The sequence below is a fragment of the Paenibacillus gorillae genome, assembly GCF_000513275.1.
GTDB lineage: Bacteria > Bacillota > Bacilli > Paenibacillales > Paenibacillaceae > Pristimantibacillus > Pristimantibacillus gorillae.
This window is the reverse complement of the sequence record NZ_CBVJ010000110.1, coordinates 1-57671: the sequence shown is the minus strand read 5'-3', so window position 1 is coordinate 57671 and position 57671 is coordinate 1. Positions and strand designations below refer to the sequence as shown.

General features: G+C 50.0%; 48 protein-coding genes. 37 read left to right on the top strand and 11 right to left on the bottom strand.

Annotation, left to right across the window (positions count from 1 at the left end):
* Positions 1–394: 394 nt before the first annotated feature.
* From TY10_RS20875 to TY10_RS20815, 12 genes are all read left to right on the top strand, one after another.
* Positions 395–1327: an ABC transporter permease gene (locus tag TY10_RS20875; RefSeq protein ID WP_042167839.1), complete on the top strand. Its 933-nt coding sequence runs from the start codon at positions 395–397 to the stop codon at positions 1325–1327.
* Positions 1328–1340: 13 nt separating this feature from the next.
* Entirely contained in the window at positions 1341–2222 is an 882-nt protein-coding gene (locus tag TY10_RS20870) for a carbohydrate ABC transporter permease (RefSeq protein ID WP_042167757.1), read from the top strand.
* A gap of 108 nt (positions 2223–2330) precedes the next feature.
* Positions 2331–3140 carry a sugar phosphate isomerase/epimerase family protein gene (locus TY10_RS20865; RefSeq protein WP_042167754.1) on the top strand — a complete coding sequence of 270 codons (810 nt, stop codon included), beginning with the start codon at positions 2331–2333 and terminating at the stop codon, positions 3138–3140.
* 31 nt (positions 3141–3171) lie between these two features.
* The gene (locus TY10_RS20860; RefSeq protein ID WP_042167752.1) at positions 3172–4302 is read left to right on the top strand and encodes a Gfo/Idh/MocA family protein; all 1131 of its coding nucleotides are present in this window, start codon (positions 3172–3174) and stop codon (positions 4300–4302) included.
* A gap of 33 nt (positions 4303–4335) precedes the next feature.
* Positions 4336–5526, top strand: coding sequence for an MFS transporter (locus TY10_RS20855; RefSeq protein WP_042167750.1), 1191 nt, complete (start codon positions 4336–4338; stop codon positions 5524–5526).
* Positions 5527–5694: 168 nt separating this feature from the next.
* Positions 5695–7209, top strand: coding sequence for an ABC transporter substrate-binding protein (locus TY10_RS20850; RefSeq protein WP_162160656.1), 1515 nt, complete (start codon positions 5695–5697; stop codon positions 7207–7209).
* 554 nt (positions 7210–7763) lie between these two features.
* Positions 7764–9614: a cache domain-containing sensor histidine kinase gene (locus TY10_RS20840; RefSeq protein ID WP_042167741.1), complete on the top strand. Its 1851-nt coding sequence runs from the start codon at positions 7764–7766 to the stop codon at positions 9612–9614.
* Positions 9589–10635: a response regulator gene (locus TY10_RS20835; RefSeq protein ID WP_042167738.1), complete on the top strand. Its 1047-nt coding sequence runs from the start codon at positions 9589–9591 to the stop codon at positions 10633–10635. The genes TY10_RS20840 and TY10_RS20835 overlap by 26 nt, the downstream gene beginning before the upstream one ends.
* Positions 10636–10756: 121 nt before the next feature.
* Positions 10757–12436, top strand: coding sequence for a type 2 periplasmic-binding domain-containing protein (locus TY10_RS20830; RefSeq protein ID WP_042167737.1), 1680 nt, complete (start codon positions 10757–10759; stop codon positions 12434–12436).
* Between the two features lie 18 nt (positions 12437–12454).
* Complete coding sequence (locus tag TY10_RS20825; protein ID WP_042167734.1) at positions 12455–13357, top strand: ABC transporter permease; 903 nt, start codon at positions 12455–12457, stop codon at positions 13355–13357.
* 15 nt (positions 13358–13372) lie between these two features.
* The gene (locus tag TY10_RS20820) at positions 13373–14263 is read left to right on the top strand and encodes a carbohydrate ABC transporter permease (RefSeq protein ID WP_042167731.1); all 891 of its coding nucleotides are present in this window, start codon (positions 13373–13375) and stop codon (positions 14261–14263) included.
* 18 nt (positions 14264–14281) lie between these two features.
* Positions 14282–15664: an MGH1-like glycoside hydrolase domain-containing protein gene (locus TY10_RS20815; protein ID WP_155985999.1), complete on the top strand. Its 1383-nt coding sequence runs from the start codon at positions 14282–14284 to the stop codon at positions 15662–15664.
* 786 nt (positions 15665–16450) lie between these two features.
* Here the strand turns inward: TY10_RS20815 and TY10_RS20810 are convergent.
* A complete protein-coding gene (locus tag TY10_RS20810) occupies positions 16451–17212 on the bottom strand; it encodes a class I SAM-dependent methyltransferase (protein WP_042167729.1) in 762 nt (253 codons plus the stop codon).
* Positions 17213–17371: 159 nt separating this feature from the next.
* Between TY10_RS20810 and TY10_RS20805 the strand changes: the two genes are divergently transcribed.
* From TY10_RS20805 to TY10_RS20785, 5 genes are read left to right on the top strand one after another with little or no spacing between them, the layout of a single operon-like run.
* Entirely contained in the window at positions 17372–18991 is a 1620-nt protein-coding gene (locus tag TY10_RS20805; RefSeq protein ID WP_042167727.1) for an ABC transporter substrate-binding protein, read from the top strand.
* A gap of 2 nt (positions 18992–18993) precedes the next feature.
* The gene (locus TY10_RS20800) at positions 18994–19941 is read left to right on the top strand and encodes an ABC transporter permease (protein ID WP_042167723.1); all 948 of its coding nucleotides are present in this window, start codon (positions 18994–18996) and stop codon (positions 19939–19941) included.
* Positions 19938–20759 carry an ABC transporter permease gene (locus tag TY10_RS20795; protein ID WP_052350676.1) on the top strand — a complete coding sequence of 274 codons (822 nt, stop codon included), beginning with the start codon at positions 19938–19940 and terminating at the stop codon, positions 20757–20759. The genes TY10_RS20800 and TY10_RS20795 overlap by 4 nt, the downstream gene beginning before the upstream one ends.
* A 21-nt stretch (positions 20760–20780) precedes the next feature.
* Positions 20781–21593 carry an ABC transporter ATP-binding protein gene (locus TY10_RS20790; RefSeq protein ID WP_052350675.1) on the top strand — a complete coding sequence of 271 codons (813 nt, stop codon included), beginning with the start codon at positions 20781–20783 and terminating at the stop codon, positions 21591–21593.
* Positions 21577–22335, top strand: a complete 759-nt coding sequence (locus TY10_RS20785; protein WP_042167720.1) for an ABC transporter ATP-binding protein — start codon at positions 21577–21579, stop codon at positions 22333–22335. The genes TY10_RS20790 and TY10_RS20785 overlap by 17 nt, the downstream gene beginning before the upstream one ends.
* A gap of 626 nt (positions 22336–22961) precedes the next feature.
* On the opposite strand, the gene TY10_RS20780 is transcribed toward TY10_RS20785, so the two are convergent.
* From TY10_RS20780 to TY10_RS20770, 3 genes are all read right to left on the bottom strand, one after another.
* Positions 22962–23225, bottom strand: coding sequence for a hypothetical protein (locus TY10_RS20780; protein ID WP_042167718.1), 264 nt, complete (start codon positions 23223–23225; stop codon positions 22962–22964).
* A 121-nt stretch (positions 23226–23346) separates the two neighbouring features.
* Positions 23347–24183 carry a hypothetical protein gene (locus tag TY10_RS20775; protein ID WP_042167715.1) on the bottom strand — a complete coding sequence of 279 codons (837 nt, stop codon included), beginning with the start codon at positions 24181–24183 and terminating at the stop codon, positions 23347–23349.
* Positions 24170–24724, bottom strand: coding sequence for an RNA polymerase sigma factor (locus tag TY10_RS20770; RefSeq protein ID WP_042167713.1), 555 nt, complete (start codon positions 24722–24724; stop codon positions 24170–24172). Before TY10_RS20770 ends, TY10_RS20775 begins: the two co-directional genes overlap by 14 nt.
* A 180-nt stretch (positions 24725–24904) precedes the next feature.
* Between TY10_RS20770 and TY10_RS20765 the strand changes: the two genes are divergently transcribed.
* The 17 genes from TY10_RS20765 (at position 24905) to TY10_RS20690 (ending at position 47595) form a co-directional block, all read left to right on the top strand.
* Positions 24905–25900, top strand: a complete 996-nt coding sequence (locus TY10_RS20765) for a phosphotransferase family protein (protein WP_238327839.1) — start codon at positions 24905–24907, stop codon at positions 25898–25900.
* Positions 25901–25974: 74 nt separating this feature from the next.
* Entirely contained in the window at positions 25975–27549 is a 1575-nt protein-coding gene (locus TY10_RS20760) for an ABC-F family ATP-binding cassette domain-containing protein (protein ID WP_042167707.1), read from the top strand.
* A gap of 371 nt (positions 27550–27920) precedes the next feature.
* On the top strand, positions 27921–29075 hold the full coding sequence (locus TY10_RS20755; RefSeq protein WP_238327837.1) for an ROK family transcriptional regulator: 1155 nt from the start codon (positions 27921–27923) through the stop codon (positions 29073–29075).
* 49 nt (positions 29076–29124) lie between these two features.
* Positions 29125–30129: an asparaginase gene (locus TY10_RS20750; protein WP_042167705.1), complete on the top strand. Its 1005-nt coding sequence runs from the start codon at positions 29125–29127 to the stop codon at positions 30127–30129.
* 96 nt (positions 30130–30225) lie between these two features.
* Positions 30226–31830 carry a glutathione ABC transporter substrate-binding protein gene (locus TY10_RS20745; protein WP_042167702.1) on the top strand — a complete coding sequence of 535 codons (1605 nt, stop codon included), beginning with the start codon at positions 30226–30228 and terminating at the stop codon, positions 31828–31830.
* Between the two features lie 104 nt (positions 31831–31934).
* Positions 31935–32861 carry an ABC transporter permease subunit gene (locus tag TY10_RS20740; protein ID WP_042167698.1) on the top strand — a complete coding sequence of 309 codons (927 nt, stop codon included), beginning with the start codon at positions 31935–31937 and terminating at the stop codon, positions 32859–32861.
* A gap of 101 nt (positions 32862–32962) precedes the next feature.
* Positions 32963–33793 carry an ABC transporter permease gene (locus tag TY10_RS20735; protein ID WP_042167829.1) on the top strand — a complete coding sequence of 277 codons (831 nt, stop codon included), beginning with the start codon at positions 32963–32965 and terminating at the stop codon, positions 33791–33793.
* A gap of 16 nt (positions 33794–33809) precedes the next feature.
* Positions 33810–34811, top strand: coding sequence for an ABC transporter ATP-binding protein (locus TY10_RS20730; RefSeq protein WP_042167695.1), 1002 nt, complete (start codon positions 33810–33812; stop codon positions 34809–34811).
* Entirely contained in the window at positions 34808–35794 is a 987-nt protein-coding gene (locus TY10_RS20725) for an ABC transporter ATP-binding protein (protein WP_042167692.1), read from the top strand. The genes TY10_RS20730 and TY10_RS20725 overlap by 4 nt, the downstream gene beginning before the upstream one ends.
* A gap of 47 nt (positions 35795–35841) precedes the next feature.
* Positions 35842–37344: a M17 family metallopeptidase gene (locus TY10_RS20720; RefSeq protein WP_042167689.1), complete on the top strand. Its 1503-nt coding sequence runs from the start codon at positions 35842–35844 to the stop codon at positions 37342–37344.
* Positions 37341–38051, top strand: coding sequence for a copper homeostasis protein CutC (locus TY10_RS20715; protein ID WP_042167685.1), 711 nt, complete (start codon positions 37341–37343; stop codon positions 38049–38051). Before TY10_RS20720 ends, TY10_RS20715 begins: the two co-directional genes overlap by 4 nt.
* 26 nt (positions 38052–38077) lie before the next feature.
* Positions 38078–39025, top strand: coding sequence for an ROK family protein (locus tag TY10_RS20710; RefSeq protein ID WP_042167682.1), 948 nt, complete (start codon positions 38078–38080; stop codon positions 39023–39025).
* A 309-nt stretch (positions 39026–39334) separates the two neighbouring features.
* Positions 39335–42802 (top strand): carbohydrate-binding domain-containing protein, encoded by a 3468-nt coding sequence (locus tag TY10_RS20705; protein ID WP_042167679.1) that lies wholly within the window; start codon positions 39335–39337, stop codon positions 42800–42802.
* 153 nt (positions 42803–42955) lie between these two features.
* Entirely contained in the window at positions 42956–43837 is an 882-nt protein-coding gene (locus tag TY10_RS20700; protein WP_238327835.1) for an alpha/beta hydrolase, read from the top strand.
* A gap of 65 nt (positions 43838–43902) precedes the next feature.
* Entirely contained in the window at positions 43903–44028 is a 126-nt protein-coding gene (locus tag TY10_RS32135; RefSeq protein WP_272945315.1) for a hypothetical protein, read from the top strand.
* Positions 44029–44245: 217 nt separating this feature from the next.
* Positions 44246–46159 carry a threonine--tRNA ligase gene (gene thrS / locus TY10_RS20695; protein ID WP_042167677.1) on the top strand — a complete coding sequence of 638 codons (1914 nt, stop codon included), beginning with the start codon at positions 44246–44248 and terminating at the stop codon, positions 46157–46159.
* Positions 46160–46503: 344 nt separating this feature from the next.
* A complete protein-coding gene (locus tag TY10_RS20690; protein WP_042167675.1) occupies positions 46504–47595 on the top strand; it encodes a glycoside hydrolase family protein in 1092 nt (363 codons plus the stop codon).
* A gap of 98 nt (positions 47596–47693) precedes the next feature.
* On the opposite strand, the gene TY10_RS20685 is transcribed toward TY10_RS20690, so the two are convergent.
* From TY10_RS20685 to TY10_RS20675, 3 genes are all read right to left on the bottom strand, one after another.
* The gene (locus TY10_RS20685) at positions 47694–48782 is read right to left on the bottom strand and encodes a sensor domain-containing diguanylate cyclase (protein WP_042167673.1); all 1089 of its coding nucleotides are present in this window, start codon (positions 48780–48782) and stop codon (positions 47694–47696) included.
* 90 nt (positions 48783–48872) lie between these two features.
* Positions 48873–49754, bottom strand: coding sequence for a hypothetical protein (locus TY10_RS20680; protein WP_042167672.1), 882 nt, complete (start codon positions 49752–49754; stop codon positions 48873–48875).
* Positions 49755–49816: 62 nt separating this feature from the next.
* A complete protein-coding gene (locus TY10_RS20675; RefSeq protein WP_042167670.1) occupies positions 49817–50392 on the bottom strand; it encodes a TetR/AcrR family transcriptional regulator in 576 nt (191 codons plus the stop codon).
* Positions 50393–50556: 164 nt separating this feature from the next.
* On the opposite strand from TY10_RS20675, the gene TY10_RS20670 reads away from it, so the two are divergent.
* Positions 50557–51981, top strand: coding sequence for an MDR family MFS transporter (locus TY10_RS20670; protein ID WP_042167827.1), 1425 nt, complete (start codon positions 50557–50559; stop codon positions 51979–51981).
* A gap of 144 nt (positions 51982–52125) precedes the next feature.
* On the opposite strand, the gene TY10_RS20665 is transcribed toward TY10_RS20670, so the two are convergent.
* Positions 52126–52650: a dihydrofolate reductase family protein gene (locus TY10_RS20665; protein ID WP_042167668.1), complete on the bottom strand. Its 525-nt coding sequence runs from the start codon at positions 52648–52650 to the stop codon at positions 52126–52128.
* 209 nt (positions 52651–52859) lie between these two features.
* Between TY10_RS20665 and TY10_RS20660 the strand changes: the two genes are divergently transcribed.
* On the top strand, positions 52860–53855 hold the full coding sequence (locus TY10_RS20660) for a MerR family transcriptional regulator (RefSeq protein ID WP_155985998.1): 996 nt from the start codon (positions 52860–52862) through the stop codon (positions 53853–53855).
* Positions 53856–53882: 27 nt separating this feature from the next.
* Here the strand turns inward: TY10_RS20660 and TY10_RS20655 are convergent, their stop codons facing one another.
* Positions 53883–55316, bottom strand: coding sequence for an alpha/beta hydrolase family protein (locus TY10_RS20655; protein ID WP_042167666.1), 1434 nt, complete (start codon positions 55314–55316; stop codon positions 53883–53885).
* A gap of 416 nt (positions 55317–55732) precedes the next feature.
* Between TY10_RS20655 and TY10_RS20650 the strand changes: the two genes are divergently transcribed.
* Positions 55733–56257 carry a sulfurtransferase gene (locus TY10_RS20650; protein WP_052350672.1) on the top strand — a complete coding sequence of 175 codons (525 nt, stop codon included), beginning with the start codon at positions 55733–55735 and terminating at the stop codon, positions 56255–56257.
* Between the two features lie 307 nt (positions 56258–56564).
* Here TY10_RS20650 and TY10_RS20645 read toward each other — a convergent pair whose 3' ends face one another.
* A complete protein-coding gene (locus TY10_RS20645; RefSeq protein WP_042167662.1) occupies positions 56565–57125 on the bottom strand; it encodes a TIR domain-containing protein in 561 nt (186 codons plus the stop codon).
* On the bottom strand, positions 57125–57671 hold a 547-nt coding region (locus TY10_RS30830), incomplete at its 5' end, for a macro domain-containing protein (RefSeq protein WP_042167661.1). The genes TY10_RS20645 and TY10_RS30830, both read right to left, overlap by 1 nt.

The following is a 57671-nucleotide window of genomic DNA, read 5'->3' as shown; positions in this document are numbered from 1 at the left end:
GTCCGCGGCCATGGGCCGGAAGTCGGACAGAGATGGTGGCAGGAATGCCTATGGAGGATAGGGCCATTCAATTAAATATCATTATGCGGCAGGGGGATAGGCAATTGTAAACAGATATCAAAGCGATTATATTGAATGGCCGGGCTCACTGTCAACTTTTGATAGAAATATAACTGTCGAAAAAGAGAAAAAAATTAAATTATCTGAAAATTTAAAATAGCCGTTGACAAGCGATATTGACCGAAAATATAATGAACTCAAATAAAAGAAAGCGCTTCAAAAATTTTTAAGTAATTAATTTGTCCGGTGGAACAATTAATTATAAGGGGGTGCATTTCAACGCAAAAGCGTCCATTTTCATATTAGCCATCACACAGAGGGGAAGGGAATGGCCATGACGCCAAGGTTGAATCCGGCAGCTTTTCGCAAGCTAAGAAAATACAAAGTTTTGTACATCATGCTCCTCCCGGGTGTCGCGTATTTGCTCATCAACAATTACATTCCAATGTTCGGCATCGTCATCGCGTTCAAGGAAATCGATTTTTCGAAGGGGGTCTTCGGCGGGGACTGGGTAGGCTTTCGCAATTTCGAGTATCTGTTCAAGACGTCGGAGGCTTACATCATCACGAGAAATACGATTTTGTACAATACCGTATTCATTGTGCTTAATCTCGTCATTTCCGTCGGGCTCGCCATTCTCTTGAACGAGCTGAAGAACAAGCTGCTGCGGCGGTTTTATCAAAGCGCGATACTGCTGCCTTATCTGATCTCAACCGTCATTGTCGGTTACCTCGTATTCTCGCTGCTGAGCATGGAGACTGGCTTCGTCAACAATACGATTATGCCGCTCTTCGGCAAGGAAGCGGTCATGTGGTATACGGAGCCGAAGTATTGGCCGGTTATTCTGACGATCGTGAACATCTGGCATAGCGTCGGGTACCTGTGCATCATCTATTTCGCCGCTGTCGTCGGCATCGATCACGAATATTACGAAGCTGCCAAGATCGACGGCGCCGGCAAGCTCAAGCAGGTGCTCCACATCACGCTGCCCGCGCTGACACCGGTAATCGTCATCATGACGCTGCTGCAGATCGGAAGAATTTTTCACGCTGACTTCGGCCTGTTCTATCAAGTGCCGCTCGACTCCGGTCCGCTGCTTCCGACAACGAATGTTTTGGACACCTATGTATACCGCGCGCTGCTGAAAAACGGAGATATCGGGATGGCATCGGCTGCCGGCTTCTATCAATCGATCGTCGGCTTTGCGCTCATCCTCTTCACCAATTACGTGGTCAAAAAAATAAACCCGGACAATTCATTGTTCTAAGGAGGCGTAACCTTTGCGATCCAACAAAGTGGAGCAAAGCATTATCAATGTCATCTTTGCATTGATCTCCGGCTTCTGCCTGATCCCGTTTTTGCTGCTGGTGTCGGCCTCGTTTACGGACGAAATGGTCATTATCCGGGAGGGCTACTCCTTTTTTCCAAGCCAGTACAGTCTGGAAAGCTACAAGTTTATTTTTGAAAAATCAAGCGATATCTTCAATGCCTACGGCATTTCATTCCTCGTGACGACCGTCGGCACGTTCGCAAGCCTTGCGATTATGACGCTGCTGGCCTATCCGCTTTCCAAGAGAGATTTGCCTTTTCGCGGTTTCTTCTCCTTTCTCGTCTTCTTCACGATGCTCTTTAATGGAGGGCTTGTACCGACCTATCTCATTTACGCCAACGTATTCAACATCGACAACACCTTGCTCGCTTTAATCGTTCCCGGCTTGCTGGTCAGCGCCTTTTACGTCATATTGCTAAGAACCTTCTTCACCGTATCCATTCCAGGCGCGGTGCTGGAATCGGCGCATATCGACGGAGCTGGAGAATTCAGAATTTTCTTTCAAATGATTTTGCCGCTGTCGCTGCCCGTTATTGCGACGGTCGGATTGTTTCAGGTCATTAATTACTGGAATGACTGGTTCAATGGATTGATCTATGTATCGGACAGCCGCTTGTACAGCATTCAGGTGCTGCTTAATACGATTTTGCTTAATGTCCAATATTTGCTTGAGAATGTCGAGTATTCGACTCGCGTGGAGGGTGCGGCGATTCCGACGCAAGGGGTGCGTATTGCGATTGCTGTCATCGGCGTGCTGCCGATTCTGATTGCCTACCCGTTCTTCCAGCGGTTTTTTGTCAAAGGCCTAACGGTTGGAGCGATTAAAGGCTAGCCTGAGAAACGGCAGCTTTGAGAGGAGGTGGTGGGGCGAAGGTCCGGGGGAAGGAAGCATGTGTGAACGGCAAGACAGCTTCAACAACAGACCAGGGAGGGTAAGCATATGAAGATCAGCATTGGCGGCTATTCCTTTAATAACACGATGAATGAAGGAAAGATGGATACGTTCGGTTACTTGGAATCCTCGAAATACAGGTATGGGCTCGATACGGTCGACCTGTGGAACGGAACGTTCGACAAGGCGCGGCAGGATATCTTTACACTGCCTGATGATTCTTATATCCGGAAAGTCCGCGAGGCGATTGATGAGAAGGGCATGAAGGTCATTAACATTGCAGTCGACGGGGCTCACCTATGGGACGCGGACCCGGAGAAGCGGAAGATGCTGTTCGGCAATGCCGAGGCTTACTTGAAAATTGCCTCTACGCTGGGTGCCGCCACAGTCCGCATCGACACGGGGGACAAAAGCTCCGATCCATCGACGGAAGAGCAGCTCGACTATAACATAAGACAGTTCCAGGTACTTAGCCAGCAAGCCGCCGACATTGGCATGATCGTTGGACCGGAGAATCATATGGGCTCCTCGAAGGATCCGAACTATTTGAAGCAATTGGCTGAGGGCGTGAATCATCCGAGCTTTGGCATCCTGCTGCATATGGGCCGCTGGGCAGTGGATGAGGAAATTGGCGATGCGCTGGTAGCGCCGTGGGTTTATCATACGCATTTCGACGGCAGGACAGTTGCCTCCGATAAGGCGGAGACGCTTGTCCGGACTCTGCTGGATGCCGGTTATAACGGCTATTGGGGAATCGAATACAATTCGCCGGTGAATCAGTATATGGAAATGGAATGGGCGATTGCATCCGTGAAACGGATTTTGGCCAGTGTACGTGAGCCGCAGCCGCAAGCCTAACGAATCGAACTAACCAAAGGAGATGAGTGGAATGGGAAGAAAAGTACGCATCGGAATCGTCGGAGCCGGCTTGATCGGCAAGGCGCACTTGAGGAATTATGCCAATATTGCAGATGCTGAGGTTGTAGCGATCTGCGACGTAAATGTGCAGGAAGCACAAAGGGTGGCGGAGCAATTCGGTATTCCGAACGTCTACTCCGATTTCAAGGAGATGCTGCAGCGGGATGATATCGAAGCGGTGGATGTCTGTCTGCACAACAACCTTCATTCGCCGGTAACGATCGCTGCCTTCCAGGCTGGCAAAGACGTTTATTGCGAGAAGCCAATTGCCGGTTCTTACCGCGACGGCGTTCAGATGCTGGACGCAGCCGAAGCCTACGGCAAGAAGCTGCACGTTCAGTTGGGTACGTTGTACCGCAAGGAAACGAAAGCGGCGAAAGCTCTGATCGACGGGGGCATGCTCGGCAAGCTGTATCACGCGCGGGCAACCGGACATCGCCGCAGAGGGCGTCCTTATATCGACGGCTACGGTACGCCTGCTTTTCTGAATAAGGATATCGCCGCAGGCGGAGCGCTTATCGACATGGGCGTCTACCATATCGCTCAAATGCTCTATCTGCTGGATACGCCTAAGGTGGAACGGATTTCCGGCAAAGGCTATCGCGAGATGGATATGGATGCGAATAGAGCGGCGCAGACGGTATTCGATGTGGAGGAGCTTGGCCTTGGCTTTGTAAAATTCGAAGGCGGCGCAACGCTCGACATCTATGAAGCTTGGAGTATCCATCTTGGCAGCATCGAGGGCTGCAGCATCGTCGGCAACAAAGGCGGCGTGAAGCTGCCGGCCTACTCCGATCAAGCGGTGCTTGCTCCGTTCAGCTTCCATACGACGCTTTGCGATATCGATATTAACGGTATGGTCAATCTCGATGAAATGGACGGACGCTGGAATCATTTGAAACCGGATTATGACGCTTATCAATCCTCTCAGCATCATTGGGTTGCGGCGCTGCAAGGGCGGGTGGAGCTGCTTCCGACGGCACATATTGCCTTGCAGACGATGCTGGTCAGCGAAGGCATTTACTTGTCAGATCGGCTCGGCAGGGAAGTAAGCGGCGACGAGATTGTAGAGCATTCTTTGACGACGGCGATTACGCTCTAAAGTTCGTGCCAGGAAGGGGTGAGGATTCATCTCATGACGGAACAATCGATAGAAGGCAACAAAAAATCCTTAGCGGTTCTGAAACGATTTAATTTCTTCTTATATGGTACGATTGCGATTCTAACCTCCTTTTTCCCGCTTTACTTTCAAGAGATTGGATTAAGTAAAATCGAGATTGGCATGATCATGGCTGGCGGGCCTTTCATCTCAATCTTTGCGAATCCGTTCTGGGGCTATTGGAGCGACCGGACGCAGAACGTCAAGCGCATTCTCATTTTGCTGCTGATCGGAAACTTGATTGCAACGGTGATCGTATTTCAAACCCGATCATACCTTTTGATTTTTGCACTAATGCTTATTTTCTTCTTCTTTAACAGCCCGACCTTCTCTCAGAGCAACAGCCTTATTCTGAACGCCATTGAGAATACGAAGCATAAATTCGGAGCCTTCCGGCTGTGGGGTTCATTAGGCTGGGCAATTATCGCGGTACTGGCGGGGCCGGTGCTGAGCTGGATGGGGTTGCTCAATCTATGGGTGCTGTACGGTGCGATGATGATCGTGACCCTGCTGTTTACGATTGGTTTGCCTCGGGGCAGAGTGACGACCAAGCCGAAGGGGGAACGGCAAAGCTATTGGAAGGTTATGCTTTCCAGCAAAGTGTTTTTCGTCTTTGTCATTCTCGGCGTCTTAATCTCGGTGCCGAACTCCATCAACCAGACCTTCGTGTCGCTGTATATTTCCAATCTCGGCGGCTCGAATGAGTTAATCGGATGGTCCGTTTTTCTATCGGCTGTATTTGAAATCCCTGTTTTTCTGCTGTTTGACCGTTTCTTGAAAAAATCAACGAGGATGATGCTGGGCTGCCTCGTCTTTATCAGCATCCTGTTCGTTATCCGGTGGCTGCTGATGTCGGTAGTCGGCGGGCCGATTCACATCATTTTCATCCAAATTCTTCATTGTATTACGTTCGGCGGCTACTACTATGTCGGAACGAGTCTTTCCGCGCATTTGATTCCGGGCGAATACCGGGCAACGGGTCAGGCGATCTATGCGTTAACCTGGGGCGGCATTTCCGGCATTATCGCGGGATTGTTCGGCGGCTGGATGTTCGACCATCTGGGGCCGCAGACGATGTATCAGATTTGCGCAGCGATTTCTGTTGCCGGGGTAATTGGCTTCTTGCTGATGTGGCTCAGAATGCGGAAACAGCCTGAGCTGACATAATGGAACGGGCGAAGGCGGAAAGCAGCATTTCTTCATTTATAGAGGTAAGGGTTGCTTCCGCCGCCCCTTTAGGCAGCAAGAGCAGGAGCAAGAGAATCGGCAAGTTTCATCTCCATTGTTCAAGGATATTCAACAACACCTGTTATGAAAATCCAAGGGAGGTCTTACATGATGTATAGGAAGAAAACGGTTCACGCTTTGCTGTTCATGCTGTCGGTTTGTTTGGTTCTGAGCGCATGCAGTTCGTCCTCTCCTTCTAATGAGGGCGGGGAGAAGCCCGGGAAAGGAACAGAGGAGGGCGGACTAAAGCCTTATGAAATTACGCTGGCGTTCTGGGGAGACAATCAGCGTGACCTCGGGCTGGTTGAGGAGGCAGTCAGCAAAATTACGAAGGAAAAGATCAATGCTACGATTAAGCTGAAGCGAATCGAGCCTGCGGCCTGGACGCAGCAGAAGGTGCTGATGTTCTCGGGCAATGATAAGCTGGACATTATTTTCACAGGGGAGAATCAGTATATCTCTGAAGTCGCACAGAAGAAGCTCGTTCCGATGGACGATTTGCTGCAGACGGCTGGGCAGGGCATCGTCGCTGCATTCGACCCCGATGTACTGGCCGCTTCCAAAATCGGAGGCAAAACCTACGGCATACCAAGCATCCGGGATTTTGCCTCGTATCCAACGATGCTGTTCCGGAAAGATATGCTGGAGCAGAACCAAATCGACGTCAGCGGCGTGAAGACGCTGGAGGAAATGGAGCCAATCTATAAGAAAATGAAGGCGGCTCGGCCAGAGCTGTCGCTAATCGGCAAGGCGTCGGGCGGAGCCTCCATTGCGTATCCGCTGCTGCTGACCACAATCGATCCGTTAAGCGATATGATCGGCGTACTGACGGATACGAGCAAGCTCAAAGTGGTCAATCTGTATGAAAGCGATGAGTACGCCAAGTTTGTGAGCACGCTGCATGAATGGTATAAGGCTGGCTATATTCCGAAGGACATTGCGACAACCTCGCAAACCGGCCGGGATTATATGAAGGCGAATATCGGATTTTCCACGCCGAATAAAGGCAAGCCCGGTATTACAACGCAGACGGGCAATGCGGTAGGTACGGAACTGACGGAAGTGAAGCTTGCGCCAGCCAAGATGAACACGCTGACGATTACGAACGCGATGCTCGCGATTGCGACGACGTCTAGAGATCCGGAGCGGGCGATGATGTTTTTGAACCTGCTGTACACGGACAAGGAAATCGTTAACTTGCTTCACTGGGGCATTGAAGGCAAGCACTACAAGGTTAACGAGAATGGCACGATCGATTTCGCAGATGGCGTAGATGCCAGCAATAGCGGGTATAACTTGAGACAGGGCTGGATGTTCGGCAACCAACTGCTGGCTTATCCGTGGAAAACCGATAGCCCTGACATTTGGCAGAAGATGGATGAGTTCAACCGGGGTGCGGAGAAGTCGGCGGCGCTGGGCTTCATGTACAATCCGGAGCCGGTGAAGACGGAGCTGGCGGCCATCGAGAATGTAATCCAGCAATATGCGATGGGGCTGGAGACGGGAACGCTGAACCCTGCGGAAAACTTACCGAAGTTCAATAGTGCTTTGAAGAAGGCAGGCATTGATAAAGTGATCGCGGAGAAACAGAAGCAGCTGGATGAGTGGGCCGCTTCAAAGTAACTGCGTAAGCTTGGAAGGGGAGGCTGTCGGCAATTTGCCGTCAGCCTCGGTTCCGTTAATAGCCTTCTTGTAAAGGCTGTAACGTATCAAAATGTAAAACTGCATGTTGTCAGCTGATTTATGAACGATTTTTCGCATCAAAATGCAAATGTGCAGGTTGATCGGCCTAAAAAGCCTCAAATAAGTGAATTGAAGGGATTTCAACTGCACTTTTGCATGTTGAAGGCGATTTTGGCTGGTTTAAGGCTTTTCAAAATGTACATTTGCATTTTGGTATCCGTGCAGCGACTAGAGCCAGTCGTAGCAGCAAGAAAGTAGACGCCGCCTTCACGGCGGAAACGCGAAGCCGGACCGTTCAGGTCCGGCTTTTTCATGCGCTTTTGCAGGGCTGAAAATGTTTTTTCACCCGATATGTCTAAATCATCACGAATATGTCAAAATCATTAGCAATCGCTTTCAATCGATTCTAATCCAATTTCGTCCGCAGCAATATCCTCTATAATGAGAGGAATACAGATGACAGCATGAATTTCTGCATGAAGGGGCGGACAAGCATGTCCATTTTCAAACAAGCATCTCTGCGCAAAAAAATTATCATCTTAATGATGGTTCTATATATTCCGCTGCCGCTGCTCGGCCAGTTCTGGTATGAGAAATCGTATAAGGCGATTAAGGAAAATGCAGTGGGCTCCAGCTATCAGCTTGTTAATCAGGTTAATGATCATCTGGACACGTATTTCAAAGAAGTGCAGCGCTGGACGTATCCGCTGCTCGTCAACGATCTGACTTCCACTTTTCTAAACGATGAGCTGTCGGAATCATTCGAGCGTTTTCAGATTTCCGAACAGGTAGAGCGCAAGCTGTTCAATCCGATCATGACGAACAGGGAAGATATTCACGGCATTTCGCTTGTCACGAGTAAAGGGATCGCTGTCTCTTCCTCCAGTTATATGTCGGCGGAGCGGCGGTTCAGCTTATATAATTCCCGGATTAAAGAGAACGGCAAATTTACGATTATGGGGCTGGAGAAAGAAGAAGGCGGGCCGACCTTTCTTGCGATGGCATTTAAGTTTAACGGCTTGAACGGCAATCAGGACAGCAGCGGTATGCTCATTGTCGATCTAAAGCTGACGGAAGTGATCAACATTACGCAAAATGTCCGCATCGGCAAAACCGGCTTTATCTGGATTGCAGATCCGGAACAAAAGACGGCCTATCATCCGAACGGTTACGGGGCGGAGCGATTGATTCCTCAAGCCTACCAGGAGGCGATGGGAGAGCAGTGGCGAGGCACGTTCACGATGCCGACAGAGGAAGGCAATAGGCTTGTCGTCTTCTTCCGTTCCAGCAGCACCGGGTTGACGCTGTTCTCGGAGGTGCTGCTCAGCGAGCTTAACGAATCGTTGCTGAAAGTCAGCAGGCTCTCCACGATCCTTTTCCTCGTGCTGTTCTTTATCGTCATGCTGATCGCGAGTGCGGTTATGTATTCGCTAAGCAATTCCTTGCTGACGATGCTGCGTTTGATGAAACGGGCAGAGCTTGGCGAGCTTAGTGTACGCGCACCTGAAAATAAAGGCGCCGAGGTAGGCAGTCTGTACCGCGGCTTCAACAAGATGGTGGAGGAGCTCAAGCGGCTTGTTGAAATTGTACATGTCTCCGAACTGCGGGAGAAGGAGCTGGAGGTCAAGCAGAAGGAAGCGCTGCTACATGCCATGCAGGCGCAGATTAATCCTCATTTTCTATATAATACGCTGGAATTCATTAACTCTAGCGCCATTGTGGAAGGCAACGATAAAATAAGCCGGATGATCGTATCGCTTGGCGATATGTTCCGCTACAACGTTCAGAATCCGAATGACATCGTCAGCTTATGGGATGAAAAACAGCATATCGAAGCGTATCTGGCTATCCAGTCCGAACGCTTCGAATCTTTGAACTATACAATCGGTATTCAGCAGCGGTATGGCCGCCAGACGCTGGCTGTTCGTTCGATGCTCCAGCCTATCGTGGAAAACAGCTTCAAGCATGGCTTTCAGAAGCATAAAATACCGCCCAATTATATTCGAATATCGGAGATGGACGTTGCCGCTGGGAGCTTGATCTCGATCGAGGACGGCGGCAAAGGAATGGATGAGACTGTACTGCAAGCATACAACGATCTGTTCGATTTGCCGCTCGACAAGCTGATGAATCATGAACCGCCGCAGGATGGCAAAATGTCTATCGGGCTGATCAATGTGCATACTAGAATTCGGATGCTTTTCGGCGAGCCCTACGGCTTGTTCATCTCAACCTCTGGAGAAGACGGCACCTGTATCGACATCTTATTGCCTTTGGAATCGGAGCAGCACCAGAATGGAAGCAAAGGAGCGGACAGCGATGATCTACAGAATTCTTCTCGTTGATGATGAAGCGATGAGCAAAAAAAGTTTACGTAAAATTTTGACGGGGGCCAGCCCACACTACCGGATCGTGGGAGAAGCGTCCGATGGAGCGGAAGCGCTGCAAGCGGCTGAGCGCGAGCAGCCGCATCTGATCATTACCGACATCAGCATGCCAGTCATGGACGGAATTGAGCTGATCCAGCGACTTCGCCAGGACGGCTTTGAGATGGATATTATTATTTTGTCCGGCTATGGGGAGTTTGAATATGCGCAAGAAGCTCTAAGGCATGGGGTAGCAGATTATATTCTGAAGCCGATGCGTCAGGAGCAGGTTCTTTGGCTCGTGGAGAAGCGCTTCGATCGCTTCATGAGGTCACGTCAGTCGGCCATGATCAAAAACCAGCTGATTGCTCCGATCAGCCTTGCGGCTGAGCGTATCGGCAACGAGCTATGGATGGTCAATGAAGCAGGCGTCCGTGAGGACGTCAGCAGGCTGCTGCGGCTGCTCGACGATTCTGACGTGGCGGCCGAGGAGCGCATCTCGCTGCTTCGCGATGCGGCATCCTTGATTCAGAATCGCTTACAGCCGCAATATCAGCTTGTCGGATGGGCGTTTCCCTTCGATGCTTCCGATTACGGACAAGCTGCGGTATCGTTCTCGGAATGGCTGGAGGCCGGGCTGCATGAAATCAGGGATAAGCGCAATTGGGGGAAACGCAGCGTTATCCAGCAAGCGATTGACTACTTGAAGGAGAACTTTTCGGACAGCGAATTGAATCTGGAAAAGGTGCTGACACCGCTTGGCATCTCGCAAACTCACTTCTATCACATGCTGATGGAGGAGACCGGAATGTCGTATATCGCCTACTTGACGCATATTCGCATGGAGCATGCCAAAGAGCTTCTCCAGCACAGCGATTTGAAGACCTATGAGGTGGGGCAGCGCTGCGGTTATCCCGACTATCCTCATTTTACGAAAAGGTTCAAACGGCAGATCGGACTGACACCCACGGAGTACCGAAAAAATATGCAGCAATTATGAAACCGCTAACATTCCTAATGAAAACGACATATGCGCAACGAAAATGCCATTCTCATGGGGTTCCCGGTTTACTACAATAGCTTTTGCAAGGACATATTTATTTAACTAGGGGGATTCATCTATGAAACGGCAAGTCGCTCTTCTGATGACCATAATAGTTGGAACCGTATTGATTTTATCGGCATGCGGCAAAGCGCAAAACGAAGGCAACGGAAAACCGGAGAACGGCGGAGAAGGTTCAACCGGGACAACTTCTGTAAACGCATTCGGCTGGCAGCTTCCGGCCAAAACGACAAAAATCCACTTCTATCAAGCGGAGAAAGGCAACCCGGATAAAATCGAGAAGAAACAAGCCGCTTTTCACGACTATCTGTTGAAGGAATTCAACGTGGATATCAAACGGACGACACTTGATGTGGAACCGAAAGAAAAGCTGAACCTGATGCTGGTATCCGGTGACTATCCGGAAGTGATCGCAGGTCTGGACGATTCTGCGATTTCCCAGTGGAAAGCGCAAAACAAAATTATGGACCTGGCTCCTCTCGTAGATAAATATGGTCCAAACATTAAGAAAGCGCTGGGCGACCGTTATGCCTCCTACCTGGATGAGAACGGCAAGCTGTGGGGCATTCCGCGCGGCTGGGGCTACCTTCCGATCCCGGACTTTACGGCCCACATTCGTTGGGACTGGTACCAGGAGATGGGCGCGCCGGAGATCAAAACGCCGGAAGATTACTACAATGTGCTGAAGCAAATGGTGGCGAAGCATCCGACTAACGCCAATGGCGAAAAAACGTATGCCCTGTCTTGGAACGCGGATGTGAAGGTCAACAATGCAATCGGCTTCTGGGGCTTGCAAGACGGCTATAAAGAAGACGCAGATCATAATCTGACGCACTGGCTGAATACGGAAGAAGGCAAGCAGGCTGCTCTGTACTACAACCGTTTCTTCCTTGATGGTCTGATGGACCCTGACGCTTTCGTCAACAAGTTCGAGGATTGGAGAACGAAGTTCTCCAACGAGCGGATTGCCGGACATATCGGTCCATGGTGGCAGTCTTGGAATGCGGGCCACGAGGTATGGCGTACGACAGATCCGAACTACAAAGAAGACAAACGTTACGTACAAGTTGCTTTCAAAGCGCAAGGTGCAGAAAAAGCATACCTGTCGCCTAAAGATACGCATGGCTGGAATTACACCGTTCTGACGGACAAAGCGAAATCGCCTGAAGACATTATTAAATTCCTTGATTTCACAATGACACCGATGGGTACTCGCCTGATGGGCTGGGGTATTCCGAACATCACCGATTCCTACTGGAATTTTGAAGAAGGCGGCAAGTGGTCGTTCAATGATACTGCGAAGCAAGCACTGCTCGCCGGAGATCTGGATTACGAGAAAACGGAAGCTGCTAACGGCAGCAACATTTTCTGGCTGGCTTACCCGCAAGGACTGCTTAGTGACGACAACAAGAGTACGGCTTGGTATGACCAGAACTTTAACGCAGATGATAAGTGGAAAAAGCTTATGCTCGACAATGTTGCCGACACGATCTATGAAAGCACAGAACGCCGCGTAATCTTTGCTAACGACAATCCGCTGACGATTAAAAATCAGCAAATCGAAGAGCTGATTAAAACCGGCTTTGCGAAAATCGTAATGTCGAAATCCGAAGCAGATGCGATTAAAAACTTCGAAGATTTGCGCAGCAAAGCGCAAAAAATCGGCTTGAGCGATATCGAGAAATACCGCACGGAAGAATATGAAAAAGAATCTTGCAAAGCTGAAATAAACGGATAGCAGGAGGGAAGCCGAATCATGAACTACCTTAGACGCTTTTCCAGAGAGAGACAAATTTGGCTGATAAGCTTGCCTATCATACTGTGGGTGCTCGTCTTTTCCTACTTCCCGATGTACGGTTTGATCATTGCCTTTCAAAACTACGTTCCCGGACAGACGATGTTCGGGAACTGGGTAGGCTTTGACAACTTCATCCGGTTTTTTCAGGAACCTGATTTCTGGATGATTATGCGTAATACGATTGTTATTAGTATGCTCAACTTGCTTATCGGTTTTCCGGCGCCGATCATTCTTGCCTTATTGCTTAACGAGGTGAGAAACCGCGCGTTCAAGAAAACGATTCAATCGCTCTCTTACATTCCTTACTTTATCTCCTGGGTCGTTGTCGCCAGCATTGCCTTTACGCTGCTTGGCAACGATGGAATTATCAATGATTTGCTGCAGCGTTTCGGCTTTATTCACAACCCGATTCAGTTTCTTGGAGAAGGCAAATACTTCTGGGCGATCTTGACCTCCAGTAATGTGTGGAAGGATGTCGGCTTCAGCTCTATCATTTATATGTCCGCAATCGCGGGCATCGACCGTGAGCAATACGAAGCGGGCAAGGTAGACGGACTCGGGCGCTTTGGTCTGGCTTGGCATATTACACTGCCAGGTATTCGCTCCACGATTGTTCTGTTGTTCATCTTAGCGCTTGGCGGCATTCTGAACGCAGGCTTTGAGCAGCAGCTCTTGCTCGGCAGCCCGACAACAAGGGACTACTACGAGGTTATTGATACGTACGTATACCGGTTCGGCGTTCAGTTCGGTAATTATTCATACGGTACGGCCGTTGGCTTAATGAAGAGCTTAATCGGACTGACACTGGTCATCGTTGCGAACAAGCTTTCGAAACGCTATATGCAAACTGCGATTTTCTAGAAAGGAGCAATAAGGATGAACGAACGTTCGACAACCATCCCTCAACGGCTATTCGACATCGTGAACGTCGTTGTCTTACTGCTGTTTGGCATCATTATGGCTTACCCGTTTTTGAATTTGCTGGCATTGTCCCTGAACGACGGGGCAGATGCGGCAAGAGGCGGGATCTACATTTTCCCGAGGGAATTTTCCTTGGATGCCTACAAGCTTCTGCTTCAAAACGATAAACTGCTGGAAGGCTTCGGCTGGTCGGTGCTGCGGGTTGCAGTAGGCACGGTTACTTGTTTGTTCGTTACGGGCCTGCTCGCTTACATCGTCAGTATCCGTCATTTCTCCGGCCGCAAGTTCATGCGGGTTCTGTTTCTTGTCACGATGTACTTCAACGGCGGATTGATTCCAATCTACCTGTTGATGGTCAATTTGAAGCTGACGGATTCCTTTAATGTCTATTGGATTCCTACTTTAATTAGCGCCTATTACATGCTGTTGATGTCCTCGTATATTTCCGAGCTGCCTGATGCGCTCTTCGAATCTGCGAGAATTGACGGGGCTTCGGAGATGAAAATCTATCTAAGTCTCGTGATTCCGATGTCGCTGCCGGTATTTGCTGCCGTGTCGATCTACTCGGCGGTTGGTCACTGGAACGCTTGGTTCGATGTTGTACTGTACAATTCCAGCGGTCACTTCGATACGCTTCAAGTCTACTTGCGGCGGCTGCTTCTGGAAGTGGAAGCATCCCAGCAAATTATGGATCAGCAGCTGCTGTTCCAGAAGTTCAAAAGCATGACGCCATTGACGCTGCGGGCTGCGACAACCATTTTCGTTACAGTACCGATCTTGCTTGTCTATCCGTTCCTGCAAAAATATTTTATCGGCGGTTTGACGATCGGCTCTGTGAAAGGATAATTGATGATGAACAACAACATGAACAATTCCTTAGGCGCAATTACGTTCCGGTCGGATGACGAAGCGCTGAATGCCGGATTTGAATGGGCGAAAGCTCAAGCGCTTTTCTATGCGCATCACGGCGAAGATCCTGTCGGCCTCTGGTATGAGGCTGCCTTGCCGGGCAGAGAGGCGTTCTGCATGCGGGACGTTTCTCATCAAAGCTTGGGTGCTGCAGTCTTGGGTTTGCAGGCGCATACCCGCAATATGATGCAGAAATTCGCCGAAAATATTAGCGAGACGAGAGACTATTGCACGTACTGGGAGATCACGGGGGGCAACCTCCCGGCTCCGGTCGATTATGAGAATGACCAGGATTTCTGGTACAACCTCCCGGCCAACTTCGATGTGATTGATGCCTGCTACCGGCAATATTTGTGGACGGGCGACCGTTCGTATTTGGACAATCCGGTGCTGCGCAAGTTTTACGACTTGTCCGTTACAGAATATGTGAAGACTTGGGATAAAGACGGAGACGGCATTCTTGAATACGAGGCGGCCTACGGGCGCCGCGGTTTGGCTTCTTATAATGAAGCAGGCGAGTTCGCGAAAATCGGCGCCGATCTCATAGCGATTATGATCGCGGGATATGAGGCATATGCGGAGATCGTGAAGTTGACAGGGCAAGGGGAAGCACGTGCCGCTGAGTATTCGGCTAGAGCCTCCGAGCTGCGTAAGCGGCTGGAGGAGCAATGGTGGGATGAGAGCAATGGCTGCTTCTATATTGCTCTGAGCCAGAAGGGTGCCTTTATTGCATCTGAAGCTGGAGAAGGCCAATTCCTGCCGCTCTATTACGGCGTCATCGATCATGCGGAGAAGCGGGAAGGCGCTCTGCGCGAAGCGATCGCGCGAGGCGCTTCCAATGTGGAGGGCATGTCCTACTTGCCGGAAACGTATTACCGCGGAGGCAAGGACGCAGAGGCGCTGGGTAGCTTGAAAGCGCTGATGGAGCCCGGTCTTGATCGCCGCGAATATCCTGAGGTTTCTTATTCGGCAGTTGGTGCGGTAGTGTCTGGTCTGATGGGTATCTCGGCAGACGGCATTTCCGGCGTGACGACTGAATCCAAGCTGGCAGGAGAGCTGACCTGGGCAGAGCTGTCGAATGTCCCGGTGCTTGGCCGGGTAATTGGAGTCAAGCATCAGGGTGCGGCTCATTCAGAATTTAGCAATCGTTCCGGTGCATACCTGCACTGGAAAGCGAAGTTCCGCATAGAAGCAGCGAAGGCAGCGGAAGGGCAGTCGCTGAGCCATAACAGCAATGCCATTCCGTCAAGTGTAGAACGAGACGAGCTCGGCCGCACCTATCTCGTGGCCGAAGTCGAAGTAGCGCCAGGCGAGACGCATACTATAACTGTTGTCTAAACAGCGGGAGCCGTCAGTCCATTTCATGGACTGACGGCTTTTTTGCGTTTGAGGGTAATTGGCTTTAACCAGTAGGCCTTACCCGCCTAAGTGAACGAATCAACTAACCAACTTAACGTGCACGCCTTCCCGTTCACAAGCTAAACGAGTCCAACCAGCTTAACGTGCATGCCTTCCGGCTCAAAGCTAAACGAGTCCAACCAACTTAACGTGTATGCTTTCCCGTTCAAAGCTAAACAAACCTAACCTGCTGGCATTCGAGCGTCCGATCGAAACCAATCAAACCGGACACCTCCCCGTGCACAAGCGCAACGAACTCAACATACGGCTTCTCGCGTTCAAGTGAACCAACTAAAGCTCCGCGTCTTACCGCCCTGAGTAAAACTAACTCACATGTGCGCCTGCCCGCGCCCGAATGAACCACCTACCCAACTAACTCCTCTTTCCGCGCTACATGAAGAACAAAATGTAAAAGTGCATTTTAATTAGCCCGAAATCGTCCAAAAACGCCATCAAAATGCAAAAGTACATTTGAAATCACTAGATTTCGCACATTTGAGCCGTTTTTGACCAATCAACCTGCACTTTTACATTTTGATGCCATAAATCGGCCCAAAACCGGCTAACAACCTGTATTTTTGCATTTTGATTAGTTAGGATGGGGTGTAAAGCGAACCTACTTCGCAAAAGAGCGTACCAACGTTCGCTATACGAGAGTTATGATGCCACAGAGGTCATGTCGAGCACGAATCATGACCTCCGCCTCGCCGTCACCTCAAACATCCATCAAGATTTACTTGCCACGATGGCAAACATCGGCCGATGCTGGTTCAGCAGCTGCTCAGCAGGGCCATATAGTCCCGCATCGAATCCATGCCAAGCTGTCACGTCGGTGAAGCCGATGTGGCTAAGCATATCGATGTCCCACGCGGGACGTTTCACATAGGTTAGCGGCAGTGTTAAGGCGATCTGGTCGCCCTCCGAAATTTCCTCATCCGAACGATAAGGCACGTAACCGGCCGCGATTGCTTCCTGTTTGGCCGCTTGGAACAAGGCAGCTTCCTTCGGATCGGTCAGGAACAAGTTCCAGTTGCCGTCGAAAATAACCGTCTGCCCGCCCTCGGCCAGCCAATGATACCATTTCTGGTAGACGCCAACAGGGTTCGGCAAAAACCAGGTAACGTTGCGGGATATGATGAGATCGAACACACCGTCCGGCTCATATTCCAAAATATCAGTCTGGATGATGCGAATATCACAGCCATGCTTCTCTGCATTTTTCCTCGCTTTAGCGATCATCTCTGTAGAGGAGTCGATGGCGGTGACCTGATGCCCCAACCGCGTCAATAAAACACTGAAAAAGCCCGGACCAGCACCAACGTCCAGCACCCGCAGCCCGTGCTTATCCTTAAGCAGCTTGCTCAGAATCGCCGTCCACTTCTCGGCCGACTCATTCACAAATTCTTGTTCCACAATTTCTTCGTAGATATCGGCTCCCTTATCCCAATATTGCTGATGCTCCAGTTGTTGTTCCTTGCTGATCGTCATAAAATCTCTCCTTGTGTAAAAATATCGTGTGGAAGCCGTTATAAAAAATAATACTTGCTAATAGTAATTATTACGATTAAAATCTATCATCAGTTGGATATCGAAGTCAAGCGATACTTGTTCAACTGCATTTATCAACTATTTATTCGGGAGGACATCATGTCAAAATCATTCAAAAGATCGGCCATCGCAGTCAGTACGATACTTCTCTTATTGCTGGCGGCCTGCTCGTCGCAGACGGAGCCAGGTACAGCAGCATCGACGAATAAACCGGAGGCAACGGCCGCCAAGCGCATCACAGTTGCGGTTACTCAGGATTCCAAAGGGGAGAAAATCGACGCTTCCACCTATAACGGAGCGAGGGCTGTCCATAGTGCAATCTATGATCCGCTCGTTGAATTCGGGGAAGGCGGCAAGATCGAGCCGGGTCTTGCGACAGCTTGGGAGGTGTCGGAGGACGGCAAGACCTATACCTTTCATCTGCGGGAAGACGTTGAATTTTCCGACGGCAGCGAGTTCAATGCGGAAGCTGTCAAATTCTCATTGGCACGCACCGTAGCAAATGAGGAGAATGCATCACTCGAAATTGCAAGAAAGCTGGATAAGGTGGAGACGTCGGACGCTCATACCGTTGTGCTCCAATTCAAGGAGATGGCGACGCAGGTTCTGCTCGAGCTGAGCCAAGCCCGTCCTTTTCGAATGATGAGTCCTAACGCGGTTAATCCCGCAGGTGCTGTGGACGGCGAGTTTGTGAAGCCGATCGGCACTGGTCCATGGCAGTTGGACAGCTTCAAGGAGGGGGCGGAAACCGTCCTGACTGCCAACGAGCACTATTGGAAGGAGAAGCCATCTCCATACAAGCTGGTGTTCAAAGTTATTACCGATCCGCAGGCTCGCGTGCTTGCGCTGCAGAATGGCGAGATCGATATTGCTGGCGGAGAAGTAGGCAACATCCCGTATGAGAGCCTGCCTATTTTTGAAAACAACACGAAGTACACAGTAGAGCAGCATGCGAGCACGATGTCTTACTTCATGGTCATCAACCAGAAAAACACCTTCCTGGCAGATAAAAATGTCCGTCAGGCCATTAACCTCGGAACTGATACTAGCAAAATGATGAACGGCCAAGGTGCCGAAGTGTCCGGTCTGTTCCAGAGCACGGTTGCTTTTGTGACACCGGACAATCAGCCTTCTTATGGCTTTAAACCCGACAAGGCCAAGCAATTGCTTGAGGCATCCGGCTTCCAGTGGAATGCAGGCAGCAAGCAGTATGAGAAGGACGGCAAGCCAATTCAGCTTCGTCTTGTCATCCAGACTGAGGAATATCCGGAGTGGAAAGAGATGGCCGAGATTTTCCAAAGTGAGATGAAAAACATCGGCATCAAGGTGGACATCGCCAACCTGGAGCGTGCGGCCTATTATGATGCGCTGTGGACCAACAAGGAATATGATCTGCTCCTGTATCGGACGTATACGGATGCGCAGCTGCCATACCGTTTCCTGACATCGCTGTTCTACCACACGGATAAAACGCCGGGCGTCGCTTATCAGGACGAAGCTTTGACGAAGCAACTGGATGATATCGCAAAAACAACTTCGACAGCGGAGCAGCAGGCGATTTTCGACCGTATTTTCGGCCGGATGCATGAGGAAGCGATGACCGTGCCGATTTATTATACGAAGCAGACATTTATTCATAGCAAAAAGATCGGAAACTTCGCGTTTGGCGATATTGAAGACAATCCGGTCAAATGGCATCAGCTAACGATTGAGGAATAGAGATGCTGCGCTATGCTGTCGGCAGGCTTGGACTCCTGCTGTTTACTTTACTTTTGCTGACACTATTCGTATTTGCGCTTATGCGGCTTGCCCCCGGAAATCCTGCAGCTTTGCTGCTGCAGGGTATCGGAGCCGTTCCTGACGAGAGCTTAATTGCGCTCTATGAGCAAAAATGGGGACTGGATCAGTCCTTCGTCCAGCAATATGCCTCGTGGCTGCTTGAACTGGTTCAAGGTCATTTGGGCCGTTCATTTGTAACGGATCAGCCCGTTACGGAGGAAATCGCATCGCGGCTTCAGCCGACGCTGCTGTTGATTGCCAGTTCTTTTATCGTGACCGTTCTTTTCTCGATTCCGCTTGGGATCGTCAGCGCCATCCGGGAAAATACGCTGCTGGACCGCGTCGTCTACGGAGGCTCCATACTCGGCCTTTCCGTTCCGCTGTACTGGCTGGCGATTTTGCTTACGCTCGGGTTTGGTGTACTGTGGCCCTTGTTCCCAATCATCGGCAACGGCTCGGTAAGCCATTATGTGCTGCCAGTAGCGGCGATCAGCCTCGTTCAAGGCGCTTATTTTGTCCGAATGGTCCGTTCCTTCACGTTGGAATACAAGCATGCCTTCTTCATGGAGGCGGCGAGGGCACGCGGCTTGCGGCGGCGCATTTTGTACCCGTCCTATCTGCTTCGGTCCATGTTAATTCCGGTGCTGACGGTGATCGGAACGAGCTTTTCCGGCTTTTTCGGCGCGGCCGTCATGATCGAGAATGTGTTCAGCTTCCCGGGGCTCGGAACTTATATGCTGGATATGATCTACAATCGCGATTACCCGGCTATACAGGGTTGCAGCTTACTTGTGGCAGCGGCGATCTTCATTCTGAATTTCGTGACCGATCTTGGCTATTATGCGGCCGACCGGCGCGTAAGGCTGGATAAACAGAGGTGGGAGTTGTGAAAAAAGCTTTTTCGCTGGCGCTTGGACAGAAATGGACAACGGCAGCACTGTTGTTTTTAGCCGGGCTGCTTATCGTTGGCCTTCTGGCTTCCTGGCTGCATCCGTTCGATCCCTATGAGCCGGACTATGCCGCCAAGCTGCAGCCGCCTAGCCTGAGCCATCCCTTCGGGACGGATTACTTAGGCCGGGATTTATTCAGCCGGGTGCTTGCGGGTATTCCATATTCGGTGTTTCCCGCCCTTATCGTTCTAGGGCTCGTGATGATCATCAGCCTCGTTCTTGGCACGATAAGCGGGTTTTACGGCGGCCGCCTGGATATGCTGCTTATGAGTGCCGCAGACCTGTTCACGGCCATTCCGAATCTGCTGCTGACTATCGTCATTATCGGTTTTTTAGGCTTTGGGATGGAAAATGTATATGCAGCCATCTTGTTGTCCTGGTGGGCCAAATATGTGCGGATTATCCGGGGCCTCGTTCATGATGTGAAAAAGGAGCCGTATATGCTCGCCAGCCGGGTGAGCGGCTCCTTCGGTTTTCATGCGATACGGCGGCATATCGTGCCGAATATGATGCCTCAGGTGCTGACGCTGATTATTCTGGACGTTAGCCGGGTTATTTTGGCCCTTTCGGGATTATCCTTTCTTGGATTAGGCGCTCAGCCGCCTTCACCGGAATGGGGTGTGATGCTGCTGGACGGCAAAAACTATTTGCAGATTGCTCCTTGGATGGGCTTTTTCCCGGGATTGATGATCTTTGTGACGGCCGTCGCGTTCCAGATTTGCGGGGAGAGGCTGCGGAGCCGGTTGCAATTGAATTAACGGATGATAGGAGTGAGCGGGTTGCTGGAGGTCCAGAAGCTTACGATTCGTACAAAAGATAATGACCGGGTGCTCGTCCGGGACAGCTCTTTTTCGCTAGGTGCAGGTGAGACGCTGTGTCTGATTGGAGAGAGCGGCAGCGGCAAGACGCTTACGGGAAAAGCGCTGCTCGGCATGCTGCCGGCTGGACTGCGAATGTCAGGAGAACTGTCATTTGGCGGCGATGCGATGACACGGTATGGCAAAAGGGAGTGGAGTCGGGTAAGGGGCAGGCGAATAGGCGTCATTTATCAGCATCCCGAGCAGGCGCTGCACCCGGCTATTCCGATCGGCAGGCAGCTGTCTGATTTGCTGCGCAGCCACCTGCCAGTGACCCGGCATGCCGCTGAAGTTAGCGCCAGGACGATGCTGGATAAAGTGTCGCTGAAAGACGCAGACCGGATGATGAAGAGCTATCCATTCCAATTAAGCGGCGGCATGAATCAGCGGGTAATGATTGCGATGGCGCTTCTGTTGCAGCCGGAGCTGCTTATAGCCGATGAGCCAACGAGTGCGCTGGATGTGACAACGCAGTCGGAGATTGTTGCGTTGCTGCAAGGGCTTGTGGCGGAAGAGCAGTTAAGCATGCTGTTCATCACCCATGATCTATTGCTGGCGGGAGAGCTGGCGGATACGATTGCCGTTATGAAGCAGGGGGAGATCGTGGAGCAGGGAACGGCGGGTGAAGTGCTGCGCAGGCCCAAGCATGCGTATACGAAGCAGTTGTTGAACTGCCGCTCCTCGTTCCGATTTGCTCCAGAAGAAGGTGCACACTTATATGTTGGAAATCAATGAAATAACGAAGGTGATCGGAACGAAAAGCGTGCTGGATAGCATCTCGCTGTCTATCCCGAACGGCGGTTCACTAGCCATTGTTGGCGAAAGCGGCAGCGGCAAGTCCACGCTCGCCCGTATCGTTATGGCACTGGAGCGTCCCACTTCGGGCGGGGTCCAGTTCAACGGATGTGAGGCTCCTTACAAGGGGGCAGCTGCGTTCAAGGACTGGTACCGGCAAATCCAGTTCGTATTCCAAAATACGACGGCGTCGCTAGACCCGCGAATGACGATCGCGCAAAGCCTGGAAGAGCCGTTGTCCCGTTTTATGGACATGGGCAAAAACGAGCGTAAGGAGCGGATAGCGGAGTATGCCGGTAAAGTTGGATTGCCGCCGCATCTGCTTGCCGGGAAGCCCGGACGGCTGAGCGGCGGGCAATACCAGCGGGCGTGTATTGCCAAGGCGCTCATTGTAAAGCCAAAGCTGCTCGTATGCGACGAGATCGTATCGAACTTAGATTTGCTGCACCAGCATCAAATCATTGAACTGCTCCACACGCTAAAAATCGAGCAGCGTTTATCGCTTCTCTTCATTACTCATGACCTTTCGCTCGTAGCCGGGCTATGCGAGGAGATTGCGGTTTTGAAGGAAGGGCAATTGGTTGAACGTTTCTCCTCATCCGCCATCCATTCCCCCGGCCATCATCCCTACACGCAATCACTGCTGGATGCGGCGCGCTCACTCGGGCGCGCTGGAATGTAGTAGCATGCTTACTTACGCGTGGATGCACCGATAGTTTCGTACAGAAGGGCGCAGTAGAATAGTGAAGCTGCATTATTGGTGACACCCGCTAACGAATCTGCTTCGGAAAAAGTGAAGTTAATTCATGAACGTGTCGTCTTACGCCTGTAAGTAACTTATTAACGAAGCTGATTCGCAAACCTGCGAATGAAAGTATAAACGCGTCGCATTACGCTCATGAGCAACCCATTAGCGAAACTGCTTCGCAGATAGCGAAGTAAAGTCAAAAACGTTTCGCATTGCGCTCTCAAGTAACTTATTAGCGAATCTGGTTCGCAAAACAGCGAAGAAAAGTGATGAACGTGTGTCACATTACCCCCTCGGTTGCCCATTAATGTGGTTGATGTGGCGCCGCACCTCGCGCTGGGAGATGCGCGAGGTGCCAAAAAGTGAACTTGGTTCGCAAATAGCGAAGAAAAGTCATGAACGCGTCGCATTACGCTCACGAGCAACTCATTAGCGAACCTGCTTCGCAAAACAGCGAATCAAAGTTCGCTATACGTCTGCCATTTGGCTGGTAGAGAGGCTACAGCGAAGAGAATTTCGCTATTGGTGAACGTAGCTTCTCCAAAAGGAAATTCTCTTCGCTAATGCTGAAGGGCAGCTAAAATGCGCATGTATTCCGGATAATTTACGAAGCAGCCTTCGCTAAATAGCGAAGCTGATTCGTTGTTGATAGATTTAGGTGATTTTTGCGATAAGGTTCGAGCTTCGGACGGGGCAATCGCCCAGTCATTGCCCTGTTTCACATAAGGGAAGCGCAGCGTTTCGAGTTCAGGATGATTTTTCGCAGGTTCAGCTCCATGTACATCGAGTAGGCGATGGGGAAATGGAATCAAGAATAGCAGCATGAACCGAAACGCGCAGCGCCCCTAGCTTTTGATACGGGGGTAAGGTTTAGCTAGCCCTGTGCTACTAAAAGAGAGCGCAGCGCCCCTAGCTGTGAATAGCGTTGGATGCCAGAAGGGGATTTTACAAATAATGCTTCTCCGTCTTAAGCTCAGCGCTGTCTTTGTCGAGCGCCGAGACGTTCATATACCTGCGGAGTCCTTCCAGCCATGAGTCCGGTATGCGGCTGAAGAAGAAAGTGTCACCTGATGCGCTCCGGATGATATCCGCATCGACGTGCTCACCTGCTTCATTAGTCATCCGGATTGTGGCGACCCTACTGTCTCTGATGATACCAAACAGCTGCCCCTGCAAAGGATCATTGCCCTCCCTGCCGATGGCTGCTGTTTGCAGGAAGAAGGCATTGCCTTCGCTGTACGGCCCTGCGGTCCACTGCTTGGATACGTAAGTGCTCGTCATGCTTACCGATTTATATTCGCCTTCTGCGCTTCGCCTTACATTGGCAACCGCAATCCGGTAGTCGGAGGTTGAACTCCACCGGTAGATGAGAAAAGCCACGGTAGTATCATCATTCAATTTTTCCTGATGCAGCATTTCAATAGAAGGATTGATTGAGATGCCGCTAAGAAGCGACTTCCACTCATCGGAGGTTAGAGCATGCAAATCCTTCAAGTCTTCGGTATGGCTGTTGCCCTGCTGATTGGCTGCGCCCACCAGATTGTCGGTGCCGCCAGTTGGCGATAGGCGATCTCCCTGCTTCCATGGAACTTCGCCTGCCCAAAGCCCTATCGTAACAGCCAGCACAATTGCAGCAGTCGACGCAAGCAAAATCCGTCTGCTCCTGCCGTGCCTATTGGGCCTTCTTGCAGTTGAAATGCGCTCCAACGATACCTGAACTTGCTTGGCAGGAAGGGGGCGTTCTTGCAACTGCCGCTCCAAATCGAGATTATATTCCGTCATGCTCTTGACCTCCTCCGTAATTTTTCGCTAATTTGATTCTCGCGTGGTGAAGACGGGATTTAACCGTGCCGACCGGCAGCCGTAATAAAGAAGCAATTTCTTCATTCGAGAGGCTGTGATGCGCATGGAGCACCATCACCTCGCGCTGTTTAACCGGCAGCTGGAGAACGAGCCGCCATGCTTCTGAGGAGATCAGATTATTCATCGCCTCATGCTCGGCAGAGGGGGCGCTGCTGCCGTCCTCCGGCAACTCCTTCATTAATAGGACACGGCGAACGAAGCTGCTTTTTCTGCGGTTAAAGCTAATGTTGCGCGTAATCCGGAGCAGCCAGGTTTTAATAGAGGCTTCTCCCCGAAACGTATGCAGCTTTTCATAGACAGCCAGAAATACATCCTGAACGATATCATCTGCCATATGCGGACTCCTCGTTAGCGAGAGCGCATAATCCCACACTTCGTTCCGGTAGGCCAGAACCATATCGCTCAAAATTTGTTCCCTGTCGTAGCCGTCCGAGAGCGTCTCCAAGTATGTAAAATCCAATCGTATCTCACCTCCATACAAAACAGACAACGCATAAGGCCGTTTGGTTCATTTGTAATCAGTATAAAGGATAAACTGCCCTTTACTAGAATTATTAGGATGGTATATGAATGCTAGCCATAACTCATTTCCTGGAAGGGGCACACGGCCAGATGGATATGCAAGCTGCTGAAGCAAAATGTGAAAGATTGGGCGGTAGCTCACGCCTCATCACTAGGATTGAATCCTGCCCGGATAGACGTGAAATCGATATGGAATCCTGGCGGTTTGACTAACCAGTCTTACCGCGTATCGGATGGCAATACGACCCGCCACATGAAGCTAGCGCCTCCGAGGAAGGCGGATCGCTTAAAGCGCTGGGCCAGTGTAAGCAGTGAACTCGCTGAGCGTTATCATGCACCGCGTCTAATCGCGGAAATAAAGGATGAGATCATTCCAGGCTATACCTACGGTCTCGTCTTTGAATTTATTAAAGCCAAGCCGCTTAGCGAAGCGGCAGATCCGGGTCCGGTTGCATTGCAAGTGCTGGAGCTGCTTCAGCAGCTGCAGCAGGATGAGCGGATTAGAGAAATACTTGCCGAAGAGGCTGCAGCTCCCTCCTATGCGGACGCTTTTAACGAAGAATATATGGAGCGCCTGACAGAGGATATGGAAGGGATAAGAACGGCGAAGGAAAGCTTGGATTTTGTAACGGAGCAGGATTTGGACGGATTTGATCGTGAGGTCGAAGTACTGCGCCAACTGGCAAGCGACAGTCCTGCATTTCAGCATATTGCCAAGGATGTTGTTCATAACGACATTCATTGGGACAATATTTTGGTAGAGGAGACAGGCCGGTTCTGGATTATCGACTGGGATGACTTGTCGGCAGCCGGGGACGCGGCGATGGATTATTCCGTTCTGCTGTGGACGCTGCATGAGTCTGCGGAATGGCCAAAGTGGCAGGAGCAAGCGATGGAGCTTGCCGGTATGGGCACGGGCGGCATTACAGACCGGCTGGAGTTTTACTTCCGGGCAAAGCTGCTGGATGATGTCATCGATGTGCTTGCCGACTATGTGGAGGTCGATGGCGTGCCGGAATGGATGGAGAAAACCCGGCAGCGGGCGAAGGCCATTCACCTCCGCTCCTACCCGGAATACATTAGACGCTATGGTTCACTAGCTGAACGTCCGTAGCAACATCATAGGCATACGTCTGCGAACAAGTGGTATAATCAACTGACTAACTACGGAAGCAGAAGGGTGAAGCTATGAGCGTTATTCGGTTGGAGAACGTCACGAAGAAATATGAAGAGTCTATGATCTTTCGCGATATTTATTTTCGTCTTAGCCAAGGAGAGCGTGTAGGGCTGATCGGACGAAATGGTGCCGGCAAGTCAACGGTGTTCAAGCTGATTATGGGTAAGGATGAGCCGACGTCCGGCAAGGTGGAGGTCGATCCGCAAGTGAAGATCGGCTACTTCTCGCAGTTTTCTGAGATGCGCGGCAATCTGTCTGTCCAACAGGAGCTGGAGAACAGCTTTGAGGAAGTGGCCCGGATTGAACGGGAGCTGCAGGAGGTTGGAGAGAAGCTGGGGCTGGTTACAGACGACGGTGAGATGGAAGCGCTGTTGGCGAGACAAGCGGAGCTGTTCGAGCAGATGGAGCATTTGGACGGCTGGAATGTATCCGTCGAGATCAACACGGTGCTGACGAAGCTGGGCTTTAATGACCGATCGCGTCATCAGCCGGTTAATGAGCTGTCCGGAGGCTGGAGAAACCGCGCAGCACTGGCCAAAATGCTCATCGAGCTCCCGGATGTCGTCCTTCTCGACGAGCCGACGAACTATCTCGATCTGGAAGGAATCGCTTGGCTGGAGCAGTGGCTGTACCGCTTCAAAGGCGCGATGATTCTTGTATCGCATGACCGTGAATTTATCGATAAGGTCGTTACGCGTACGATCGAGATTGAGAACTATCATTTTCAAGAGTACGAGGGCAATTACACCGATTATATCCGTAAAAAGAAGATGCGCAAGAAGGAGCTCGACCGCCAGTTCGAGTGGGAGGAAGAGCTGCTTCTTATGGAATCGGAAGCGATCGACAGCCGCACGAGCCGCAAGTCTTCTGCGAAAGACAGGCTGTCCCGCAAGTTGGCGGACAACAAGAAACGGATCGAGCCCCATCCCGTTAATGTGCTCATTACCGATATTTATGAGCGGCTGCGGTTCCCGGACAAGCTGTGCGAAGTGAAGGCTATCGGACAGTCGTATGATGGCCGGGAGATATTCCGGGATGTCAGCTTTGATATTCAGAAGGAAGACCGGCTGGTGATCGCAGGGCCGAACGGAAGCGGCAAATCGACGCTGATCAAGGTGCTCACAGGGACAGAGAAGCCCGAATCCGGAGAAGTCGTTTGGGAGCGGGGTGTCAGCTACGCATACTTCAACCGGATGTGGGAGGAGCTTGATCCGAAGGATACGGTAAGCCATGCGGTTAATACGTATGGATTGGGTCTGGATGCGCCGCGGAAAAAGGTTAACAAGTTTCTGTCTATGCTGCAATTTTCCGAGATGGATCTCAGCAAAACCATCGGCAGCTTGTCCGGCGGACAGAAGGCGCGGGTTGCGCTGGCGAAATGTCTGCTGTCCGGCGCAGCCGTCATTATTTTGGACGAGCCGACGAATCATTTGGATTTAACGAGCATTCAAGTGATGGAGCAAGCGCTGATTCATTTCCCAGGCGCTGTTATTACGGTAAGCCATGACCGGTTTTTTATCGATAAAATCGGGACAAAAATGCTGAGCTTTGATCCCGTCGCGGGAATAAGCGAGCAAAGTCTATAATGATCTATATGCGAGACCCGGGGCTGCTTCGAGAGAAGCGGTCTCGGGTCTTTTTTACAATTATAAAATATAATCCGGCCGCAGTTGTGTTAGGTTTGTGTAAGAATGGGGCGAAAGCAGAAGCAATATTTTATATACGATGCTTTTACTGGGATATGAAGCGCTTACTTCAAGAGCCCAAAAATATCATGCTCGAAAAATGTTATATATGTTGACACTCGCAGGATGATGTTTTATATTAATAACATCACTGGAGAATATAAAGAGTTAAACCTTAGAATAAACCCTGATTTACCAAGTTAAACAACATTTTCATGCCTTTTTTCACGGTAATTAATCCAATGGAGAAATTAAATAGGGGAATGATTGTTATGAAGCATGATCAGGACTTCATTAAACGGCAAAATCGGTTGACCGTTTTTGAAATGATAAAAAATCATAGCCCCATTTCACGAGCGATGATCGCCAAGCAGACAGGCATGAGTCCTACGACAGTAGGCCGTATCGTCGGTGAGCTGACGGAGCAGGGTTACATTCTGGAATCGGAGCAAGTGTCTGAGGGCTTGGGCCGGAAGTCGACGCTGCTGGACATGGTGGATGCTTCAGTCATTACGATCGGAGTCGAGCTGGACCGGCATGCTATAAGTGTAGGCATCGTTGATTTGCAAGGCAATCTGATCCATAGCGAGCGGCATGACCGGCTTTTAGAGGAAGCGCCCAGTGCTACTGTACAACGAGTCGCTGATGTGCTGAATGACATGCTGGAGCGGAACATCGTGGAACGCAAGCAAATTGTCGGAATTGGCGTAGGACTTCCCGGAATCGTGAACAACGACAATGGGGTCGTCGTATTCTCCGTCCAGCTCGGCTGGAAGAACGTTCCGCTAGGCGGCATGCTGGAGGAGCTGACGGGTCTGAAGGTAAACGTCGACAATGAGCTGAAGGTGAAGGCGCTGGCTGAGCAGCTGAAGGGCTCGGCTATCGGTTCCAGCCGGACAGCACTGCTGGGCTTCGGCAATGGCGTCGGCTCGGCGCTGATCGTAGAAGGCGAGATCTATCGCGGCGAAATGAACAGTGCCGGTGAGATTGGCCATACAACAGTCGATCCGAACGGAACGTTATGCGAATGCGGCAAGGCGGGCTGTTTGCAAAGCTATATTACGATTCCCTCGCTGCTTCAGGAAGCCAATCAGATCGCACCGATTCAGACGGCAGAGGAGCTGTTCGCTGCAAGAGATGCGGGCGAGCGCTGGGCGATTCATCTTATTGATAGAGCACTCACTTATATGGCGATTACAGTCAACAACGTCGTATGCATGTACAATCCGGACAGCGTTATCTTCAGCGGTGAGCTCGCAGATAAGTTTCCGGGCATGTATGAAGAGGTGAAGGAGCGCTGCATGTCGCGCTTCGTATGGGAGCCGCTGCAGGATTCCTTCCGTTTCGTAAGATCGGAACTGAACGAAGCGGGCGTCATGATCGGCTCCGGCCTGCTGGCGCAAACACAGTTTTTCAAACTGGATTAACAACGGTAATTAGATATAGAAAACGATATAGCTTAAGGGGGAGTATAGCATGAGCAGCAGCTTTGTGCCATTGGTAGAGGAATATCGGGGAGGCGTTCTCGAGAACGTTCATTATGGAGCCGTAACGGTTGTGGACGAGACCGGGAAAGTTATTTATCAAGCAGGAAATCCGGAGCATATGACCTTTCTTCGTTCAGCAGCCAAGCCTTTCCAAGCGCTGCCGGGCATGAAACGGCAAATCGATGAGCTCTATGGTCTGACTGGCAAGGAAGCGGCGTTGTTCGCAGCTTCGCACCGGGGCGAGTCTTTCCATATTGATGCGCTTGAATCGATCCTAACAAAAATGGATGTGTCCGAGAGCACGCTTCATTGCTGCTCGACTTATCCGCTCAACGAGCAAGCGAAAGCGGAACGGCATCAGAATCATGAAGCTCCGCGCAGACTGTTCCATAACTGCTCAGGCAAGCATTTGGGCTTGATCGGCCTCAGTAAGCACATGGGCTGGAACACGGAAACCTATTATCAGCTCGATCATCCGGTACAGCAGGAAATTATTGAGTCGCTTGCTTACTTGGCTGAAGTGCCGGCATCGTCTATTCCAGTCGGAATCGATGGCTGCGGTCTTCCGGTTCATGCGCTTCCGCTTCATAAGATCGCGCTGGTGTACTTGAAGCTTGCTTGCCCGGATTTGATCGCAGATGCAGACACCAGAGCGGCTGCTGCTCGAATCGCCAAGCTGATGAATGAGAATCCCGATATGATCGCCGATACGAAATTTGTCTGCTCTGCGCTGCTGAAAGACAGCAACCTTAGTGCAAAAGGCGGAGCAAAAGGGGTGTACGGCATCGGTCTTCGCAAGGAAAGACTGGGCATTTCTCTGAAGGTATCCGACGGCTCCGAGCAAGTATGGCCGTGCATTATCGCAACGATTTTAGAAAAACTCGGTTACAGCGACCGTTCTACCATCGACCGTCTGTACGAGCTTGTGCCTAACGTTATCGTGAATGACGGAGGAACGGTTGTCGGCGAACGCAAGCCGGTCTTCTCGCTCTAAAGGCAAGGAGAATATTCTTTGTGACGGGATACCTCAAGGTGCCGGAATGAAGTGATTCTAATAGATACACAATACTAGCATAGGGAGTGTGGCAGAATGAAATTCAAAGGAAAAGCATGGTCCATGTTAATGCTTCTTGTCATTGTTGCTGTAGTAGCCGCTGGCTGCGGATCGGGCAATAACGGTGGAGCAAACACAGGAACGGACGGCAAAGGCACAAAACCGGCAGCTGGCTCGAAAAACGGCAACAACGTAGTTGTCGCGCTGAACGCGAACTTTATTACACTTGATCCCCACAATGCAGGCGACACAAACTCGATTTCCGGTGCAAGATCCATGTATGAAGGCCTGATGGGCTTTGATGAGAATATGAGCTTGAAGCCGGTTCTGGCAGAAAGCTACGCGATTAGCGAGGACGGCCTGGTCTACACGATTAAATTGAGACAAGGCGTGAAGTTCCACGACGGCACTGAATTCAATTCGGAAGCTGTAAAAATCAACATCGCACGTATTCAAGATGAGAAGAACAACCTCAGAATGCGTAAAAGCTTCGCGAAAGTAGCGAAGGTTGAAACGCCAGATGCGAACACAGTCGTTATTACACTTAGCGAGCCGTACAACGCATTTCTGAACAAGCTGGCTATGGGTCTGATGATCAGCCCGGCTGCTCTTGAGAAATTCGGCGATAAAATCGGTCAAAATCCGGTGGGTACAGGTCCTTACAAGTTCAAGGAATGGGTAGAAGGCGACCGCCTTGTTGTAGAGAAAAACGCAGATTACTGGCAAGCTGGTCTTCCTAAAGTCGACAGCGTAACGTTTAAGCCGGTACCAGAGAACGGCTCGCGTACTGCGATGCTGAAAACTGGCGAAGCGGATTTCATCTATCCAATGCCGACTGAGCAAGTTAACCTGCTCGAGACAGACAACAACATCGTGATCGATAAAACAGACTCCACAATCGTGCGTTATGTAACGCTGAACACGATGAAAAAACCTTTCGATGATGTGAAGATTCGTCAAGCAATCAACTATGCAATCGATAAAGATGCTTTCATTAAAGTTGTAAAATCGGGACTGGGCTCAGCTCTTGATTCCAGCATGTCCTCGAAAACGCAATATTACTCGAAGCAAGAAGGCTATGGCTACGATCTTGAAAAAGCGAAGCAATTGCTGAAAGAAGCAGGCTATCCAGATGGCTTCACTGCTGAAATCTGGGGCGAGAACGATTCCGAGACGATGAAAGGCATGCAGTTCATCGCGCAACAGCTGTCGCTTGCCGGCATTAAGCTGGATGTGAAATCGATGGAGGGCGCTACGCTTTCCGATCAAATCAACTCGGCTAAAACACCTGAAGAAGCAAAAATTCAAATGTGGTTCGTAAGCTGGTCGCCGTCTTCCGGCGATGCGGACGGCGCAACAAGAGGCCTGTTCAGCAGCGAAATGTTCCCTCCAGCAGGATCGAACACAGCGTACTACAAGAACGAAAACGTTGATAAATGGATCGCGGAAGCGAATAAATCGATTGATGCAGAAAAAGCGAAATCGATCTATGCAGATATCCAAAAACAAATTTGGGCTGACGCTCCATGGGCGTTCCTGGGCGTTGACCAAGTGATCTCGGGCAAACGCGCATATCTGGAAGGCGTAAAAGTGTATCCGGACGGTTCCATCAATGTTCGTGAAGCAGAAGTGAAGCAATAATTCAACAAGACCACGAATAATAGGAAGCAATAATAAGAGAGAGGGGCTGCTTCAGCATGGGTTTATTGAAGCGGCCTCTCTTTTTTTCTAAGGAGGTTTCCAGCTTGGGAAGATATGCTCTGCAACGATTGCTGGGAGTGATACCGCTCCTCTTCGTCGTATCGGTGCTCGTATTTATGTTCATTCACCTTATTCCAGGCGATCCGGCCAGGCTAGTTGCCGGCAAGGACGCCACGCTAGAAGAGATCAACGGCATCCGTGAACAGCTGGGACTCAATGATCCGCTCTGGAGACAATATATCGATTATATGGGCAACTTGTTTAAAGGCGATCTTGGCAACTCCATTCGTTCCGGCCTTCCGGTCAGCGATATGCTGGCGAGCCGTTTCATGCCGACGATCTGGCTGACGATATTCAGTATGGTGTGGGCGGTTATCATCGGTGTATTGATCGGGATCATTTCGGCGGTTAAGCGCAATAGATGGCCGGACCACGTTGGGATGATTACCGCAATATCCGGTATTTCGGTTCCGGGCTTCTGGCTTGGTCTCGTCCTTATTCAAGTTTTCTCCGTACAGCTTGGCTGGTTTCCGACCGGTGGCGTCGATTCCTGGTCCAGTTATGTACTTCCGTCCTTAACGCTTGGAGCGGGCATTATGTCGATGCTTGCACGATTCTCCAGAACGTCGATGCTGGAATCGATGCGCGAGGATTATATTCGTACGGGCCGTGCTAAAGGGCTGCATGAATTCGTCGTTGTCGGACGGCATGCGCTGCGCAACTCGCTTATTCAAGTCGTTACAGTGGCAGGCTTGCAATTCGGCTTCCTGCTTGGCGGCTCCGTCATGGTAGAGACGGTATTCAGTATTCCGGGCCTCGGCCGGCTGCTTGTCGATTCAATCGCATTCCGCGACTACACCGTCATTCAAGCAGAGCTGTTATTGTTCGCTACCGAGTTTATCCTGATTAATCTGGTCGTCGATCTGCTGTACGGCGTACTTAATCCGAAGATCAGATTCGATTCGAACTAGAGGAAGGAGAATCACAGATGAGTCAACAATCGACAGCTGCAGAACATCACTCATCCGGAGGCTCCGGAGGGGAGGCTGCACCCGCGAAGCGGAAAAGCGCAATGGCTGAGTTTATTCGTAAATTCAGCAAGCAAAAGCTTTCGCTCGTTGCTGGGATTTTTATTATTTTACTGCTGCTTGTCGCTATATTCGGCCCTTTCTTGACGCCGTATGACCCAGACGCGCCCGACTATGATTCCATGCTGTCCGGACCTTCGATGAAGCATTGGGCAGGAACCGACGAATATGGCCGCGATATACTGAGCCGGCTTATTGAGGGCACGCGTCTCTCGCTTGCTGTTAGTCTAAGCGCCGTATTTATCGCCGCTTTCTTTGGTACTATTCTTGGTCTGCTCAGCGGCTTTTACGGCAAATGGCTGGACCGGCTTATTATGCGAAGCAGCGATGTGCTGTTCTCGTTCCCTGATATTTTGCTTGCGATCGGTATCGTAGCGATCTTGGGCCCAGGCTTGACCAACGTCGTTATCGCGGTTGCGGTATTCGGTATTCCGTCCTTTGCACGGATGATTCGAAGCGTTACGCTATCGGCCAAAGAAACGTTGTTCGTAGAAGCAGCCCGCTCGATGGGCGCGAAGGACAGAAGAATTATTTGGCGTCATATATTCCCGGAGACGCTTCCGAGCGTTATCGTCAACGTCACGATGAAGATCGGCGGAGCCATTCTAGCTGCATCGTCCCTGAGCTTTCTGGGTATGGGCGCAAAGCCGACGGAACCCGATTGGGGCGCTATGCTCAGCATGGGGCGTGACTACTTGAGCATTGCTCCGCATGTTGTTTATTTCCCTGGCTTAATTATATTCCTTACGGTACTTGCTTTTAATCTGGTCGGAGACGGACTGCAGGACGCTCTTGACCCCAAAATGAAAAACTAAAGGGGGACAGGCCGCGATGGAAAAATTGCTGGAAGTAGAAGGATTGAAAACGGAATTCAAGCGGGACGGCGGCAATGTAATGGCCGTCGCCGGATTGGATTTTCATATAAACAGCGGGGAAGTGCTTGGCCTGGTCGGAGAATCCGGCTGCGGCAAGAGCGTAACGTCCCTGTCGATCATGCAGCTGCTGAAAGGAACACCGGGCCGCAACGCCGGGGGCAGTGTCAAGTTTAAAGGCACGGATCTGCTACGGCTCTCGGATAAGGAGATGCGCCGCGTTCGAGGCAAGGATCTGGCTATGATCTTCCAAGAACCGATGACCTCGCTGAATCCGGTGCTGCGAATCGGCAAGCAGCTGGAGGAGCCAATCCGCTTGCATATGGGCTATAACAAGGCGAAGGCTCGCGAGCATGCGATTCATATGCTGAAGCTGGTGGGCATTCCGCGGGCGGAAGGGGTTATGAATGATTACCCCCATCAATTGTCCGGCGGGATGAGGCAGCGCGTCATGATTGCGATGGCGATGTCCTGCCATCCGCAGCTGCTGATCGCCGATGAGCCAACGACGGCTCTCGACGTAACGATTCAGGCGCAAATTCTCGATCTGATGAAACGGCTGAAGGAAGAGAGAAGCATGGGCATGCTGCTCATTACGCATGATCTTGGCGTAGTAGCAGAAATGTGCGACCGCGTAGTCGTCATGTACGCTGGACGGGTCGTTGAAGAGGCTCCTGTAAAGGAACTGTTCGAAAATCCACAGCATCCGTATACACAAGGCTTGATCCGCTCGGTGCCAAAGCTTCGCCAGAAAGTACGGCGGCTGGAGTCGATTCCGGGCAACGTGCCGGATCTGTCCCGCATGCCGGCAGGCTGCAAATTCGCGCCTCGCTGTCCGCATGTGATGCCGCAATGTCTGACGGCTGAGCCGGAGCTGCTCGCCGCATCTGGCGATGCCTCCCGCAAAAGCCGCTGCTGGCTGACGCAGGAGACGGAATTGAAAGGGGGGACTGGCGCATGAGCACGCCGCTTATTGAAGTAAAAGGGCTGCAAAAGTCGTTTCTCGTGAATAAAGGCTGGTTTGGCAACAACAAATATTTGCAAGCCGTCGATAATATCTCGTTCTCTATCGGCAAGGGTGAGACGTTCAGCCTCGTTGGCGAAAGCGGATGCGGCAAGTCGACAACAGGCCGTCTAGTGACGAGACTGCTGACTCCCAATCAAGGCGAGGTATGGTTCAACGGGCAAAACATCACGCAGTTGAATGATAATCAAATGCGTCCAATTCGCAAGGAGATGCAAATGGTGTTCCAGGACCCGTATGCTTCTCTTAATCCGCGGATGAAAGTAAAGGATCTGGTAGCGGAGCCGCTGCTTATTCATACGAAGCTCAGCCAAGGAGAGCGGGATAAGCTGGCCTCCGAGCTGCTGGAGGTTGTTGGTCTGAACAGCTTTCACGCCGAGCGTTACGCGCATGAGTTCAGCGGCGGGCAGCGCCAACGGATCGGTATTGCACGCGCATTGTCCGTACGTCCTAGCCTGATCGTCGCTGACGAGCCAGTATCCGCGCTTGACGTATCGATTCAATCTCAAGTGCTTAATTTGCTGCAAGATTTGCAAGAGCAATACGGCCTGACGTACCTCTTTATCTCGCATGACCTTAGCGTGGTTGAGCATATTAGCGACCGCATCGGAGTGATGTATTTGGGCTCGCTCGTGGAAACGGCGCCTAAAGATGAGCTGTACGAGCGTCCGCTTCATCCTTATACGCAAGCGCTGCTCTCATCGGTTCCCGTTCCCGATCCAAGCTTGGCACGGGAGAGAATTATACTGAAAGGCGATCTGCCGAGTCCGGTCGATCCGCCATCCGGCTGCCGTTTTCATACACGCTGTCCGGCTTGTATGGAAGTGTGCAAGACGAAGGTTCCGGTGTTCCAGGAAGTGGAGCCGGGCCGTCAGGTTGCGTGCCATCTTTATGACGAGGACGTTATGTCGCGGAACTAAACGAAGAAGAAAATCGAGGTTGAACTTCAGGCGAAGAAGGGATAACGATGAACATTCGAATAGAATCGGCTGCCGGTTCCAAGGTTCGGATCCTGCTGGCTTATGCCGGCCAGCCATTTAAATATGAATTGCCGGACAACCGCAGGGAAGCCGGAGCACTTACATGGTATTACGCCAGAACGAACCAGGAAACCGATGAGCTTGTACTCGGTATGGGCGGTTGCGGCGGCTTGAATCTGGAGAAGCTTCGCCGTGCGGGCGGATATGCTGCAAGAGCGTTGTATAATGAAGGCCGCTCCGCGGGTGAGCTGGATATGGCGGAGCTCGCTGCAGCCTCGAGAGAGAGTGGAGCTGATGTTTCTGCATATCTGCAAGCTTGGACAGAGGGCTGGCTGCTTGGCCTGTACCGCTATGACAAATATAGAGGGCTGACTGCTTCGGAACGGACGGTAGATCTCTATCTCGCGCCGAGTCAGGAAGCAGATGGCGTGACAGCGGCGGAATACGAAGCGGCTGTGGCAGCGGCTCGCATTCGGGCCGAAGCGACGATGCTGACCCGTGATCTGGTGAACGAGACGCCGGAAGGACTTAATCCGGAAGCTTTCGTTGAAGTCGTGCAGCGGCATTTCGCAGATTTGCCCGTTAAGCCCCATGTCTATCAAGGGCAGGAGCTTATTGACCGCCAGATGAATGGTCTCCTCGCAGTCGGTGGGGGAAGCGTGCATGAGCCTGCGCTCATCGAGCTGGCTTACGAAGGCGCACCCGGCGAACCGATGCTGGCGTTTGTCGGCAAAGGCGTGACGTTCGATATGGGCGGCATGAACGTCAAGACAGGCAGAGATATAAGCGATGCCAGAATGGATATGGGCGGAGCGGCTGCGGTTGTTGGCGCTATGGACATTCTGGCGAGAACAGGCGCAGCGGTTAACGTGACGGCTCTAATTGCCGTCGTCGATAACTTGCCCGGCATGGAGGCGATGCTGCCATCGTCGGTCATCCGGTACCCGAACGGTATGACGGTTCAGGTAGCCAATACCGACGGTGAAGGCCGTCTCGTTATTGCCGATGCACTGCTGCATGCCGCGAATCTTGGGGCTGCTAAAGTCATCGATATCGCTACACTGACAGGCAATGTTGGTGCAGCTTTGGGACTTGGCATCGCCGGGATTTGGGGCGATGAAGAGATGACGCAGGGATTGGTTGCTGTAGGAGAAATAAACGGCGAGCGGCTGTGGCCGATGCCCCTGATGGACGAGTATGAGTCGGAGCTTCGCAGCGATTATGCCGATCTACGTAACGTAGGCACGGGCACGCTGGCCGGTGCTATTACGGCGGCGCTGTTCATCCGGCGTTTCGTCGCGCCATCGATGGATTGGGTTCATATCGATATGGCGGGTACAGTTCAGTACAAATCAGATGCCGGTTTTTCCGGAGTTGGCGCAACCGGTTACGGGGCGCGGCTGCTGGCCGATTATGCGAAGCGTTGTTTTACAGCGGAGCATGCTGTGAATGGGCGCGCGATTGCAGATACGGAGGCGAGCCAAGGATGAGCCGGAATACGGTATTGGAAGTCATTGCAACCTGTGTGCAGGATGCGATAGAGGCGGAGAGAAACGGCGCCGACCGGATTGAATTGATTACGGCTATAACCGAAGGCGGGCTAACTCCCGGTATCGGAATGGTGAAGCAGGTAACGGAAGCGGTCCGCATTCCGGTTAACGTTATGGTCAGACCGCATAGCCGGTCGTTCGTATACGATAAGCTGGACAAGGAGACGATGGCGGAGGAGATTCGGGCTATTGCCGCTACGAAAGCTTCGGGCATCGTAATTGGCCTATTGAATGAAGAAGGCCGTATTGACACGGCTGGACTGGATCAGCTGCTGCCGCTTGCCGGCCATTTGAATGTAACCTTCCACCGGGCGTTCGACGAACTGGAGGATCAGCTTGCTGGTCTAAAGGTACTGCAGTCTTATCCGCAAATTAATCGCATTCTAACCTCGGGCGGATTAAAGCCGGCTCCGCAAGCGATCGATCAGATTCTAGCGCTGGAAGAAGCGTCGCGAGGAAGCTCGCTCCGCATTCTTGCGGGCAGCGGATTGACGATTGAGGGGATAAACGAATTTGTGGCGGCTACCGGTGTAGCCGAGGTGCATTTTGGTTCGGCGGTTCGAGTTGGAGCCTCGGGACTGGCCGCTATCGATCCGGAGCGGCTTAGCCGCTTGGCGGGCATTTTGCATCCGGACGGCGCAGCATAAATAGAGTTGAAAAAAGGTGAACAGCTTTGAGTAACGATAACTATGTAGTTGGAGTGGATTTGGGCGGCACGAAAATCGCTGCTGCTATATTTGACGGAGCGGGAACCGTATTGAACCGTGAACGGATCGATACGGCTGACGCCTCGACAGCGCGTGAAGTGGTGCAAAGCATGGTCGGCATGATCGAGCGTGTATCCGGCGGGAGAAAGCTGAATGGAGTAGGCTTGGCATCCCCCGGAGCAGTGGACAGCCGGGAAGGAATCGCGCTGAACGGCACGAACCTTCCGGAGTGGAACAATGTGCCGATCAAGCGGTGGATGGAAGCCGATCTGGGCGGCGTTCAAGTGCAGGTGGTCAACGACGCGAATGCAGCCGCTTGGGGAGAATATGTCCGCGGGGCCGGCATCGGTTCGCAAAATATGGTGTATGTGACGCTAAGCACCGGAATCGGAGCGGGCGTCATTCTGGACGGCAAGCTGCTGCTGGGGAGCAAGTCGTTCGCGGGCGAGCTTGGCCATACGATTATTCATCCGGATGGCGAGCTTTGCAATTGCGGCAACCGGGGCTGCTGGGAGACCTTCTCCTCCGGCACGGCAATTCGCAATGAAGCACTGCGGCGTCTTGAAGGCAGCGTCTCCGCTATTGGGGAGATCGCGGCTGCGGCTGGAGAAGAAATTTCTTCACGCCATGTGTTTGAGGCGGCGAGTCAAGGTGATGCACTGGCTTCAGAGGTTATCGATCGGATGATCCGGTACACCGCAATCGGTCTAGCCAACGTGGTACACACTTTTAATCCCGACCGGATCGTCATCGGCGGCGGCGTGAGCAAGGCGGGGGACCTGCTTTTCCCGAAATTGCGGGAAGAGACGGATCGCTACGTAATGGCTCCGTACCGGAACACTTTCGAGATCGTGCCTGCAGCTCTTAATGATGATGTTGGCTTAATTGGAGCGGCATCGCTCTTTAACATATAGGCATGCAAGGACGCAGCGGAAGGCTTCAAGCCCGCTGCGTCTTTTTTGATGCAGCTTACACCATCATTTCATATTTTTCTCGACTATTTGTGGAAATTATTCCATTGTTTTAAATGGGACAGGCTTTATGATAAGGGTATAACCAGCATGAGAAAATGATGTTATTGCGGCAGGATGAGGCAGAACAAATGAACCGGAAGGGGGGGGCGTTGATATAAGGGGGGCTAAGTATTGGTCTTGGCACACATAAATGTAAGCGCTTTATTATTTGGTTAATAAAATATGAACCTAATGGAGGTTTGCGGAACCATGAAGCTAATGGAGAAGAAGAGTGGCTTTAAGAAGCTTGCCAGTCTACTGGTAGTTGGAAGTCTTGCGTTTTCTTCCGTCACGGCTTTTATTGGAACAAGCGGCATTGCATCGGCGGCAGACAGCGCCGCGTCACAAGCATTTAATACGTCAACAGGTGTACTGGATGTCGATTATGCCTCGTATTTGTCCAAGCATGATGTTGTCTTTCAATCACCCGTATCAGACCCGAAAGGTGCTTTGACCGTCGGCAACGGCCGCGTAGGCGGGATGGTGTGGGATACGCTTAACGGCATTACGATGCAAGTATCCGGCGTGGATGCTTCGCAGGAAGGCTTTGCTTCACAAGGGCTTGTCAATCTGTATACGACCCCGGGACTTAATACAGGCTATACGACGTACAAGCAGCGGCTTTCGCTCTATGACGGCCTGCTGACGACCGAATACGATGCCAACCGCAAAATAACGATTATGGGCGCGCCCAATTCCGAAGTGATGGGCATTCATGTGGAAGACAGCCGTACCGGCCTGTCCAACGTATCTCTGGATTTAAGCCTATGGGATGTGAGCAATTTCAGCGGCGGCGATGTACCGGATATTAACACATGGAGAACCGTCTCTACGTTTGTCGATCCGACGGTCGTTGGACTGAGCAGAGGGCAGACGGATGCGAATAACTTCGGCTACACGCTGGCAGCTACCGTTGAGGGGGCGAGCTTTACGACCCAAGCGGTTGGCGGCAGCAAAGTGAGATTGAACATTACGCCCTCCTCCAGCTATACGATCTGGATCTCCAGCGCCAGCCGGCTTAATGCGCCAGGGCATGATTCGGTAGCAGCTGCCAAAAGCCAATTGTCCAGTGTGAAAAACACAGGCTACGCAGCCACTTTAACAAGTTATAAAAACTGGTGGCATGATTTCTGGGCCAAGTCCTTCGTGCAGTATTCCAACCCTTCAGGTGATGCCGATTATATGGAGAGCTTCTATTATTTGAGCACCTACATGATCGCCGCAGGGGGCTACGGCAACTATCCGTTTCATTTCATTAATGGCGTATTTAGCGCCGTTAACGACAATGACAGCGGCAAATGGAGCAACGCATATTGGTACTGGAATCAGCGGGATATTTACCATTCCTTCCTCGCTTCCAACCATGCTGATATGGTTAACGTGTTCAATAATTTGTACAGCCGCAACTTCAACACGCTGAAATCGTATACGATGACCCGGTATGGCATCGACGGCATATGGGTTCCGGAAACGATGGGCTGGAACGGCAGTCCGGAGGGCACAATTTACAGCGATTACACGAAAAATACGCTGTCAACCGCTTCAGAAGCGGCATTGAACATGTACGCACAATATAAGTACACGAACGACGCCAATTATTTAAGCAATACTGCTTATCCATTTATGAAGGAGGCCGTGAAGTTCTATGCGAAGAAGCTTTCCTTCGATACCGCCACTGGAAAATATTATATGGCCTCCTCCAACGCTCACGAACAGCACTGGAATGTGAAAAATGCGATTAGCGATTTGGCGGCGATCCGCGCTCTGTTCCCAGTCACGATACAGACGAGCGCGAGTCTGGGTTTAGATGCCACGCTGCGCGCAGAATGGCAAAATGTACTGAACAATTTGGTTGCATACCCGGTTGATCCAAGCGATCCGAACAAGTATGCGCCGCACACGCCGCCAATCTCACAAAACCGGAACAACGAGAATGTCGTGCTGGAGCTGGCTTGGCCTTACAGCGTGAGCGGCATCGGATCAGCGGATTATCAGATGCTCGTGAACAACTATAACAGCCGGCCTTATCCGTATACGTCCAACAATGTGTGGGACCCGGCTCCGATACAAGCCGCCCGTCTCGGTCTTGGCAATGAAGCGTATCTCGGCATGAAGATGATGCTGCAGCGCTATCAGCATTACCCGAACGGCAGAACGACCAATTCGAATGGTGAGTTTGAGTATATGGGCGTTCATCTGTCAGCGATGAATGAATCACTGCTTCAAAGCTATAACGACAAAATCCGGGTGTTCCCGGCGCTGCCGACCGAAACCAATTTTGTCAGCAAGTTTACGCTGCTCGCCAGCGGCGGTTTCATGGTCAGCTCGGAGAAAGCGGCCAATGAGATCAAATATGTCGGGATCAAAAGCTTGTACGGCAAGCCGGCTACTGTCATCAATCCTTGGGGAACACAGGCGGTTCAAGTCCGGAGAACTTCGGACAACACGGTAGTTTCCACGTCCTCTAGTGCCGAAATTACGTTCAACACGACGGCAGGGGCGGTCTATGTCGTAGAGCGGACGGCGAAGCCTTTCTCAAGCTTCGAGCATACACAGCTTACCGGAACGGCCAATCAAGGCGTGAAGTCATTAAGCGGCACAAATTCCAAGCTGGGGTTGGATGCGGCTGGAGGCCGTGTCACCATAACGACCTTCTATGAGGATTCTAATTATTCGGGAACGGCGAAGACGCTGGCTCCGGGCAGCTATACGACAGCACAGCTTGCTGCGGCAGGCATTCCGGACAACTGGGTATCTTCAATCCGAGTGCCGCTTGGCTACACGGTAACGATCTATGATAATGATAATTTTACAGGTACACAATGGATATTTACTGCGGATACTGATTTTCCGAGCAGCACCAATCCTAATGCGAATGACAAAATGTCATCGGTGGTCATCAGCTCCGGTAACGGCGGGGGTGGAGGCGGCGGAAATACCGGCGTGAAATATGAAGCGGAGAATGGAACAAGAACTGGAACTGTAGGTATCTATGATGATGCAGCGGCCTCTAACGGCAAGGCGACGGATCACTTCTCCAATGTTGGCGACTCCGTGTCCATTGCCAATGTACAGGCCGGTTCGAAGCTTGTGATCGGGTATTGCACGGCGAATAATCCGGGAAGGCTTAGTCTCTATATCAATGGAGTAGACAGCGGCAATATTACGTTCCCGTCCACATCGACATGGAATACAACGTATTCCACTGCGACGGCGACAGTAGCGATACCGGCTGGAGCCACAATTAAATTGCAGCTCGACAGCGGTGATTCGGGAGCGAATATCGATTATATTACGGTGGAGTCGCAAAGCCAGAAGATCGAGGCGGAGAGCGGTACGCTGACCAGCGTCAATGTTACGGCGGATGCAGCAGCTTCTGGAGGCTATGAAGTGACCGGCCTGTCCACGCCGGGCAGCTCTTCGGTCGCGTTCACCAGTCCGAGTGCAGGCAGTCAGCTCACGATTGGCTACACGACAGCGAATACGAACAGCAAGCTTAGTCTTTACGTAAATAATACGTTTATCAAAAGTGTAAGTTTTCCCTCTACCGGAGTTTGGAGCGGTACGTACGCTACCGTCCAGACGGCTGTTACCATTCCCGCGAATGCTATCGTCAAGCTGCAGCTGAATAGCGGCGATTCCGGCGCGAATCTGGACTATTTTATCGTCCAGGCATAAGCTTCACCTCCAACAGAGCATCGGATTAATTCTTCTTCCGATGCTCTGTTTTTTTGCATATAATCACACAAATGTGTGAAGGGGTATGGGTGTGAACCGATTGCCGATCCGAATCATAAAATAGGCTAATAAATAGGAGAGAGGAAAATCCACATGGATGGATACGTAATGAATCAGCCTTATGGAACTGTTGCTGGCAGAGGAGAGGGATATATGAACGGCCAGTCAGGGTCCCGGCCATTTGGGCATGTGCAGCCCGGCGTTCACGGCTATTATCCGATGATGCCGCGTGAAGCTGTGCAGCCGCTGACGTTTGTTCTTGTACATGGATCATGGGCAGACGCCAGTTTTTGGAATGGCGTAGCCGCCGAGCTTCGCAGACAAGGGCATACTGTCTATGCGCCGGAATACCCGGGACATGGAAGTGATCCGAATACCAATGTGACGCATGCGATGATTTCGAGTGCGGTAGCAGATTTTATTATTGGCCACAGTTTACGCGATATTATTCTCGTAAGCCATAGCTTTGGCGGATCGGTTATTCAGAAGGTAGCTGAACTGGTGCCGGATCGTATCAAACGGCTTGTATTTATGAATGGGTTTGTTCTGGCGGATGGAGAGTCGGTTGTGGACCAGTTCCCTATGCCGGCCCAAGAAGGATTCACGCAGTTGAGGGAGATGTCGGAGGACGATACGATTATGCTGCCTTTTCCGTTGTTCCGGGACAACTTTGTTAATTTGGCCGATCTCGCCCTTGCCCGGCAGCTATATAGTGAAATTCGGCCTGAGCCTGCTAAGCCTGCGTTTGAAAGGCTGGATCTAAAGGAGTTTTACCGTCTGCAAATCCCGCGAAGCTACCTGTATTTGACGGAGGACAATGTGCTGCCGCAGGGAGAAGGCTATGGCTGGCACCCCCATATGTCGAGCCGCCTCGGGATGTTCCGCTTAATTAAATCACACGGTGATCATATGACCTTCTTCCGTACTCAGCCGGCGCTGCTGGCACAAAGGCTGTACGAAGCTTCCAGAGACTAGCGCTGGTTGGTTGATTTTAACCCGATATAAATGGCAATTGACTTGAGCGGGAGAGCGCGGCTATAATGGGTGACATTATAGATCAGGCGAAGACCAAAGACATGATTTCCGTCAAGGGCTGTACAGAGAGAGGGGTGAAAGCTGAGAGCCTCTACTGCGACCGGATGGTCATTACCCCTTTGCAGCCGTGATGGTGAACCTGCGGATTCGTACGCCCGGCAGTAATCGTCACCGCTTTATCCCCGTTACCGGATACCGAAGGATTTGCTGCGCGTCAAGCTGACTGTATGTTCAGATGGCCCGGGCAAATCGAATGAGGGTGGAACCACGAGCTGAACGCACTCGTCCCTTTGTGGGAAGAGAGGCGTTTTTTTTGCGTTCACAAAAAATCCAGGGAGGTTTTTTATCGTGGGAATCCAGATTACGTTAGCGGACGGTAAAATAAAGGAGTATGTCCTTGGGACGACCATCGCCAAAGTGGCGGAGTCGATAAGCCCGGGATTAGGGAAGAGGGCCGTAGCTGGCAAAATAAACGGTGTTCCGGTTGACCTCGACAGGCGGATTGAAGCGGACAGCAGCATCGAGATTATTACGCTGGACAGTAAGGAAGGTCTAGATATTTATCGCCACAGCACAGCTCATTTGATGGCGCAAGCGATTAAGCGGATCTATGGGCAAAAGGCGGTAAAGCTGGGAATAGGCCCGGTCATCGAAGACGGTTTCTATTATGACATCGACATGGAAAGACCGTTATCTGTAGAGGATCTAGCCGCTATTGAGGCGGAAATGCGGGTCATGGCGAAGGAGGATTTGCCGATCCGGTGCCGGGTAGTGAGCCGGGAGGAGGCGCTGGCCTTTTTCGGAGAGTTAGAGGACCCGCTCAAGCTGGAGTTGATCCGCGATTTGCCGGCTGACGCCGTGCTCACGATATACGAGCAAGGGGAGTTTAGCGATTTGTGCCGGGGACCGCATCTTCCGTCCACTGGGAGAATCCGGGCTTTCAAGCTGCTTAGTGTAGCAGGGGCATACTGGCGGGGCGATTCCAATAACAAAATGCTGCAGCGGATCTACGGCACGGCATTTCCGAAGGAGGCGCAGCTGGAAGAACATCTCCATGCGCTGGAGGAAGCGAAGAAGCGGGATCACCGGAAGCTCGGAGCGGAGCTTGCGCTGTTTATGTTTTCCGAAGAGGCGCCGGGCATGCCGTTCTACTTGCCGAAAGGGATGACGATCCGGACGGAGCTGGAGGACTTCTCCCGCCGGCTGCAAAATAAACGGGGCTATGTTGAGGTGCGCTCGCCGCTGATGATGAACAATCGGATGTGGGAGCAGTCAGGACATTGGGATCACTACAAGGACAATATGTATTTTACGAAGGTCGATGAGACGACGTTTGCGCTCAAGCCGATGAACTGTCCGGGACATATGCTTATTTATAAAAACAGCCTGCATTCGTACCGCGAGCTGCCGATTCGTGTATCGGAGTTCGGTCAAGTGCACCGCCATGAATATTCCGGTGCTCTGAACGGGATGATGCGGGTGCGGACATTCTGCCAGGATGATGCTCATTTATTCTTCCGCCCCGATCAGATTGAAGCGGAAATTAACGGAGTTATCGCTCTAATCGAAGAGATGTATGAGGTGTTTGGCTTCGCCTACAGACTGGAGCTGTCGACACGGCCTGCTGACTTCATGGGCTCTCCGGAATTATGGGATCAAGCGGAAGTCTCCCTGCAAAATGTGCTTGATAAGCGTGGGATCGACTATGTGTTAAATGAAGGGGATGGCGCATTCTATGGCCCCAAAATCGATTTTCACATCTTGGATGCACTAAAGCGGAGCTGGCAGTGCGGCACGATTCAGCTTGATTTTCAGATGCCGGAGAAATTCGATCTCTCCTATATTGGGGAGGATAGCCAGAAGCACCGGCCGGTCGTTATCCACCGCGCTATTTTCGGCTCGATCGACCGGTTCATGGGCATATTGACGGAGCATTACAGCGGGGCATTTCCGCTCTGGCTGGCGCCTGTTCATGTGAAGCTGCTGCCGGTCTCCGACCGTTATAATGATTATACTCTCAAGGTGAAGCAGGAGCTGCTTGAGGCAGGCATACGCGTCGAGATCGATATGCGGACGGAGAAGCTGGGCTACAAAATCCGCGAAGCTCAGCTGGAGAAGGTGCCGTATATGCTTGTGCTTGGCGAAGCGGAGCAGAGCTCAGGAATGGTATCGGTCAGGAAGCGGGAGGAAGGCGATCTGGGACAGCAGCCGGCCGGGGAGTTCGTGAAGCGGGTTCTGGAGGAGATTGCGGCGAAGCTGTGATGGAGAAATAGGTTTCAGGTTACGTATTGCAATTTAACGGGTATTTGAAAAGGGTCTGGTAATAATTCCAGTCCCTTTTTCTGTTTTCTTAGGAAGCAATACATCAGTCTAATGTTTGAAATAGGCATGAAAAAGGTCGCTAGATGACACACAGCATTTCAAGATTGTGGGATTTTTTTTAGATTATTTTTTTAGAAATTATGTTACTATAAATCAATTGGTAAAATAGAATACAGTAGTTGACTGGTCAAACTATGATAAAGTCATTGCAAAAAACCATTCTTATTGTATGTTTGTTGCTATTATTACCCTATTCAGGATTAGCAGAATACGGTCATACAGCTATGGCATCCTCCACGGACAATTCGTCCTCGAAGGTGGTATTCCCCATCGCTTTCAAGCGTGCCACGGGCGACAGTATTATATCTACGGCAGCGGATGAGAAGGGCACCATTCTTATTGTGACAAACAAATTTCTCAATATTACGCATGACTATGGGAAGACTTGGGTGTCCCGCTCCCTCCCGTCGTCCGGCATGTATGCGGTGCGCTATTTAAAAGGGAAGTTCTATCTGTCTACGATGCATGTCGATCAGCAGTACTCGGTGATTCGGATTTATGTATCAAGCAATGGCGGTGACGAGTGGACGAAGATGAATCTTGAAGCCAAGAGCGGTGGACCGATCACGATTGGCAATCTGCAATATTTGAAGGGCAGCTATATTCTGCTAGGCAAGCAGATGCTTAATGAACGTACACCTGTGTTTACGTCTACGGACGGTATAACCTGGACGCAGGCCGGCTCCATTCCGTTCGGCATTGAATTTCTGACCTGGAATGGGATTCGTTACACGGCCTATGGTGCAGGGTATCAATTGTCCCCGCAGGACAAAGGTCAGAAGCTGGCCCGCAACCAGTTCAAATTAAAGAATGGAAATTGGGCCGAGCTGATTGTATTTACTTCTAACGATCTGCGTGAATGGACCATGCAATCCGGTGCAGTTAAAAAAGGCTTTTTCTATGATTCGATGTATGTCAATAACAAACCGATTCCTATTTACTACTATGAGGAAGAACAGCCGGTTGCGAATGGAACGATCATCTTATTCGATTCATACGGGAATACGTTGAAATCAACCAACGGCATTACGTTCACGATGTCGAGCCGTCCTGATCTATTCCCCACGAACGATTACCGCTCACCGATGTATAAGGTTGGCAAGCAGTATATGATTTTCACTCAGTATTGGTATGCCTCCGGTGTTATGCGCTTAAACGTGCTGACATCCACGGACAAGGTAAATTGGAAAACAACGAAGCTGAGCCGAAATACTGATAATATGTTCGTCTCACAAGCGGGAAATATGCTGCTGGGCATTGCCGACACGCGTGTTTTGCTATCGAGCAACGGCATTGACTGGAAAGTCGTTCGATAGGTAATAAGGTAAAGGCCATCCGTTACGGATGGCCTTTCATGTTTTAATTGGATGGACTGGCCTTGTGTTCATCTTAACAGGACAGCTGTATAGAGATATCACACGACCAGCTCCCCTTGAATCGCAATTCTATTAGTACCGCTGCTCTTGGTGAGATACATCGATTGGTCCGCCACGCGAATGAGATCGACTTCCGTCATGCCTTCTAGCCATAGCGAACAGCCGACGCTGGTGGTCATCGGCAGCTGAAGCTCCTTAATCAGCATCGGTGACTCTAGCTGCCCGATCAAACGCTTAGCAACCTGCACCAAGTCGTCGCAGCCGTTCTGCAGCCATGCTGCCACGAGAAATTCATCGCCGCCTACGCGTGCGAGCAGATCGGCCTCGCCAACGGCTTGCTTGATCCGATTCGCGAACTCTACAAGCACGAGATCACCGACTTCATGTCCGTAAGTATCATTGCACTGCTTGAATTTATTCAAATCGAGGTAGAATACCCCGAATAAGCCTTCTTTGCAACTGGCCCGATTAATCCAGTCTTGAATTCGAGCGCTAAATCCTCTGCGATTCAGCAAGCCTGTCAAAATGTCGCGCTCTGTCAATTGAATAAGCTCGCTCTCCAGTTGTTTGCGTCTTTCGATCTCGGCTCTTAATTGAATCAATAATTGCTCATAATCGTTAAGAACACGAATTTTATCGTCGTAATTGATTTGTTTGCCTAATTCTGAGCCTAGGGCTAGCGATAATAATTGCAACGTTTCAATATCGCGGCTAGAGAAAGCGTCGGTACGGCCGGAGATGACTTTCAACACGCCGACAGCGGTGTTAGAGTCGAACAGGGGGACGCAGACCATGCTCCGTGCACCGACTCTCATAGTCGCTGCCTTGTCGACACGATCATCCTGCTGCGTATCCGGCGAATACATAATTTCTTTCTCTGTCACGCACAAACCCGACAAGCTGCCGTTCTTTTTTATTCGAATTCCGAGATGGGGCTGTAAGGTGCCGCTGACAGCGGCATAAACCATTTCGTCGCCCGCCAGCATCTCTATGGTAGAACCGTCGGCATCGGTTAATAGGCACATCCGGTCGCAGATCGTCTGCATAAACAACTTCAAATCAAAGTTAGATAACAGCATCTGCTGTTGGACTTCCATTATGACTTTTAGGCGACGGTTTTCAAGCATCTTCCCAATTCCTCCATGCTATGCATCGTAATTTATCTATTATCAATAGATAATATGCTAGCACGTTTAATAGAGTTTGTCAGCCGAGCCTTAACCCTCCGGTGCGGCGTACTTTCCCTTGTCCGGCTCGAAAGCTGCTCCATTAGACGGGTCCAGCTCCAGTTGGGTGGTTCCGCGATCATCGGTCAGCACAAGTATGCGCGAGCCGATGACGGGAACACGGTCGGCGCTGGTGCGCATGCGTGCTAAGACGACTCGAGGAGCATCGCCAGCGGTATAGCTTACTTCGACCTTGAACATGGGGTCATTCAAGAGCCAACTGTTAGTGAAATTTACGGCGGTCAACGTTCCGATGAATGACGAGCCTTCCATGCGGAGGCGCTGGATGTCCGCCTGACGACGCCGGGCGTGGGCGATTGAGCCGGGCAATCTCAGGAGTACGATGACGGCTAAGAGGGCGAAGCAAGCTCCGATGACTGCTCCGAGCTCTGGCGGAATTGTTGGTGATGTAGCGATGGCCTCGAGGTCGAAGGGGCGTGACAGATTGCTTGTCAGCGTCCATAGCAGAAGGACTCCCGCACTTGCGAACAAACCTCCTGCGACCGCTAGCGTCGCATACAGGCCGGCGACTCGGATTTGTCCGAACTGCTGATCCGCTCGCGAGTACAATCCGCCGGTCACACCGATAGCGACGAACAGCAGCACTACGGCGGCACCTACTGTGACAGGATGGCCGAGGAGCTTGCTGATTTCCGGTGTCGGCCCCAAGCCGAGCAGGGTACCGTACGGCACGGAGCCTGCTAGTGCCCAAAGCAGCGCAGCTGCAAGCAGCCACGGCAGCAGAGGACTCGCGCGTCCGACGCGATGCCCTGGCTGGAGAGAAGTCATTCTCACGCCAGTGTCCGTGGCGGAGAACAGCGGCAGCATTTCTTGCTGCTCATGATTGGACTGATCTTTTGCAGCATCACTCATTGGCAAGTACCTCCCGAGGAAGATTCTTGTAACTATTTTATCTATATTTTACCATATGAATGTTATCCACTGCAGTTCGCGGATTGAAAAAAATTATTATAGCAGGCATTCTCATTCACCAATCGCTGAAAATATTGATCCATCTGGGCTAAGCTCACCCGATCGGGGTTTTTGCGCCACCATTCGCTTAAAGCAACCATCGCGGACACATGAAATTCGGCTAACAAGTCATGGGGGATATCGGTCGTTTTGGTATTTTGGAAAAACTTTAGTGAGTCCTTTTTCAATATCCGCATGGAGTAAGCAGTCATGCAATCAAAGAAAAGCTCATCACCTTGCTGCGCACGAACTAACTTGTGGGATTCGGAGCCTTCAAAAAATTCATTAGACCAATAAAAAGGCTTTAAAATCCTTTTTTCTAATGGAATATTCCAATACGGCTCCATCAGTTGATTCAGCCCGTACTCCAGCAATCTAAATTTATCATCAAAGTGCTTATAGAATGTGGAACGATGGATGATTGCTTTTTCGCAAATTTGATCTACTGTAATTTTTGAGAATCTCGTCTTCTCTTCTGTCATTAGATCAAAAAGAGCTTTCCATAACAATTGCATGGAGCGGCGTTTTCTGAGATCCATCTCTATTTCCCCTTTATTGCGCCCATTTCTCAGACATTTATTTAATACTGTCTTCTAACTATACAAAGCAGGTGTATTGAAGATATTTTGCAGCCCAAATGAACTTTATAATGGGAATCGGCTTCATTACTTTACCTAATTTTGTACGGAAGGAAGGCATTTATATGAACTTGGATTTACAGAAAGTAAAGCGAATGCCCATTATGGTTTCTCTCATGATGGGAGCATTTGTGGCAACCTTAAACGAGACATTGCTGGGGAATGCCCTGCCTGTGCTAATGAAGGAGTTTCAGGTCGGCGCCACCACCATACAATGGCTAACTGCGGCTTACCTGCTCGTTGTCGGCGCACTCATTCCAATAACGGCTCTAATTCAGCAATGGCTGACGACAAGACAGCTTTTTTCTATTGCGATGATTACCTTTCTAATAGGTACGATCGTTGCTGCAACGGCACCTACATTTATGCTGCTATTAGCCGGGCGGTTGATTCAAGCCATTGGTACGGGACTAATCATCCCGCTGCTAATGAATACGTTGTTAAATATTTATCCGGCTGAAAAGCGGGGCTCGGTTATGGGAGTGCTGTTTTTAATATTTACATTTGCTCCTGCTATCGGACCTACACTTTCAGGCATTATCATTGATGCAATGAATTGGCGCTGGTTGTTCTATACGACCATTCCCATTACTATCATTTCAATCCTCGTCGGTTATTACTATCTTGTTAATGTAACCACGATCACAAAACCTAAAGTTGATGTACTGTCCATTATTTTGTCGACCTTAGGTTTCGGCGGTATTGTATATGGATTCAGTGCTACAGGAAATGAAGGATGGTCAGATCCGCAAGTTTACGGGACAATTATCATGGGCAGCTTGGCCTTGATTTTATTCGCATTCCGGCAGCTGCGTATTTCTAACCCGATTTTGGAATTGCGTACCTTCCGGTTTCCCATGTTCTCGCTCTCTATTATTCTATTGATTGTTGTTATGATGTCGATGTTCGCAACAATCACCTTATTACCTATGTTTATGCAAAGCGTATTGCTAGTGACTGCATTTCAATCAGGAATCATGATGCTGCCGGGAAGTGTCGTAAATGGACTGATGTCTCCTGTTGCAGGAAAGCTATTCGATCGATTGGGCGCCAAAGTTATTATTATTCCGGGTTTATTGATCGTCTGCATGGCGATGTATCTCTTTACCGGATTTACACTGGAGTCGGCGAACTTGCAAATCATTTTAACGCACAGTCTATTAATGCTAGGTGTAGCACTCGTTCTGGTTCCCGTTCAAACCTATGGGCTGAATCAAATAACGTCTGAATATTATGCACATGGATCTGCTATTTTCAGTACGCTGCAGCAGGTTTCCGGAGCGATAGGCTCAGCATTGTTCATAGCTACTATGTCCGCGCGCTCTCGTAGTCATCTGGCACAGTTAAGCTCTGATACTGAAATTGAACAGTTAACGGCAGCTGTTGCAGGCTACAGTGACACATTCATGCTTGGCTTCGTGATTTCGATCATTGCTATAGTGGTAGCTGTCTTTCTAAGAAAAAACACAAAAGAAAAACAAGCGGGTTAATCTCTTCCGCTAACTACTGAACTGCCCTGCTGCAACAAGCAGGGCAGTTCTTTTCTTTCTTTATAAGAAAAAGACGTGAGTGTGGCGATGCCAAACTCACGTCCAGATGACGCATCAGCTCAAATGTTCAATTGGTTAGAAGCATTAGGATTTCACTGTATAATGCAGTTGAATCATTTGTCCGTAACGTTTGGTCCCGGACAGGAAAAGCTTCAATTCCGGGTTGTCTTTCTTGAACAGCGGAATGCCTTTTCCTAGAATGGTTGGCATCATTGTAAGGATAAACTCATCAACAAGGCTGTTTTTCAAAAGTACGTCGAGAATCTCGGCACCACCGACGATCCAGATTTTGGACCTGTCCTGCTCTTTCAGCTTCTCAATAAACCCCGTTACATCTTCGTTGATAAAAGTCACATGCGGAGCCGGCGCCTTTTCGGAGCGTGAGAACACATAGCACGTCTTATCTGGATAGGGAAATTGATCAGCTAATTCAAAGGTATGCTCGTATGTTTTGTTCCCCATTAATACGGTGTCAATCGTCTCATAAAATTCGCTATAGCCGTTGTCACCCTCACCTTCTATTTCATAGAGCCAATCAATCTCTCCGTTTTCCCGCGCAATATATCCATCCATAGATATTGCAATGTATAGTGTAACCGGACGTTTCATTCCTTCATCTCCTTGTTGAATATTAATTCCTGTTGCCCTATTTATCATAGCATCTATATATGTCACCTTATGTCATATATATCCTTGGCAATTCGAGGGCAACCATATTCCTTCCACAGTCATTATGCAATTATCCCCAGCCCGCAGTATAATTGTACTGAATCTTCAATAGCTGAAGATTGCAATCGATTATATTGGGGGCGGATTCCTTGCATTCAAACGACGACATGGCGCCTGAAACCTATCCAATTGGGAAAGTAGCCAAAATGATTGGAGCTAAGATCCGAACGATCCGTTACTATGATGAGATCGGATTAGTAAAGCCCTCGAGTCATACAGAGGGAGGCCATCGTCTCTATACGGCAGAAGATATTTGGCGTTTGGAATTGACGGCAACGCTGCGTTACCTGGATTTCAGCATCGAAGAAATTAGCCAGCTGTTCTCTGGAGACTTATCGGTAGACAAGGCACTCGACTGGCAGATTGAATCGCTCTCGATTCAGGCCAGCGCGTTAACCAATATGATATCGATTTTACAGCAAGCAAAGCAGGGACAAGGGAAAGGGGATTCCATGCGTTACCTTTACGACCTTGTCCAAGCCAAAGCATCCAATGTTGAAAAAAGAAATCGTTTTATTGCCGATAGAGTGGAGGCTGGCGATCTCTTCAACGGAGTTCCTGCAGAATGGCAGAGCCCGATGCTGCATTACTTTAATAAATATATTGTCAATCAAGAGAAAACAACGGCGCAACAAATAGCGGCTTGGAATGAGCTGCAGGAAATTATTAACGATCCCCAATTTCTTGAAGATACAAAAAACACGGACTTCTCGTTCATTGTGAAGGAGCTTCAACCCCGTTATGATGCCGATACGTGGATTAAGAAGCTGGATCAGTTTTATGTCCGTTTGACCCAAGCGCTGGAGAGCAAAAAGTCTGCCGACAGCCCTGAGGTTCAGGCCATTATTGAAGAGTCGCTTTCGATTTATAGCAATACAGAGCAAACGATCTATAACCTGGAGTTCCTTAATGCTTATATGGAACATGTCGAGTTAACCAGCACGCCTCTTATTGATCGAGTCAACCGGTTGTGTGCCATTATGAACCCGCAGTTAAACTTGCTCGCAGAAGGAAACAACGTGTTTATTCAAAACCTGCAGAGAAAGATGCAAGCCGAACAAGAAAATGAACAGCCCGAAAGCTAGGCTCTCGGGCTGTTCGTATGGTGTATTTTAGTCTCTAAGCAGCGTAAACTTCGGATGTTCGCCAATATTTTGCTCCAATAGCCTTGATGGCTTGTTTTTTAAATAATGATCGAAGAAATCCAGCGAATAATCGTTAATGAGACCTAGTGACTCTCGAACATTGCTTCCTTGCATCAATTGAAATAGCGGCGAGAACAGGACCATATCGGTAAAGCTGAGGTGATTCGTCTTGTTCAGAATCAGCCAGTAGTTGCCGCCCGTAGTTACATGAGCAAATCGCGGCCAAATTTCCTTCGACATATCCAGCTCGTCGCCGGTCGGGATCTTCATATTATCTACACTGGAATCTGCACTCATCATCAGAAACGGCTTCTTCAGCCCTTCTTCCGGAATACGAAGATCACCATATAACGCGCCGTCCATGTTGATCGCTGCTTTAATTCTTGAATCTGTCATTAACACTTGCACGCTTGTTGCTCCGCCGAAGGAATGTCCGAACATGCCGACATTATTCATATCCATCCGGCCGGTAAAACGCTTCTCTGGATCATTCGCCGCCAACTGCTCCACTTGATCCAGTACAAACTTGGCATCTTCTACCCATTGTGCATTTGCATTATCCAAGTCAGAGAATTTTTTGATTTCTGGCAGCTGCAAAGCGGCCACACGACCGTCTGAGAAGACCGAAGCGGTGCTGCTATAGGTGTGGTCGATGCCGACTATGATATAACCTTGGCTAACCAATTGCTCGAGTTGGTAGGTGTTCTGCATTTTATTGCCAGTCAGGCCATGTGAAAAAATGAGCACCGGGAAGGACGGCTCTGCATTAGAGATTTCTGCATTCTCGATGGCATGCGTTTTAACATAGCCAAGAGAAGTAAACAGCAGCTTAGGGAAATTAAACATTTTACTATAGCCCTCAGCGAACGCATCGACGTGAGTATGATAGGCTTGTTTTTTTCCTTTTGCTTTGGCATCAGCAGGATACCAGACTTGTACCATTAACTCGCGTTTGTCATCCGGATCAGACGTAAGAATTTCATCCCGTGAATTATCTTTCCAGTCATAGGTGACTGTGCCGATTTTATAGGGACCTGCCGGCTTTGCGAAGGTGAATACCGGAATCAGGATCGGCAGTGCTACGGTTACTGCTGAATAAATAACTGCCAGTACTGTTACAGCGATGAGCTTCAGCTTTGAACCTTTCCGGGCGGTACGTTCTTCAGCTTTGCCCGACTTGGATATCGATCTGACAATGAAAAGGATGAGAGGCAATGCCGTCAACACATAGGCAGGAATCATCGGCAAGCGCATGCCTTCTATAACTCCATGTATCAGCATAAAGATGGCGGAAACGCCGAACCCGATCAGGAGAAAGCGCTGCGGCTTGTTCTTAGCGAATATAAGCCAGCCCGTCAGTAAAATATTAATGACAATAAATAAAATTTCCAAAGACCTCATAAGATTTGAACCTCCAAATTTGAGTAAGCTGCTAGCTGCTAGCTAATTCAAATCTTACAATCTCCAGTAGCTGAAGATTCAAGCCCTTTTCAACCTCTAAGTTATTAACTTTCTCTTAACTGCTGAATTATTGCAAAAAAATAACTGATCCGAAACATCGGATATGCGGGTATAGCATTAGAGTTTTAGAGATGCCAGACAACAGAATTAATGTTGTAAACACTCCGCTTTATGTATTAATGAAAATAAAAAATTGGAGAGATTATGTTTGTAACAGATAGACTGAATAAACTAACGCAATTCGGATGCAGATTGGCCAATAACTCCATACATCGCCGAAGGGTTACGTACCTTAGGCGATGCTTTTTGGGGGCTATTACATATCCGGCCAAACTATAGCTTCAAGATTATGATGGATGCTGAAGCATGCCGGGCATGAACGGGTGAAGCTGTTAGCCGATGGCTTCTCGGGCTGGCAGGAGAGCGGATTTCCTGTTACAACGGAAATTTCTCAGCCTGCGGATAAGAGGTTCGTTCCCCGTGTGAATAATAGTAATCAAGCGACAATAGAGGAAGTAAAGGCTGGGATCGATGCTGAGAATCGTGTGCTGATTGACTCGCGCATTCACGGGCGTTACACAGGCGAGGATACGTCGAAGTATTTGAAAGCTGACCATATTCCGGGCGCCCTTAATCACTATTGGGAGGACGGCTCTCCAGAGGGCGTGTTCCTTGACGCTGCTCATCAGCGTGAACGCTTTAAGTCGATTCCGTTAGATCTGGAGATTATTGTCTATTGCGGAGCCGGAGTTACGGCCTGTCCGAATGTGCTTGCGCTCACGGAAGCCGGATATACCGATGTGAAGCTTTATGTGGGCAGCTGGCGCGATTGGGTTAGTTATGAGGAGAATCCGGTTGCGGTGGGGTCGAGGAGAAGCTGATAGACGAATAAAAGTATGCAAGTTGTGAATACATCGCCATGTGGCCTAAGCGCCCAGGTGATGATTTTCTATATCCGAAGTCAACGCCCAGTTAACGCCGTGGCTCTGACAGTCACTCTGTAAGTATTTACAGAGTTGGTGGACATTCATTCTGTTCGGTTCATACCCGTGTGAAAGGCCGGGACGCCCCTATCATAGAGGTGCTGGAAATCCCGACTCAAAGATTCAAGTCAACAACTTAAAGAAACAACAAAGACAATCAAAGTTAAATCAGTAAGGAAGAGGTGACGGAGCTACTAAGAATTTACTATTCTACATAGCCCCATTTTCTGTATGTCTCTTCACTATAATAATGTAAAGGTAATGTTAACTCGTCCTCTTTATTATGAATACTAAATTGAGAAACGGCTGCGGCAATAGCCTTTTCTTTAAATGGAATATGTATGCATTTTGCAGTTTTATTCTCAATCCTTTCATTTAGAGCTTTTGGCCATTTATTTTTGTGGGACGCCGGGTGTAAGATAGACATAAATCCCGGATAAGTTACAATAATTGGAATATTGTAGTATTCTATAGCCTTTTCTATCTCGAAATTCAACATTCCTCTATCCCAATTTGTATCTTTCGAAATAATTAGTAACATGTTTTTTGAATTTTTCATACGATCCAACAGTCTCGACTGTAATGTTTTTATTGTGCTATTATCTCTCACCTGATAGGTTTTTTTATGGCTATCACTAAAGCTTAACTCAAATTTATTTGAAGCATTCCAATTCTGTAACAATCCATAATACTTCATGTCACCTTCAGTTGGATTTGTAGTTGCATTCCCGTCAAAAGCCACATATGTTCCGTTTCTATATGCCATTATATTACTCCCTTCAATTTAAAGAAATTAATCTTATCTTTTCTGGAATCATGAATAACGATTGTCACTTTGGAAGGGTATGTGAATTTTATTCTGCTGATCTTAAAGGACCATAATAATAATTCTAATAGTTCTTGATCTGTAATATTATTAAATTCCTTAAATCTAGTAACTCCTGAACCCATCAAAGGCAATGAAACCGATTTTCCAGCATAGACAATGTCTATCTCATTCCAGAAATTTAGCAAGAAGTTGATGTAGTCATTCATATATAAAAAAGCTCGATTATCGTTGTCGAACCTCGAAAAAGCGGTCAATAGGAATTCCCCGTTCTGTACAATGCTTCCTAATTTATATTTGTTTTTCTTACCACGCACTCTAGCCTCATTCTTATCAACTATCTTTTCCTTTAATTCTTCATTTTTTTCTATTTGATTGTCCAATTCAGTAAGATCAGTTACTTCTTCTTTTATGTAAAGACCATTTAATGTTTTCTCTGATATTATTTTATTATCTACAATTGTGTCGAAATATTCATTGAATCCA

Bases quoted from the DNA above. Each gene is read 5' to 3' on its own strand.
- TY10_RS20875 (WP_042167839.1), top strand. From the start codon at position 395: ATGACGCCAAGGTTGAATCCGGCAGCTTTTCGCAAGCTAAGAAAATAC.
- TY10_RS20865 (WP_042167754.1), top strand. From the start codon at position 2,331: ATGAAGATCAGCATTGGCGGCTATTCCTTTAATAACACGATGAATGAA.
- TY10_RS20860 (WP_042167752.1), top strand. From the start codon at position 3,172: ATGGGAAGAAAAGTACGCATCGGAATCGTCGGAGCCGGCTTGATCGGC.
- TY10_RS20855 (WP_042167750.1), top strand. From the start codon at position 4,336: ATGACGGAACAATCGATAGAAGGCAACAAAAAATCCTTAGCGGTTCTG.
- TY10_RS20850 (WP_162160656.1), top strand. From the start codon at position 5,695: ATGATGTATAGGAAGAAAACGGTTCACGCTTTGCTGTTCATGCTGTCG.
- TY10_RS20840 (WP_042167741.1), top strand. From the start codon at position 7,764: ATGTCCATTTTCAAACAAGCATCTCTGCGCAAAAAAATTATCATCTTA.
- TY10_RS20835 (WP_042167738.1), top strand. From the start codon at position 9,589: ATGATCTACAGAATTCTTCTCGTTGATGATGAAGCGATGAGCAAAAAA.
- TY10_RS20830 (WP_042167737.1), top strand. From the start codon at position 10,757: ATGAAACGGCAAGTCGCTCTTCTGATGACCATAATAGTTGGAACCGTA.
- TY10_RS20825 (WP_042167734.1), top strand. From the start codon at position 12,455: ATGAACTACCTTAGACGCTTTTCCAGAGAGAGACAAATTTGGCTGATA.
- TY10_RS20820 (WP_042167731.1), top strand. From the start codon at position 13,373: ATGAACGAACGTTCGACAACCATCCCTCAACGGCTATTCGACATCGTG.
- TY10_RS20815 (WP_155985999.1), top strand. From the start codon at position 14,282: ATGAACAATTCCTTAGGCGCAATTACGTTCCGGTCGGATGACGAAGCG.
- TY10_RS20810 (WP_042167729.1), bottom strand. From the start codon at position 17,212: ATGACGATCAGCAAGGAACAACAACTGGAGCATCAGCAATATTGGGAT.
- TY10_RS20805 (WP_042167727.1), top strand. From the start codon at position 17,372: ATGTCAAAATCATTCAAAAGATCGGCCATCGCAGTCAGTACGATACTT.
- TY10_RS20800 (WP_042167723.1), top strand. From the start codon at position 18,994: ATGCTGCGCTATGCTGTCGGCAGGCTTGGACTCCTGCTGTTTACTTTA.
- TY10_RS20785 (WP_042167720.1), top strand. From the start codon at position 21,577: ATGTTGGAAATCAATGAAATAACGAAGGTGATCGGAACGAAAAGCGTG.
- TY10_RS20780 (WP_042167718.1), bottom strand. From the start codon at position 23,225: ATGCTGCTATTCTTGATTCCATTTCCCCATCGCCTACTCGATGTACAT.
- TY10_RS20775 (WP_042167715.1), bottom strand. From the start codon at position 24,183: ATGACGGAATATAATCTCGATTTGGAGCGGCAGTTGCAAGAACGCCCC.
- TY10_RS20760 (WP_042167707.1), top strand. From the start codon at position 25,975: ATGAGCGTTATTCGGTTGGAGAACGTCACGAAGAAATATGAAGAGTCT.
- TY10_RS20755 (WP_238327837.1), top strand. From the start codon at position 27,921: ATGAAGCATGATCAGGACTTCATTAAACGGCAAAATCGGTTGACCGTT.
- TY10_RS20750 (WP_042167705.1), top strand. From the start codon at position 29,125: ATGAGCAGCAGCTTTGTGCCATTGGTAGAGGAATATCGGGGAGGCGTT.
- TY10_RS20745 (WP_042167702.1), top strand. From the start codon at position 30,226: ATGAAATTCAAAGGAAAAGCATGGTCCATGTTAATGCTTCTTGTCATT.
- TY10_RS20735 (WP_042167829.1), top strand. From the start codon at position 32,963: ATGGCTGAGTTTATTCGTAAATTCAGCAAGCAAAAGCTTTCGCTCGTT.
- TY10_RS20730 (WP_042167695.1), top strand. From the start codon at position 33,810: ATGGAAAAATTGCTGGAAGTAGAAGGATTGAAAACGGAATTCAAGCGG.
- TY10_RS20725 (WP_042167692.1), top strand. From the start codon at position 34,808: ATGAGCACGCCGCTTATTGAAGTAAAAGGGCTGCAAAAGTCGTTTCTC.
- TY10_RS20720 (WP_042167689.1), top strand. From the start codon at position 35,842: ATGAACATTCGAATAGAATCGGCTGCCGGTTCCAAGGTTCGGATCCTG.
- TY10_RS20715 (WP_042167685.1), top strand. From the start codon at position 37,341: ATGAGCCGGAATACGGTATTGGAAGTCATTGCAACCTGTGTGCAGGAT.
- TY10_RS20705 (WP_042167679.1), top strand. From the start codon at position 39,335: ATGAAGCTAATGGAGAAGAAGAGTGGCTTTAAGAAGCTTGCCAGTCTA.
- TY10_RS20700 (WP_238327835.1), top strand. From the start codon at position 42,956: ATGGATGGATACGTAATGAATCAGCCTTATGGAACTGTTGCTGGCAGA.
- TY10_RS32135 (WP_272945315.1), top strand. From the start codon at position 43,903: ATGGGTGACATTATAGATCAGGCGAAGACCAAAGACATGATTTCCGTC.
- TY10_RS20690 (WP_042167675.1), top strand. From the start codon at position 46,504: ATGGCATCCTCCACGGACAATTCGTCCTCGAAGGTGGTATTCCCCATC.
- TY10_RS20685 (WP_042167673.1), bottom strand. From the start codon at position 48,782: ATGCTTGAAAACCGTCGCCTAAAAGTCATAATGGAAGTCCAACAGCAG.
- TY10_RS20680 (WP_042167672.1), bottom strand. From the start codon at position 49,754: ATGAGTGATGCTGCAAAAGATCAGTCCAATCATGAGCAGCAAGAAATG.
- TY10_RS20675 (WP_042167670.1), bottom strand. From the start codon at position 50,392: ATGGATCTCAGAAAACGCCGCTCCATGCAATTGTTATGGAAAGCTCTT.
- TY10_RS20670 (WP_042167827.1), top strand. From the start codon at position 50,557: ATGAACTTGGATTTACAGAAAGTAAAGCGAATGCCCATTATGGTTTCT.
- TY10_RS20665 (WP_042167668.1), bottom strand. From the start codon at position 52,650: ATGAAACGTCCGGTTACACTATACATTGCAATATCTATGGATGGATAT.
- TY10_RS20655 (WP_042167666.1), bottom strand. From the start codon at position 55,316: ATGAGGTCTTTGGAAATTTTATTTATTGTCATTAATATTTTACTGACG.
- TY10_RS20650 (WP_052350672.1), top strand. From the start codon at position 55,733: ATGCTGAAGCATGCCGGGCATGAACGGGTGAAGCTGTTAGCCGATGGC.
- TY10_RS20645 (WP_042167662.1), bottom strand. From the start codon at position 57,125: ATGGCATATAGAAACGGAACATATGTGGCTTTTGACGGGAATGCAACT.